Source organism: Mycobacterium rhizamassiliense, from assembly GCF_900157375.1.
Classification (GTDB): Bacteria; Actinomycetota; Actinomycetes; order Mycobacteriales; family Mycobacteriaceae; genus Mycobacterium; species Mycobacterium rhizamassiliense.
In genome coordinates this window covers 5,030,487-5,088,157 of sequence record NZ_LT721901.1, presented here as the reverse complement: position 1 = coordinate 5,088,157, position 57,671 = coordinate 5,030,487, and the positions used below count along the sequence as shown (strand labels likewise).

Here is a 57,671-nt window from a genome sequence, read left to right as displayed (position 1 = left end):
GACGCGGAGGACGTGGAAGCCGAAGAGTCGGAAGCAGAAGAACCCGAAGCCGACGAGCCGGAAGCCGAAGAGTCCGAAGCTGAGGCGCTAGACGCCGAGGCTGAAGAGGCCGAAGAGTCGGAAGCCGAAGAGCCCGAGGAACTCGAGGAGCCGGAGGCCGCGGTCGACGAGGCCGCCGAGATCGAAGAGCCGGAAGCTGAAGAAGAGGCGGAGGCTGAAGCGGCAGCGCCGGAAGCCGACGAGCCTGAAGCTGAAGCGCTAGACGCCGAGGTTGAAGAGGCCGAAGAGTCGGAAGCCGAAGAGCCCGAGGAACTCGAGGCTGCGGTCGACGAGGGCGAAGCCGACGAAGAGCCCGAAACCGAAGAGCCGGAAGCCGACGAGGCCGCCGAGATAGAAGAGCCCGAAGCTGAAGACGAGGCCGAAGAGGCAGAAGTCGAAGAAGCTGACGAGCCCGAGACCGCCGAAGAGACCGAAGCCGAGGCCGAGGACGACGCCGCCGCCGACGATGCGGCCCAAGACGAATCCGCCGCACCGCCAGCGGCTAGCACGCCGTCGCCTGCGGCGCCCGACACGCAACCCCGCCGGCGGTGGCCGTTTCGGCGCAGGAATGGCCGGTAGCGGACGAGCTGCTGGCCGGCGCAGAGGGCCCGGCAAATCACGCTGAATCTGGCATGCTGAAGGCGTGACAGATCCGTCGTGGCACGATCCCGCGGAACCGGGCCCGCACTCACCGCCGCCTGGCTATCCGCCGCAATACCCGCAGTACCCGGCGCCGAACTTCGATCCGTCCGCGCCCTACGGTCGGCATCCGGTGACCGGACAGCCGTACTCAGACAAGTCGAAGCTCACCGCAGGGCTGTTGGAGCTGCTGGCCCTGGTCGGGATCGGCGGTATCGGGCGCTTCTACATCGGCGATACCGGCATCGGTGTCGCACAGCTGCTGACGGGCCTGTGTGGCATCGGCCTGATCTGGAGCATCGTGGATGGGGTGCTGATGCTGGTCGGCAGCGTCAACGACTCGCAGGGGCGCCCGCTGCGCGATGGAACGTAATTCGGGCGGGGAGCCCTCGACACGGTGTGATCATCACGACTCGCACCGTCATCGCGTTCCGATCGCAATCGGCACGGGTGCGTTGCTGGCCGGGGCGCTCGGCTACATCGGGTTCACCAACCCGCACGATCCGCAGTCGGTGTATCCGCAATGTCCGTTCAAGATGCTCACCGGCTGGAATTGCCCGTTCTGCGGCGGCCTTCGGATGATGTACGACCTGCTGCACGGCGATCTGCCGGCCAGCATCAACGACAATCTCTTTGCGCTACTTGGCATTCCGCTGCTCGTCGGGTGCGTGCTGATGCGGCGCCACCAGGACCGGACCGTGCTGCCGTTCGGTGCGGTGCTGACGATCGTCGCCGTGACGGTCGCGTGGACGGTGTTGCGCAATCTGCCTGGATTCCCGTTGATTCCGACGGTCCTCGGTGGGTAGCCGCGGCGATGACGCCGAGCCGGAATTCTCAGACGGCTCAAGACCCGGCCACCTTCGGGTCACCACGATCTCGCAGAGCAGGACTAAGCTGATTTGGCGTGACTAGACGCGGGAAAATCGTCTGCACCATTGGCCCTGCGACTGCGTCGGACGAGTCGATTTTGGCCCTGGTGGAGGCCGGAATGGACGTCGCCCGCCTCAACTTCAGCCACGGCGACTACGCCGACCACAAAGCCGCCTACGAGCGGGTGCGCGCCGCCTCCGACGCCACCGGGCGCGCCGTCGGCGTGCTCGCCGACCTACAGGGTCCCAAGATCAGGCTCGGGCGCTTCGGCACCGGGTCCACGTATTGGGCCGACGGCGAATCGATACGCATCACCGTCGCCAACTGCGAAGGTACCCACGACCGGGTGTCGACCACCTACAAGCGGCTTGCCTCAGACGCCGTCGTCGGCGATCGCGTGCTGGTCGACGACGGCAAGGTCGGGTTGATCGTCGACGCCATCGACGGCGAGGACGTCATCTGCACGGTCGTCGAGGGCGGCCCGGTCAGCAACAGCAAGGGCATGTCGCTGCCCGGGATGAACGTCTCCGCACCGCCCTTGTCGGACAAGGATATTGAAGACCTCACCTTCGCCCTGAGCCTTGGCGTCGACCTGGTGGCGCTGTCGTTCGTGCGTTCGCCGTCGGACGTCGAGCTGGTTCACGAGGTGATGGACCGGGTGGGACGGCGGGTGCCGGTGATCGCGAAGCTGGAGAAGCCCGAGGCGATCGACAACCTCGAGGCGATCGTGCTGGCTTTCGACGCCATCATGGTGGCCCGTGGCGATCTGGGCGTCGAGCTGCCGCTGGAAGAAGTTCCACTGGTCCAGAAGCGGGCCATCCAGATGGCCCGGGAAAACGCGAAACCGGTGATCGTGGCCACCCAGATGCTCGAGTCGATGATCGAAAGCTCGCGGCCCACCCGGGCCGAGGCGTCCGACGTCGCCAACGCCGTGCTCGACGGCGCCGACGCGGTGATGTTGTCCGGGGAAACCTCGATCGGGAAATACCCGCTGGCCGCGGTCCGCACGATGGCGCGCATCGTGACGGCGGTCGAGGACAACTCCACGGCCGCCCCGCCGCTGACCCACGTGCCGCGCACCAAGCGCGGAGTGATCTCCTACGCAGCCCGCGACATCGGCGAGCGGCTCGACGCCAAGGCCCTGGTCGCGTTCACCCAGTCCGGCGACACCGTGAAGCGGCTGGCCCGCCTGCACACGCCGCTGCCGCTGCTCGCGTTCACCGCCTGGCCCGAGGTGCGGAGCCAGCTGGCCATGACGTGGGGCACCGAGACGTTCATCGTCCCGATCATGGACTCCACCGACGAGATGATCCGCCAGGCCGACAAATCGCTGCTTGAGCTGGGCCGTTACAAGCGCGGTGACATGGTGGTGATCGTCGCGGGCGCGCCGCCTGGCACAGTAGGGTCAACCAACCTGATCCACGTCCACCGGATCGGGGAGGACGACCTCTAAGGAGAGCCCGTGCCGCCCGGCGATCAGCCGAACGATCCAGACCAATCGACGGCTGACTTTGACGAACTGCTGGCGGTCCTGGACCTCAACAGCATTGGCGAGGATCTGTTCATCGGATCCCATCCCAGCAAGAACCCGATGCGAACCTTCGGTGGACAGCTCATGGCGCAGTCGTTCGTCGCCAGCAGCCGCAGCCTGGCCCACGAGGTGCCGCCCAGCGCGCTGTCGGTGCATTTCATCAACGGCGGCGACATCGACAAGGACATCGAGTTCCACGTCATCCGGCTGCGGGAGGAGCGACGTTTCGCCAACCATCGCGTCGACGCGATTCAGGACGGCGTGCTGCTGTCGTCGGCGATGGTCGCGTATATGTCCGGCGGCAGTGGCCTCGAGCACGCCGTCCAGCCGCCGCCGGTGGAGCAGCCGCACGCGTACCCGCGGCTCAGCGAGCTGCTGGCCGGCTACGAGGAGACCGTTCCGCACTTCGTCAATGCGTTGCACCCGATCGAATGGCGTTACACCAACGACCCGTCTTGGGTGATGCGGGACAAGAGCCAACGACTGCCCTACAACCGGGTCTGGATGAAGGCCCGCGGCGTGCTGCCCGCCGACCCGGTGCTGCACACGGCGACGATGGTGTATTCGTCGGACACCACGGTGCTGGACTCGATCATCACCACCCACGGCTTGTCCTGGGGGTACGACCGGATCTTCGCCGCGTCCAACAATCACACCATGTGGTTTCACCGGCAGGTCGACTTCAACGACTGGGCCCTGTACTCGACGTCGTCACCGGTGGCCGCCGATTCACGCGGGCTGGGCAGCGGTCATTTCTTCGACCGCTCCGGTCGCGTCGTCGCCACGGTGACGCAAGACGGTCTGCTGAAATACTTTCCGCCCTCGCGCTGATCAGGCGTACCTTGGGATTAGCCGGGTATTCGATGTCGCAGCGGCTCCGAGGCCGCTTAGGGGAACCTCAGCGCATCGGGAGGTGATCATGAAGGGTCCACCGGTCGACATCTCGCTAGGGCTGCGCGTGCGTGAACACGTTGTGGTGCCGGTTAATTCGGTCGTGGCCCGCTGCGTCGGCGCGTTGGCTCTACTCAGCGCCGCGGGCTGGCTATTGGTGATCGTCGCGCACCATCATCATCGCCCGGAGTGGCATTACGCCGGCCGCCTGGGCTGGTCGCTGACCGTGCTGGCCGCGGTGGCGTTCATCGCCCGCGGCATCTTTCTGGGCCGGCCGGTGACGACGATGCACGCCGGTGTCGCCGCCGTGTTCGTCGTGGCCGGAATGGGCTCGCACGTACTGGGATTCGACGTCTTCGGGCACCTGCTGATCGCGGGCTCCGGAATGGTTCTGATGTGGCCGACGACATCGCATCCCCGGCCGCAAGACCTGCCCCGAGTGTGGGCGTTGATCAAGAAAACCGGCGACGACGCGTTGGCGCCGTTCGCTCTGCAGACGGGCAAGAGCTATCACTTTTCGGCCGCGGGCACCGCGGGGCTGGCCTACCGAACGCGGATGGGGTTTGCCGTGGTCGGCGGGGACCCGGTCGGTGACGAGGCGCAATTCCCGGAGCTGGTCGTCGATTTCGCCGCGATGTGCCATGCGCACGGCTGGCGCATCGCGGTGGTCGGCTGCAGCGAGCGTCGCGTCGCGCTGTGGACCGATCGCGCCGTCATCGGACAGACGTTGCATGCGGTGCCGATCGGCCGCGACGTCGTCGTCGAGGTGTCCGCTTTCGACATGGCGGGCCGCAAATTCCGCAATCTGCGTCAGGCGGTGAAACGCAGCCACAACGCGGGTATCACCACCGAGATCTTGGCCGAGCAGGAACTGGACGCCGCACATCTGGCTGAACTCACCGAGGTGGTGCGCGAGTCGCCCAGCGGATCCCATAGCGATCGCGGCTTTTTCATGAACCTGGACGGCGTGCTCGAAGGCCGGCTCCCCGGGATACAGCTGATCGTCGCCAGGGATGCCGAGGGAAAGGTGCAGGGTTTCCACCGCTATGCGAGGGCCGGTGACGGCACCGACCTCAGCCTCGACGTGCCGTGGCGGCGCCGCGGCGCCCGGGGCGGGATCGACGAACGGCTCAGCGTCGACATGATCATGGCCGCCAAAGATGCTGGGGTGCAACGGCTATCGCTCTCATTCGCGGCGTTCCCCGAGATTTTCGACGACAAGCATCGAGGCCGGCTGCAGCGGGTGTTCTATCGGCTGATCCACGTCCTGGACCCGTTGATCGCGCTCGAGTCGCTGTACCGGTACGTGCGAAAGTTTCACGCGCTGGACGCGCGTCGCTATGCGCTCATCACGCCGACCCAGGTGCTGTGGCTGGTGTTCGTCTTGCTCTCGTTGGAGTTCATGCCGCGCCGGCGACACCTCTGAGAGCTAGCCGATCTGCAGTCGGTCGCAGCGAATGCCGTTGGGCAGGTGGTGAGTAGCCACCACGATCGTCTTGTGCGGCGGCATCAGACCGCGGGTGGGCCCCAGCAGATCGAGCAGGATTTGCTCGGCGTCGGACGCGTCGAGGTGTTCGGTCGGCTCGTCGAGCAGTACGACCCGGGCGGGCGAAAGCACCGCTCTGGCCAGTAGCAGCCTGCGGCGCTGGCCCGCCGAGACCGCTTGCGCGCCGCCCGTCAGGACCGTGGACAGGCCCTCGGGCAGGCTCGCCAGCCATGGGCCGAGGCCGACGGCGCCCAACGCGGCCGTCAGCTCGTCGTCGCCGCAATCGCCGCGCGCGACCAGGAGGTTGTCCCGGACGGTCGTTGCGAATACGTGCGCATCTTCGGCGAAAAAGCTTACGGTCCTGTGCAATTCATCGTCATCGAATTGGCCGAGCCCGGTCCCATCGAGTAGTACCCGCCCCGCCAGCGCCGGTACCAGGCCGGCGAGCGTCATCAGCAGGGTTGTCTTGCCCGAACCGCTGGCGCCGGTGACGGCCAGTCGCGAGCCCGGCTCGAGGTCCAGCGTCACCCGATGAGACACCGCCCCCGCGTGACCGGAAACCACCTCGGCGGTCAGCCGCCCTGTCCCGCTCGGCCGTGTGAGGTGTCGCGTCGACGTCTTTACCGTGCCTTGCGGCGCGGTCAGCTCGAGCAGTCGGCGTGCCGAGATCCGTGACCGGACCAACTGCACGGCGGCGGCCGGTAGGGGAGTAATCGCCTCGAATGCCGAGAGCGGCAACAACATCAGAACGGCCAGCGTGGTGGGTGCGACCGCGGGCGCCAGCGCGATCCCGGCCACCACCGCGCCGAGCACGCTGGCCCCGATCGCCGCGGTGGGCATGGCCTCGGCGATGGCGGCAGGCCGGGCAGCGGCGTCGAGCGCATCGCTCCAGGCGTGTTGCCGGAGTCGCGATTCGGCGATGACACCGGGGAGGGCGCCGGCCACCCGAAGCTCGGGCGCGTGCTCGAGCGCGAGCATCGCCGAGATGTCGCGGTCCGAATGATGTTGGCGGGCAGCCTCTTCCTGCGCCGCGGCCGCCCGGCCGGCAAGCCAGGGCGCCGCGATGCCGGCGACGAGCAGGCAAGTGGCCAGCACGATGCCGGCGGGGACGGAGATCGCGGCGACGGTCGCCGTCGCGGCCAGCGCCAGCACGGCGGCGACACCAATCGGCACGATGGCGCGCACCAATACCTCGGCCAGCTCGTCGACGTCGGCGCCCACGCGCGCCACCAGTTCACCGCTGTGCAGCGCCGCGGCCGTCGTCGCCGGGCCGTGTGCCAGCCGCCGATAGATCTGCACCCGCGCCTCACCGGCCGCGCGTAGCGCGGTGTCGTGGCTGGCCAGTCGCTCGCAGTAATGCAGGACGCCGCGCGAGATCGCGAAGGTGCGGACCGCGACGACCGCAACCGACAGGTCCAGCACGGGCGGCATCTGCCAGGCCCGCGTGATCAGCCACGCCGACACCCCGGCCAGCGCCAGCGCGCTGCCCAGGGACAACACCCCGAGCGCGATGGCCGCCAGGACACGGGGTAGCCGCGGGCGCAGCAGGCCCGCGGCCAGCCGGAGCGGATCAGACCGGCGCATAACGCACCCGATCGTCCGAGACCACCTCGACGACCCGATCACCGATGGCCAGCACGGCGTCGCGGTGACCGACCACCACCACCGTCGCACCGGAGCGGGCGCGCTCGCCGATCGCGCGCAGTACCCGCTGTTCGGTCGCGGCGTCCAGGTGCGCGGTGGGCTCGTCGAGCAGCAGCACCGGTGCCGTCGATCCGAGCGCTCGCGCCAGCCCGAGCCGCTGACGTTGTCCCAGTGACAGCCCGACGCCGCCGCGCCCGAGCACCGTTTCCATTCCGTGTGCCAGCTCGGCCAGCACCGCATCGAAACCCGAATCGGCGCATGCCGTTTCGATGTCGTCCAGCGGCCCGAACAGTCGCAGGTTGTCCAGGACGGTTCCCGGGACCAGCGCGGGGCGCTGCGGTAGCCACGACAGCTGTCGCCACCACGCCGGCAAATCCAGTTCGGTGACGTCGATGCCGGCCACGGTGACCCGGCCCGACGACGGCACGGTGAGCCCGGCGATCGCCTGCAGCGCGGTGCTTTTGCCCGCCCCGTTTCGTCCCGTCAGCACCGTCACCCGCCCGGGTTCGAGCACCGCGGACAGCTCATGCGGTGAATCGCCGTCGCGCCCGGCCACGCTGAGGTCTTGCAGCCGGATCGGCACACCCCGGGCCGCGACCGTGTGGACTCGTGCCGTGGCATCGGCGGGTTCGCCGATGAGCGAGAACGCCTTGTCCGCTGCGGTTCTGCCGTCCTGTGCGGCGTGGAACGCCACGCCGATGCGGCGCAGCGGCCAATACACGTCCGGCGCGAGCAGCAACACCGTCAGGCCGGCGGTCAGGGTCATGTCGCCGAACACCAGGCGCAGGCCGATGCTGACCGCGACCAGTGCCACGCCCAGCGTGGCGAGTAATTCGAGCACCAGCGCCGACAGGAAGGCGATCTTCAAGGTCGCCATCGCCGAGCGCCGGTGCGCGGCAGCGAGTTCGGCGATGCGTTGTTCCGGCCCCGAGGCGCGGCCCAGGGCTCGCAGCGTGGGGATGCCGGCGATCAGGTCCAGCAGCCGGCCCTGCAGCGTCGTCATCGCGGCCAGCGCCGACGCCGACCGGTCGGCCGTCACCAGCCCGATCAGCACCATGAAGACGGGGATCAACGGCAACGTAATGACCACGATGACCATGGATCTCAGGTCGTAGAGCGCGATGACGGCCACCGTGGCCGGCGTCAGGATCGCGGCCAGCAGCAGGGTGGGCAGGTACCCGGTGAAATACGGCCGCAGGTCGTCGAGCCCGCGGGTGACGACCACCGCGGCCGCATCCCGCTGCGCGGCGAGTTCGTGGGGCGCACGGGCCGTCACGGCTTCCAACACCTGGCTGTTGAGGTCGGCGATGATCGCACTGGCGCCGCGTTGACCCAACCGCGCCTGCAACCACTGCGCGACCGTACGAATAATCCATAGCGTCAGCACAATTGACAGCGGCCCGAACCAGTCCCGCAGGTTGCGCGCGGCGGGATCGGTGACGATGCGTGCGACGATGCTCGCCAGCACGATCGCCGAGCCGATCGCGCAGCCGGAGATGATCACTCCGCAACACACCGCCGCGGTCAGGTAGCGGCGCAGCGCGATCGACGCCCGCCACAGTCGCGGGTCCAGGGGAGCGCGGGAGGCCATGGCAGCCCTCGTGCTCAGGACGAACGCCGCGCCAGGCCGATGGACGGCGGGATGTGCTCAGACGAGATCCGTTGCCGGAACACCCAATACGTCCACGCCTGGTACACGACCGTCAGCGGTGCGAAAAATGCGGTCACCCACGTCATGATCTTGAGGGTGTACGGCGTCGACGAGGCGTTGTAGATCGTGAGGCTCCACTGCTCGTTTAGCGTCGACGGGACCAGGTTCGGGTACAGCGAGCCGAACAACAAGATCACCACCGACGCGACTACCACCGCGGTGCACAGGAAGGCCCAGCCGTCGGAGGCGCGTCGCCAGACCAGCGCCACCGCGGCCAGCTGCGCGACGACCGCCGTCGCCAGCACCAGCCAGGTCCAGCCCTTGCCGTGGGCCATCTGCGTCCAAAGCCCAAAGGCGCCAACCAGTCCCGTGACCGGTAGTGACAGCCACACCGCGAACCGGTGCGCGTCGTCGCGGATCGGGCCGGCGGTCTTGAGCGCGACGAACACCGCGCCGTAGAACAGGAACAGCCCGCCCGTCGCGAGGCCACCCAGCAGCGTGTACACGTTGAGCACGTCGCCGATCGACAGGTGGATGTGGCCGCCGCCGTCCACCGGAAGCCCGCGGACCAGAATGGCGAAGGCCACGCCCCACAGCACCGCCGGCAACCACGAGCCGGCCGCAATCCCGAAGTCGGCCAAGGCCCGCCACTTCGTGTCGTCGATCTTGCCGCGCCATTCGATCGCCACCGCGCGCACGATCATCCCGAACAGGATCGCCAGCAGCGGCAGGTACAGCGTGGAGAACACCGTCGCATACCACCCGGGGAACGCGGCGAACATCCCCGCGCCCGCGGTGATCAGCCACACTTCGTTGCCGTCCCACACCGGGCCGATGGTGTTCAGCGCGGTGCGCCGGTGCGTTTCCGGATCGCCCGTGCCTGAACGGCCCAAGTGAGCGAACGGCTCCATCAACATGCCGACGCCGAAGTCGAAGCCTTCCAGGATGAAGAAGCCGAGGAACAGCACGGCGATGAGAACGAACCACACTTCTTGAAGTCCCATGGCTTAACTCCTTCCCGATCGGTCGATCAATAGGCGAACGACAGTGGCGCCACCTCGTCGTCGCCGGGTGCCGGCGGCGGGGCGGGTTCCGCGTCGTGTTCCCGCGGCCCCTCGGCGACGTACCGCTTGAGCAACCAGAACCACAGGACGGCGAGCACCGCGTACACCAGGGTCAGGGTCACCAGCGAGGTGACGACCATCCCGGGAGCGTGGTCGGAGACGCCCTGGCTGACGGTGAGCCGCACCTGCTGGTCGCCGGTGGGATTTGGCACGACGAGCCAGGGCTGGCGGCCCATTTCGGTGAACACCCACCCGGCGCTGTTGGCCAGGAACGGCGTGGGAATGGTCAGCAGCGCGGCCCAGGAGAACCAGCGCCCCGTCGGGGTCCGGCCGCCGCGGGTCAGCCACAGCGTGGCCAGCGCGAACAGCACCGGGATCGCCATCAGCCCGATCATCATCCGGAACGACCAGTAGGTGACGAACAGGTTGGGGCGGTAGTCATTTGGCCCGAATTTGTACTCGTAGTTCTGCTGGATGTCGCGCACGCCCTGCAGCGTCACGCCGCTGAATTTGCTCTCGGCGAGGAAGGGCAACACGTAGGGCACCTCGATGACGCGGGTGATGCTGTCGCAGTTGTTGTGGGTGCCAACCGTCAGGATGGAGAAGTCGGGGTCGGTCTCGGTGTTGCACAACGATTCCGCCGACGCCATCTTCATCGGCTGCTGGACAAACATCAGCTTGCCCTGCTGGTCGCCGGTGAAGAACAGCCCCGCCGTGGCGATCAGTGCGACCCAGCACCCAAGGATGGCCGCGGGGCGAAAGATGTTGCCGGCGCCCGATTCCGGCTTGCGGCGCGAACGGACCAGCCACCACGCGCTGATGGCGGCGACGAAGGTGCCCGCGGTGAGCAGCGAGCCCGCGACCGCATGTGAGAAGGCCGCTCGCGCAGTGTTATTGCTCAGCAGCGCGCCGATGCTGAGCAACTCGGCGCGGTGGGTCGCCGGGTTGTAATGCGCGCCGACCGGGTGCTGCATGAACGAGTTCGCCGAGATGATGAAGAACGCGGAGACATTGACCGCGATCGCCACGACCCAGATGCAGGCCAGGTGCACCAAGCGCGGCAGCCGACTCCAGCCGAAGATCCACAGCCCCAGGAAGGTTGACTCGAAGAAGAAGGAGGCCAGGCCCTCCATCGCGAGCGGGGCGCCGAAGATGTCGCCGACGAACCGCGAGTACTCGCTCCAGTTCATGCCGAACTGAAATTCCTGCACGATTCCCGTCGCGACGCCGATGGCGAAGTTGATCAGGAACAGCTTGCCGAAGAACTTTGTCAGGCGGTACCAGGCCGTGTTGCCGGTGGCCACCCATGCGGTCTGCATGACGGCGACCAGGGGAGCCAGGCCGATGGTCAGCGGCACGAAAATGAAGTGGTAGACGGTGGTGATGCCGAACTGCCACCGCGATATGTCGACGACATTCATGTGTCATCTCCCCGAACTACGGCCAACTACGACACAGTGTAGTAGTTACATGCGGGTGGCGCTAGGGCTCACCGTCGACAGGGACCCGAGTCACACGTGGGCCGTGCGTGATTCGTCGGCGACGTGGCGGCTTTGGTCGGCGGTGGGTTTGCGGCCGGTGAGGTACCAGGTGCGCATCACGCCCTTGCCCTTGACTTCGATGCGGCCGCGCTCCTGCAGGACGAAGTCGTCCTTGAGGCGTTCGTAGACGTCCTCGGGAACTTGGATCCGCCCCACCGAGTCGGTCGATTCCATCCGGGCCGCGACGTTGACCGCGTCGCCCCACACGTCGTAGAAGAACCGGCGCGAACCCACCACGCCGGCGACCACGGTCCCGGATGCGAAGCCGATCCGCAGCGGCACCGAAAGGCCATGGGGGTCTTCGAGTTTGGCGGCGACCACGACCATGTCGAGCGCAAAATGGGCCAGCGCCTGCGCGTGGTCTGGCCGGGGGCGCGGGACCCCGCTGACCACCATGTAGGAGTCGCCGCTGACCTTGATCTTCTCCAGCCCGTGCTTGTCCACCAGTTCGTCGAACGCGCTGTAGAGGCGGTCCAGGAATTTGACCAGATCGCAAGGCGCGGTGGAGCTGGCGCGTTCGGTGAAGCCGACCATGTCGGCGAACAGAACCGACGCCTCCTCGTAGCGGTCGGCGATGACGTCGCGCTCGGGTTCCTTGAGCCGGTCGGCGACGCTGGCCGGCAACATGTTGGCCAGCAGCGCCTCGGATCGCGCGTATTCGGCCTCCATGACGGCCTCGGCGCGCTCGGTGTCACGCAGGGCGAACCACACCGTCACGACCACCATCGCGCACGCCGCCACGGTGGTGATGACGAAGCTCATCGTCATTGCCCAGGGCGGTTCCAGCCCCGTCGAGCGGGGGACCAGGAACTGCAGCAGGACCACCAGGGCCACGCCGAGGGTGGCCAGCAGCGCCGCCAGGCCGATGCGTTCGATCCCGAGCTGCAACACCACGAGGCTGGCGGTCGTCACGAGGAAGTACTGCACCCCGCCGCCGGTGCCCACGTCCCAGCAGGTCACGACGACCGCGGTGTACGCCGTGAAGATGAAGATGAGCGGCGCAAGCAAGTCTCCGAAGCGGTTGAGCCACGGGACCGAGGCGAAGATCGCGCCGGTGATCAGATTGACGGTTTGGATGGGGTAGGCCGCGGGCCCGGACCAGAAGCCGAGAACGGTGAACACGAGGCACACCGCCACACCCATCAGGGCGTTGATGTTGAGGACCCTGATCCGGCGGGCGTGACTGTCGGCGTAGTGGTCGTTGCGGGCGCGGTTTTTGGTCCGCACTGCTGCCTTGCAGTCCGGACGTGTCGACGAGCCATCCTGACGATCTGGTGGGGCGCCGCATTTCCTAGCCACCACGCTAAAAGCGTAACCGCTGCCCGGAAGATTCCCCAGCGTGAGCGCGAATTCTGCCGGGCCATCGCCCGTGCGGCGTCAGCGCGTGGACGACCTCGCGGTGGGCCGAGTCGGCATGTCGGCCAGCTGCCGACGGCGCGGGTTCCACGTCTTGTCCCGAACCTCTTGTGGCGCTAGGTATTTGCCGGACGAAGTACGCGTGGCACGGTCGCGACGGACCCTGGGGAGCTGCTGCAATTCGCCGCGCGGCCGAAAGCCGGGCGCGGCGCGTCGCACACGTCGCGGTTGGCCGCCGACGCGGGTCTGCTTGGTCCGCTCCGCGGTGCGGCACGGCATGCTCGCCGCCATCGCGAGTCGCCAGTTCCACATCGCCGCGGCGCGCTTCGACTGCGTCCACGTCACCACGCGTTGCGGCTCACCCATGCCGCTCATCCTTGCGCGTGACGGCCGTTCGCGCGCGCCGAGGCAGTCGTGCTGGCCGCCTAGAACGTCACGTTCCCAGAGGGCTTGAGTGCGAATCCGTGTTGTCCGAGGCTGGTGTCCATGCAGGCGACCAGCCCGTCACCTCCGACGGCGCAGGTCACGTTCTGGTAGGACAACTTCTGCCCGGCATTCAGCAGCGTGCCGGAGTTGAACGTGCCGATGGGGCAGTTGGTCAGCTCGTTGTCCAGGCGGAATCCCGAAGTCCCCCAGTCCGCCACCTTGCCGATCGCGCACGACCGGGTGGGCGTCGCACCCGATGCCACGCCGGGTATGTCGCCCTGGCAGCTGATGCCCTGCGAATCGCCCGCGGGCACCGGGTCGGTGGTCGCGGCGAAGACGCACTGGATGTTGTAGGGCGTCGAAAAGGTGACGAAGCGCTTGGGGCCTTTGGGGCCCGTCGAGATGTAGTTGTCGACCGGCACCGGGGCGAACCCGTCGAGATTGGGGAAGCCGGGCGGGAGCGCGGCGGCCCGGGACCCGCATCCCGCCACGGCCACCGCGGCCGCGGTGATAGCGGCGGCCAGGATCCGCACGGTGCGAACTGCGGCAGTGCTCATCGAGTCCTCCTCGGTTAGGGATTGATGTTGAAGGTCGTGGTGTAGGTGCGCGGGAAATAGGGCGGTCCCTGAGTGGGATCGTTGGGCGGCGGTTGCCAGCCCTCGGGGATGGGCCAGGTGCTCACGCGCATGGTGACCTGTTCCTGGCCGTTGGGCAGGACGTCCACCTTGGTGATGGTCGGACCGTAGGGCACCGACGGTGTGTTGCCGGTACTGGCAATGCTGGGACTGGTGAGCGCTTGCGGGGTGGAGTTCAGCAAGCCCTCCGGGGTTGCGGCCGTGAGGCCGACGACCGGCTGGCCGTTGCTGGCGCTGGTCAGCAGGTAGCCGCCCTTCGGAAGGGCGACGATCTGATTCTCGCGGTCACCCGCGCCGACGTTATTGAAGGTGCCCGTCTGGTGCATGGTGTTCATCCACGCGTTGGGAGAGTCGCCGGGCTTGATGGGGTCGGATTGCCACAAGGCCCGCTGACCGTCCGCTCCGACATTGCCGACGATCACCATCCGGTTGGTCTTCGGGTCGTACACGCCGCTGGCCTGCGAAATACCGACCTGCTGCCCGGTCAGCGAGATACCGCGGAGAGGCCCGAGGTCCTTCGTCGGATCGGCAAGATTCTGCACATGAGAGTCGCCGCCGATGTAGTTCTTCGGGTCGCTGCCAGGCACGTACTCCTTGACGCTGTAGAACGCGTATTGCTGGCCATTCGGCCCGACCGCGGTGCCGGTGGGCAGGGGACGCGATCCCTTGGGAACGGGAAACGGGTTGTCGCCGTCCCACTGCGTACCCGGTATGTGCAGCTGTGGCTTGCCGTCGTGCGGGTCGCCGGTGATCAGGATTCCCGTGCCGGGGATCGTCACGCCCAGGTCGTACGGGGACCCATTTTGCTTCTCCTGGCTCGGGTCGGATCCCGGCCCGGCGATGGTGGGATCGTGCTCGGTCGGGTCCTCGCCCCCCTCCTTGAAGTTCAGCGTTCCCCAGCCCGCCGACATCGCCCGCAGCTCGCCATTGACCCGCGATTCGCTGCCCACCAGCATCGTGACCCGGTGCCCGATCACGCCGGCGTGCGCTTCCGCTAGCGCCAGTCGTTGCTCGTACTGCTCCTCGGTTTCGGCCTCATGCGTGTCGGCGACGGAATAGTCCTCGCCGACCTCGAAGCCGTCGCGTTCGGCGTCGTCGACGGCATCGAGCGCGGTGCGGGTTCCGGCCTCCAAGGTGTCCTGCCAGCGCTGAGTCGACGCCGCCACTTCCTCCCAACTCCACGTGAACGGCCGGGCGACCGACATGTCCAGCCCCGCCTGATTGATCGCCGCGGCGCCGGCTTTGCCTTCCCATTCGACGCCGCCCGGGTGCTGCACGTCCTGGGCCAACTGCTCAAGCGAAGACTGCGTCTTCGGCCCGATGGTCTGCAGGTAACCGCTCAACTGCCCGAAGTAGGAGTAGTCGGACGCTCGCAGCTGCGACAGCGTCGGGACGTGCGGGGTGTCGTCAGCCATCAGCGCGGCAACACCGCGTGCAGACGGTCAGCGCCATGCTTGTCGTTCTGCGCGTACGCGGTGCCCGCGGCGTCGTACCCCGCTGCCCGTGAGTTGATGCGCGCGGCGACCGCGGACACGTCTTTGGCTGCTCGCGCGGCGGCGCGTCGTGCCGTTGCCGCGCTGGATTGCCAGCCCGAAGTGGAGATGGGCGGCGGCTTCGCCGCGGCGGCCAGCTCGCCACCGACACTTTCGCACTTTTTGGCGAGCTGATGTAGCCCAGATACCAGCACCTTTAGACGAAGGCCAGGCGTCTGGGGCACCAGAAAAGTTTATCGAGATTCCGGTCGCCGTCACTTCACAATCTGGCCGGCCGGCAAACGCCATGGTGTTGCGCCGTGGTGCCCTCGGTGAGATTCGAACTCACACTGCACGGGTTTTGAATCCGTTTCCTCTGCCAGTTGGGATACGAGGGCGTGCCCGGCCTACTACCTTAAGCGGCCTCCCACCATAGAGGATGCGTGCGGTCGTCTGCTCCCACCGCCCCCGATGTCGCAGGTCGACGCCGTCCACGAGAGAATGTCCGTCATGACAGGCCCCACGACCGACTCCGACGCCGCCGCGCCGCGCCGGGTCCTCATCGCGGAAGACGAAGCGCTCATCCGCATGGACCTTGCCGAGATGCTGCGAGAGGAGGGTTACGAGATCGTCGGCGAGGCCAGCGACGGGCAGGAAGCCGTCGAGCTGGCCGAGCAGCACAATCCCGACCTCGTGATCATGGACGTGAAGATGCCGCGCCGCGACGGCATCGACGCCGCGTCGGAGATCGCCAGCAAGCGCATCGCACCGATCGTGGTGCTGACCGCCTTCAGCCAGCGCGACCTCGTCGAGCGGGCGCGCGACGCCGGGGCGATGGCGTACCTGGTGAAGCCCTTCACGATCAGCGACCTGATTCCCGCCATCGAATTGGCCATCAGCCGGTTCAGCGAGATCAGCGCGCTCGAGCAGGAAGTCGCGACGCTGTCCGAGCGGCTGGAGACCCGCAAGGTCGTCGAGCGCGCGAAGGGCCTGCTGCAGGTCAAGCAGGGCATGACCGAGCCCGAAGCCTTCAAGTGGATCCAGCGCGCGGCGATGGACCGCCGGACCTCGATGAAGCGGGTGGCCGAAGTCGTCCTGGAAACCCTCGGGGACGAGTCAAAGACCGAGGCCGAGTAGGCCGTTCGCCGTTCGGGTGTGCGCTGACGGCGTCGTGTGTGAAGTGGCGGCATCGGGTGTGCGCTCACGGCATCGATAGTGAACCCGCGGCTTTGAGTGTGCGGCAGGGGCCGCGACACGCCGGGAAAGCCCGCCGCTGACGCACACTCAAGTATGTGAGCGCGCGCGCGACGCGCGTTGAGAACTAGCGCGCGACGATCACCGACGAGCCGTGGCCGAACAGACCCTGGTTGGCGGTGACGCCGACCTTGGCGTTCTCCACCTGCCGGCCGGTGGCCTGACCACGCAGCTGCCAGGTCAGCTCGCAAACCTGGGCGATCGCCTGGGCCGGAATGGCCTCGCCGAAGCACGCCAGCCCGCCCGACGGGTTCACCGGCACCTTGCCGCCCAGGGCGGTCGCGCCGCTGCGCAGCAGCTGTTCGGCCTCGCCTTTGGGGCACAGCCCCAGGTGCTCGTACCAGTCGAGCTCTAAAGCGGTGGACAGGTCGTAGACCTCGGCCATGCTCACGTCCTCGGGACCGATGCCGGCTTCGGCGTAGGCGGCGTCGAGGATCTGGTCCTTGAACACTCGCTCCGGTGCGGCCACCACGGCGGTGGAATCCGTTGCGATATCGGGCAATTCGGGCAGGTGCTGCGGGTACTGCGGGGTCACCGTGCTGACCGCGCGCACCGACGGTACGCCGTCCAGCGAACCGAGGTGCTTACGCGCGAACTCGGCGCTGGCCACGATCAGAGCGGCGGCGCCGTCGGAGGTCGCGCAGATGTCGAGCTGCCGCAGCGGGTCGGAGACCACCGGGCTGGCCAGCACGTCCTCGACCGCGGATTCCTTGCGGTAGCGGGCATTTGGGTTCTGCAACCCGTGCTGGGAGTTCTTCACCTTCACCGCAGCGAAGTCCTCCGACGTCGCGCCGTACAGGTCCATCCGGCGCCGCGCCAGCAGCGCGAAGTACACCGGGTTCATCGCCCCGATCAGGTGGAACCGCTGCCAGTCGGGGTCGTTCTTGCGCTCGCCACCGACGGGGGCGAACGCGCCCTTCGGCGTGGTGTCGGCGCCGATCACCAGCGCGACATCGCAGAACCCGGCCAGGATGTGGGCCCGGGCGCTCTGCAGGGCCTGCGAACCGCTGGCGCACGCGGCGTAGCTCGAGCTGACCGGCACGCCGTTCCAACCGAGCTTCTGCGCGAACGTCGACCCGGCGATGAAGCCGGGATAGCCGTTGCGGATGGTGTCGGCCCCGGCGACCAGCTGGATCTGCCGCCAGTCCAGGCCGGCCTCGGCCAGCGCGGCGCGCGCGGCGACCACGCCGTATTCGGTGAAGTCGCGGCCCCATTTGCCCCAGGGGTGCATGCCGGCGCCCAGGATGTAGAGCGGTTCGGGTGTGCTCGTCGTCATTATCGGCGCTCCTCCTCATCGCTTCGCTCTGCATCGTCGCCGCCGAATGCGATCCTCCACGCGTGCACGAGGCGCTGCACACCGTCGTCGTCGGTGTACAGCGTCATGGTGGCCAGCTCCATCTCGATGCCGACCTTCAGGTCCGCGGCCAGCGTGCCCTCGACGACCTTGCCCAGCACGATGATTCCCTCGTCGGCCAGCTCCACCGCGGCGATGGCGAATGGCTCAAACGGCTCGGCGGCCGGATACGGCGCGGGTGGGGGATACCGGTTTTCGGTGTAGCTCCACAACTTCCCCCGCGTCGACAGCGCGACGGACTCCAATGTGTCGCTGGCGCAGGCGGGGTTGGGGCAGTTGTTCTCCCGCGGCGGGAAAACGTAGGTGCCGCACTCGGGGCACTTGCTGCCGATCAGATGCGGGTTTCCGGCGTCGTCGGCGGCGAACCATCCGGCGATCGCGGGTTCTGTACTGGTGACCTCTGGCACTCGGCCAGACTACCCAGCTCAAACACATAACTGAAACGTGTTGCAGTTCTGGTGGGCAGGCTCGCTCGTCGTACCGGGTGCCTAGAGTGAGACGCGTGCCTGCCGCGACCGAGCAACAGACCAAGCCGACACTGATGTTGCTGGACGGCAATTCGCTGGCCTTCCGGGCGTTCTACGCGCTGCCCGCGGAGAACTTCAAGACCCGCAGCGGCCTGACCACCAACGCGGTCTACGGCTTCACCGCCATGCTGATCAACCTGCTGCGCGACGAGGCCCCGACGCACATCGCGGCGGCGTTCGACGTGTCGCGCCAGACGTTCCGGCTGGAGCGCTACCCGGAGTACAAGGCCGGCCGGTCGGAGACGCCCGACGAGTTCCGCGGCCAGATCGACATCACCAAGGAGGTGCTCGGCGCGCTGGGCATCACGGTGCTCGCCGAGGCCGGGTTCGAGGCCGACGACCTGATCGCGACGCTGGCCACCCAGGCCGAAAACGAGGGCTACCGGGTGTTGGTGGTCACCGGCGACCGCGACGCTCTGCAGCTGGTCAGCGACGACGTGACCGTGCTGTACCCGCGCAAGGGCGTCAGCGAGCTCACCCGCTTCACCCCGGACGCGGTCGTCGAGAAGTACGGGTTGACCCCCACGCAGTACCCCGACTTCGCCGCGCTGCGCGGCGATCCCAGCGACAACCTGCCCGGGATTCCCGGCGTGGGGGAGAAGACCGCGTCGAAGTGGATCGTCGAGTACGGCTCGCTGCAGGGCCTGGTCGACAACGTCGACTCGGTGCGCGGCAAGGTGGGCGACTCCTTGCGCGAGCACCTGGCCAACGTCATCCGCAACCGCGAGCTCACCGACCTCGTCAAGGACGTGCCGCTGGCGCAGACCCCGGACACGCTGCGGTTGCTGCCGTGGGACCGCGACCAGATTCACCGCCTGTTCGACGACCTGGAATTTCGGGTGCTGCGCGACCGGCTGTTCGACACCCTGGCCGCCGTCGAGCCCGAGGTGGACGAGGGTTTCGATGTCCGCGGCGGCGCGCTGGAGGCCGGCGAGCTGGCCGTGTGGCTGGCCGAACACAGCTCGGGCCGGCGGTTCGGCCTGGCCGTCGTCGGCACGCATTTGGCCTACGACGCCGACGCCACCGCGCTGGCCATCGTCTCGGCCGACGGCGAGGGCCGCTACATCGACACCTCGGCGCTGGACCCCGAGGACGAGGCGGCGCTGGCGTCCTGGCTGGCCGACCCCGGTCCGCCCAAGGCGCTGCACGAAGCCAAGCTGGCGATGCACGACTTGGCGGGACGGGGCTGGACGCTGGCCGGGGTCACGTCGGACACCGCGCTGGCGGCCTACCTGGTGCGTCCGGGGCAGCGCAGCTTCGCCCTCGACGACCTTTCGCTGCGCTACCTGCGCCGCGAGTTGCGCGCCGAAAACCCTGAGCAGCAACAGCTTTCGTTGCTCGACGATCCCGATGGGGTCGACGACCAGGCGGTGCAGACGCTGCTCCTGCGGGCCGTGGCGGTGCTGGACCTGGCCGACGCGCTCGACGAGGAGCTGGCCCGCATCAGCTCCACGTCCCTGCTGAGCGGCATGGAGCTGCCGGTGCAGCGGGTGTTGGCGGGCCTGGAACACACCGGCATCGCGGTGGACGTGCCGAAACTGACCGAGCTGCAAAGCGATTTCGCCGACCAGATCCGCGACGCGGCCGAGGCGGCCTACGCGGTGATCGGCAAGCAGATCAACCTCGGCTCGCCAAAACAGTTGCAGGTGGTGCTGTTTGACGAACTCGAGATGCCGAAGACCAAACGCACCAAGACCGGGTACACCACCGACGCCGACGCTTTGCAGTCGCTGTTCGACAAGACCGGCCATCCGTTCCTGCAACACCTGCTGACCCACCGCGACGCCACCCGGCTGAAGGTGACGGTCGACGGGCTGCTGAATTCGGTGGCCTCCGACGGGCGCATCCACACCACGTTCAACCAGACCATCGCGGCGACGGGCAGGTTGTCGTCGACCGAGCCGAACCTGCAGAACATCCCGATCCGCACCGAGGCCGGCCGGCGGATCCGCGACGCGTTCGTGGTCGGCGACGGCTACAGCGACCTGATGACGGCCGACTACAGCCAGATCGAAATGCGCATCATGGCGCACCTGTCCAAGGACGAGGGTCTGATCGAGGCGTTCAACACCGGGGAGGACCTGCACTCGTTCGTCGCCTCGCGGGCCTTCGGGGTGCCGATCGAGGAGGTCACCGCCGAGCTGCGCCGCCGCGTCAAGGCGATGTCGTACGGGTTGGCCTACGGGCTGAGCGCCTACGGGCTGTCCGCCCAGCTCAAGATCTCCACCGAGGAGGCCAAAGAGCAGATGGACCAGTACTTCGCCCGATTCGGCGGTATCCGCGACTACTTGCACGACGTCGTCGAACAGGCCCGCAAGGACGGCTACACCTCCACGGTGTTCGGCCGCAGGCGCTACCTGCCCGAGCTGGACAGCAGCAACCGCAACCTCCGCGAGGCCGCCGAGCGGGCGGCTCTCAACGCCCCCATCCAGGGCAGCGCCGCCGACATCATCAAGATGGCGATGATCGAGGTCGACAAGGCAATTACCGAGGCCGGGCTGTCGTCGCGCATGCTGCTGCAGGTGCACGACGAGCTGCTGTTCGAGATCGCCGAGGGTGAGCGCGAAAAAGTCGAGGCGCTGGTCCGCGACAAGATGGGCTGCGCCTACCCGCTGGACGTCCCGCTCGAGGTTTCGGTGGGCTACGGGCGAAGCTGGGACAGCGCCGCCCACTAGCCGCCCCGCTGCAGGCACAGCCCCTTTTGGGGCTTGCGCGACGGCGAAATTCGGCCGAAAATCTCGAGTTGCGTGATGTTCGCGATGCGTCGAATATGGGCGTGGCGCCCGTGGCACGCCGGTCGAGTTTGTCCAGCGTGCGCCCTGTCGAGTAGCCTCAACAGGTAAATTCCGTTTTTGTCCCTACGACCAAACCTGTCCGGAGCAACCCAACAATATGCCGAGTCCCGCCGTCACCTCGCCGCAAGTAGCCGTCAACGACATTGGCTCCGCCGAGGACTTTCTCGCAGCAATAGACCAAACGATCAAGTACTTCAACGATGGCGACATCGTCGAAGGCACCATCGTCAAAGTGGACCGGGACGAGGTGCTCCTCGACATCGGCTACAAGACCGAAGGGGTCATCCCCGCCCGCGAGCTCTCCATCAAGCACGATGTCGACCCGAATGAGGTCGTTTCCGTCGGTGATGAGGTCGAGGCCCTTGTTCTCACCAAAGAGGACAAAGAAGGCCGTCTGATCCTGTCCAAGAAGCGCGCCCAGTACGAGCGCGCCTGGGGCACCATCGAGGCACTCAAGGAGAAGGACGAGGCCGTCAAGGGCACCGTCATCGAGGTCGTCAAGGGCGGCCTGATCCTTGACATCGGGTTGCGTGGCTTCCTGCCCGCCTCGCTGGTCGAGATGCGCCGCGTCCGCGATCTGCAGCCGTACATCGGCAAGGAGATCGAGGCCAAGATCATCGAGCTGGACAAGAACCGCAACAACGTGGTGCTCTCGCGCCGCGCGTGGCTGGAGCAGACCCAGTCCGAGGTGCGCAGCGAGTTCCTCAACCAGCTGCAGAAGGGCACCATCCGCAAGGGTGTGGTGTCCTCCATCGTCAACTTCGGCGCGTTCGTCGATCTCGGCGGTGTCGACGGTCTGGTGCACGTTTCCGAGTTGTCTTGGAAGCACATTGATCACCCGTCCGAGGTCGTCCAGGTCGGCGACGAGGTCACCGTCGAGGTGCTCGACGTCGACATGGACCGCGAGCGGGTTTCCTTGTCGCTCAAGGCGACTCAGGAAGACCCGTGGCGGCACTTCGCCCGCACCCACGCCATCGGCCAGATCGTGCCCGGCAAGGTCACCAAGCTGGTTCCGTTCGGTGCGTTTGTGCGCGTCGAGGAGGGCATCGAGGGTCTGGTGCACATCTCGGAGCTGGCCGAGCGCCACGTCGAGGTGCCCGACCAGGTGGTCGCCGTCGGCGACGACGCGATGGTCAAGGTCATCGACATCGACCTGGAGCGCCGCCGAATCTCGTTGTCGCTCAAGCAGGCCAACGAGGACTACACCGACGAATTCGACCCGGCGAAGTACGGCATGGCCGACAGCTACGACGAGCAGGGCAACTACATCTTCCCCGAGGGCTTCGACTCCGAGACCAACGAATGGTTGGAAGGTTTCGACACCCAGCGCAACGAGTGGGAGGCCCGCTACGCCGAGGCCGAGCGCCGGCACAAGATGCACACCGCGCAGATGGAGAAGTTCGCCGCAGCCGAGGCCGAAGCGCAAACCAGTGGCGATCACTCGCCGGGCAACGGCGCGCCCGCGGAAAAGGCTGCGGGCGGCTCGCTGGCAAGCGACGCCCAGCTGGCCGCGCTGCGGGAAAAGCTCGCCGGTAACGCCTAACCACCGATGCTGCGCATCGGGTTGACCGGTGGCATCGGCGCCGGGAAGTCGGCGCTGTCCGCCACCTTCGCTGAATGCGGTGGCGTCATCGTCGACGGCGATGTCATCTCCCGGGAGGTCGTCCAACCGGGCACCGAGGGCCTTGCCTCGCTGGTCGAGGCCTTTGGTGAAGACATCCTGCAGGCGGACGGCTCGCTGGATCGTCCGGCCTTGGCTGCCAAGGCTTTTGCCGACGACGAGGCGCGCAAGAAGCTGAACGGGATCGTGCATCCGCTGGTGGGCAAGCGGCGCGAGGAGATCATCGCGTCGGTGCCGGAGGACTCGGTCGTCGTCGAGGACATCCCGCTGTTGGTGGAATCCGGTATGGCGCCGATGTTTCCGTTGGTCGTCGTGGTGAACGCTGACGTCGAGCTGCGGGTGCAACGACTGACCGGGCAGCGCGGCATGCCGGAAGACGACGCCCGTGCGCGGATCGCGGCGCAGGCCGACGACGATCAGCGTCGCGCCGTCGCCGACATCTGGCTGGACAATTCCGGTAGCCAAGAAGAACTGGTCGAACGGGCCCGCGACGTGTGGAATCACCGAATCGTGCCGTTCGCCCACAACGTGGCCGAGCGCCGCGTCGTGCGGGCGCCGGCGACGGTGGTGCCCGCCGACCCGACCTGGCCGGACCAAGCGCGGCGCATCGTCGCCCGATTGTCGACCGCATGCGGACACAGGGCGTTGCGGGTGGACCACGTCGGGTCGACGGCGGTGCCCGAATTCGACGCCAAGGACGTCATCGACGTCCAGGTCACCGCCGAATCGCTGGCCGTCGCAGACGAACTCGCCGAGGACCTGCTGGCGGCCGGCTACCCGGGCATCCCGCAGATCGACCGCGACGAGGCAAAACCCGGGGCCCGCAGCACGGTCGACGAATTCGACCACAGCGACGATGCGGCGTTGTGGCACAAGCGGATTCACGGGTCGGCCGATCCCGGACGCCCGACGAACGTGCACATCCGGGTGAACGGCTGGCCCAACCAGCAGTTCGCGCTGTTGTTCGTCGACTGGCTCGCGGCGAACCCGCAGGAGCGCGCGGGCTACCTGGCCGTCAAGGGTGCGGCCGAAGAGGACGCACACGGCGACACCGCGGCCTACGCCGACGCGAAGGAGCCGTGGTTCGCCGATGCCTACCGGCGGGCCTGGGAGTGGGCCGATTTCGCCGGCTGGCGGCCCTAGCTTTCGTGGGCGGCGGCGCTAGCTCGGGCCGCCCACCGGTGCACCGCACTGCAGCGCACCGTTATTGGGGTCGGCGTTGCCCGCCGCCGGCCTGACCATCTGGTCGACCTGCGCGAAAACGTTGTCGTCCACGTCGATCTCGCAGTGCACGTTCGCCGCGTACGGAAAATGCAGCACGATCCGTAGCCCGGCCTGCGCCGGATCCGGCAACACCGTGTTGGCCTCGAAGGCGTTGCCCGGCATGGACGGAAGGTTCGTGGTGCTCGTCTGGCCGGCGTTCGTGACGAAGGTGGCCTGGCTGCCGGTGGTCAGCGCATCGATTCTGGCGCGGTAGGTGATGTTGTGCAGGTCCGCGTGTGCGGTCGCCGGAAACAATTGGGAACCGGCCGCGATCACCGTCGCGGCAACGACGGGCATCCGTCTGCGGGCGCGAAAACTCATAGTTGCAGAGATTACGCCCAGCGCCATCGGCTTCACCAGCGACTACGGCTGGCCGTCGTCGCGCTTCATCAGCAGCCAGGTTTCGTCGTTGCCTTCGCGGATGCGGGTGAGTGTGAAGCCGCCGCTGAGCTTTTCGCCGTGCAGCCAGAAAGACAGGTGGCCGCGGGCGAGGCCGTCGCGCATCTCCCGTTGGGTTCCGTTAATGTACGTGCCGCGGTCCCAGTCGGCGACGCCGACGGCGCCATCGAGTCGCTGATCCTCGGTGCGACGCGCCATCCGCCGGTCCCTGGGGTTGGTCGATGGGCCGCTGGATATCGCCCAGGAGACCAACACGCCGTCGATCTCGAGGCGCAGGGCGTAGTGATCCTCCCGCGCGGGATCGCGCTGGATGACGAACAGCGTCCCGGTTTCGCTGCCCGGACGCTTTCGCCCCCGAAGTCTCAACGGCATACCGGAGACTTACCCGAGCACCGGTCGCAGAAACTGGCCGGCAACCGCGCCTAGGTCTCGCGCCAGTGCAGTTCCATGCCGTACGCGGTCAGCCAACGCTGCAGCTCATAGCCGTTCCGGGCCAGGCCGTCGACGGCGTCCACCGCGCGGGTCACCGCTCGCTCGGCGACCTCGGCGGCCAGCAGGCCGTGCCGGACCGCATCGAGCAGCTCGTCGACGTCGGCCAGCCGCGCCGCCGAGCCGGTGCTCACCTCGATGTCGAGGTAGTGGTCCTCCGAGCGCCAGATGTCCTGGGCCGGTGTGTATTCGCCGACATCGAGGTAGTAGTCGTGATCGCGCTCATGGCCCGGGTTGTAGTGAAACACCGTGGCGCGCAACCCGAGCGACGGCAGCAGCCACGACTCGAGGTAATGGAACTGGGCGCGGCCCGGCGTCGGCCGGGCAAGGTAGAGCCCCCACGGCTGCACCACGTATTCGTCGACGGCCCGGACAATGCCCTTGGGGTCGGTGTTGGTGCGGGCCAACAGATCAAAGGTTTCGTGCTTGGGCGGATGGATGGCCTCACCTCGTTTCAACGACGCAGCCGGATCTTCCATCGGACAAAGGCGAAATAGACTAACGACAGGGCGGCCAGCATTCCTATGTCGAGCAGCCAGATCTTCGCGGTGTGCTGCCAGAAGCGGTCCTGGGCGAGCACCGATTCGGGAACCAGGTGCCGCACGTCGACCGTCGAGGCCGCCGCGGCGTAGCCCCACCGCGCGGGCATCGAGAACGACAGTTGGTCGAGACCGAGCCGCCCGGTCACCGGGACCATCCCGCCGCACAGCACCAGCTGCGCCATCACCGCCACCACGAACAGCGGCATGATCTGCTCGCTGGAGCGCACCAGCGACGAAATCGCCAAGCCCAGGATGGCCGACGCCACGCAGGTGGCCGCGACGGTCGCGAACAGCTCGACGGTGGCCGCGACCGTCCCGTGGCCTAGCAACAGGCCGCCCCGGGCCGGTGCGCTCTTGCCGATCACCACGATCGCGGTGATGATCGCCGACTGCACGATCGCGAAGCCGCAATAGACCGCCGTCTTGGCGAGCAGATACGCCGATGTGGACAGGCCCACCGCCTGCTCACGCTGGAAGATGGCGCGCTCGCCGACCAGGTCGCGGATGGTCAGCGCGGTGCCCATGAATGCCGCGGCGGGCATCAGCAGGGCCAGTATCTGGGCGGACTCGTCGGGTGTGCCGGCGCCTGCGCCGGGCAGATGGAAGCCGTTCGAGCCCGGCACCGTCAGCGACAGCGAGCCCAGGATGAACGGCAACAGCGCCAGGAAGAAGAAATAGGCGCGGTCGGACACCACCAGGCGGACCTGCCTGCGGGCGATCGTCGAGATCTGCCGCCGCAGGCTGGTGTGCACAGGTTCGCCGAGGTCGCTCGGCTCGCTCGCCGCCGGTTTCGGCCGCTTCTGCGCCTCGCTCTGTTCCAGGAAGCGCCGGTTGGCCTCCTCGGGATCGGCGCCCACCTGGGTGAAGATCTTGGCCCAGTTGGTGGTGCCCATCGCGTCGCCGATCTGGTCCGGCCGGCCGCAGTAGGCGGTCTTGCCGCCGGGTGCCATCAGCAGCACCTGATCGCAGACGTCGAGGTAGGACAGCGAGTGCGTCACGACCAGCACCACCCGGCCCGCGTCCGCCAGCTGGCGCAGCATCGTCATGACCTGCAAGTCCAGGGCGGGATCCAACCCCGACGTCGGTTCGTCGAGGATCAGTAGCGACGGCCCGGTGAGCAGCTCGAGGGCCACCGAGGCGCGCTTGCGCTGCCCGCCGGAGAGTTTCTCGACGCGGGTGTCGGCGTGCTTGGTGAGGTCGAGTTCCTCGAGCACCTGGGTGACGACCTGTTCGCGGTCGGCCTTGCTGGTGTCGGGCGGCAGCCGCAGCTCGGCCGCGTAGCCGAGCGCCTGGTTGACGGTCAGCTGCCGGTGCACGACGTCGTCCTGCGGGACCATCCCGATCCGGCTGCGCAACGACGCGTATTCGGAGTGGACGTCGTGGCCCGCGAACGTGACCGATCCCGAACTGGGCGTGGTGTATCCGGCGATCAGCCTGGCGAGCGTGCTCTTGCCCGCACCCGATCCGCCGATGACGGCGGTCAGCGTCCCCGGCCGCGCGGTCAGCGAGATGTTGTCCAGCAGCTGCTTGCCGTTGTCGACGACGTACTTGACGTCGCGCACCTCGAGGCCGCCGGTGCGCGTCGCGGCCTCGGCGCCCTGGACCAGGGTGCCGTTGTGGAACAGCAGGTCGACGTTGCCGATGGTGACCACGTCGTCCTCGGTCAGGATCGCCGAGCCGACCCGAGTGCCGTTGACGAACGTCCCGTTGATGCTGTTGTCGCGGATCTCGGTGCCCAGCGGCGTGGGGATCAACGTCGCGTGCTGACGCGAGGCCAGGACGTCGGAGACGACGATGTCGCACTCGGCGGCGCGCCCGATCGTGAGGGCGCCCGCGGTGCCCGCCGCCGACGAGGAGCGCGGCGAGAGCAATTTCACAAACCTCGTCGCGAGGTTCGACACGTCGGCCGTCTTGGCGTCGATCATCGTGATCTCGTTCGGCGGCGTCGGCTCCGGCGGGGCCGCGGCCTGATCCTCGGCGGGCGGCGCCTGCTGCGGCCTGGCCGGCGAACCGGCGTTGACCACGGTGAGCTCGTCGGGCGGTGTGCCCCGCGGCGGCAGCGGCGGCCTGGCGGGCGGTGTTCGCGGCGGTGGCGGGGCACTTCGCGGCGGCGGCCCGGAGGCTGGCATTTGGGGACCGCGCGGCGGCTGCCGGGGTGGGGCGGGCCGCGGCGGCGCGGGATTCGGCCCACTTCGGGTGTGAATTGTGGGCTGGCTCACGGTATCGCGACCGGACGGCTGCTCGGGCATCGCGGACCACGCGATCGTGGGCGGGCCGCCGTCGGCCGTCGACCTGCTCCGCACGGGCGGATCGGTGCGGCCCTGCTCCGGCCCGATCGCGAACGTCAATCGAGGTCCCTGCGGGTTTCCGATGTGGATGCTCTGCCCGTCGTGGATGTCGATGACCGGCATCCGGTACCCGTTGAGGTACGTCCCGTTCAGCGAGCCGTTGTCGATCGCCAGCCAGCGGCCCTGGTCGAAGCGCACGATCAGGTGCGCGCGGGATATCCGCGGGTCAGGGATCCGCAGGTCGGCATGCGCATCCCGCCCCACGACCACCTCGTGGCCTGCGGCGAAAGAACGTTGGGACCCATCGAGCCGGATCGTTAGGACAGGAGGGGCGGGTCGACTCACTACTCAAGTATCGGTCCGCCGTAGCAGTGCTCTCCATTGGACTCGCCTGTGACTTAACTTTGTGTCGATCCGGGCCCCTCACAGCCGGCTCATAGCCTGCAGCGGCCTGCCGCCTATCCGCATCGGGCATGATTCGAACGTAGGGGTGTAGGAGGGGATCGGTCCGGGACGCCCGCCGCGAGATTTCCGGCGTGTCCATAAGACGGCAACGGAGCCGCGTTCCGGTGCACGAATCCCGGATATCGCGCAGCGCATCAGGTCGCCGCGGTGTCTGCATGCAAGCTTGAGACACGAGGGGGAGCCGTACATGGATGAGCGAAAGGCCCAACGCCTCGGCGCCGGGCGCCGACTGCTCAGCAACCCACGACTGAGCCGCCAGGCGCTGCGCGCCGGCTTCCAGTCACTTCCGTCCGCGACGGCCGGGCACAGGTTCCGCCGGGGTGCCGCGGTCACCTCCAATCCGCGCTCCGCGCAGCCGAATTCGGCTGCCGACGGGAGTCCGGGGGCCGTGGCAGCCGTGATGGCCAATGGCGCCTCCTTCGGGGGTTACACCATCTTGCGGCCGCTGGGCGCCGGCGGGATGGCCGAGGTTTACCTGGCCCTGCACCCGCGGCTGCCGCGTCGCGACGTCATCAAGGTGCTCGCCGAGGCCATCACTGCCGATCCGGAATTCCGCGAACGATTCAACCGGGAAGCCGATCTGGCTGCCACACTTTGGCATCCGCACATCGTCGGTGTCCACGACCGCGGCGAGTTCAACGGTCATCTCTGGATCTCTATGGACTATGTCGAGGGCACCGACGCCGCGCGGCTGGTCAAGGAGCGCCACTGCGACGGCATGCCGATCCATGAGGTACGCGCGATTCTGCACGCCGTGGCGGGCGCGCTCGACTACGCACACGACCGCGGCCTGCTGCATCGCGATGTCAAGCCCGCCAACATCCTGCTCACCCATCCCGAGGATGGCGAGCGGCGAATTGTATTGGCGGACTTCGGCGTTGCGCGCCACCTCGGCGACATCAGCGGCATCACCGAGACAAACGTCGCGGTGGGAACGGTCGCCTACGCCGCTCCCGAGCAGCTGACGGGTTCCAACATCGACGGCCGGGCCGACCAATATGCCTTGGCCGCAACGGCTTTCCATCTACTGACCGGTGCACCGCCGTTCCAGCATTCCAACCCGATCGCGGTGATCAGCCAGCACCTGCACCAGGATCCGCCGCGGCTCAGCGATTCCCGCCCGGATCTGGCGCACCTCGACGACGTCTTCCTCAAGGCCCTCGCCAAGCGGCCCGAGGACCGCTTCGAGCGGTGCCGCGCGTTTGCGGCCGCCGTCAACGACGAGCTGGACGTGGTCGCCGAGGCCGGCCGGAACGTCGCGTCGATCGCGTCGCACCGGCGGCGCGGGGTCCGCGGGCTGGCGGGCGCGATGTACCAACGGTATTCGTCGAGGACCCGCTGGGCGACCGCGTTGGTCTGCGCGGTGCTGATCGCGGTGGCCGCGACGTGGTCGGTGCTCTACTCCTTCCAGCCCGACGCGTCGCAGCCCAATCCCGCGCTCGCCTCCAAGCCGTCCGCGCCCGCGGCGAGCGCCGCACCGGCCAGGCCCGGCGGACGGGCGTTGAACGGCACCTATCAACTGACCTATGACCAGAGCAAGCGGACCACCAACGGGGTGGCCATCCGCCAGGACGGCGCCGACACCAACTGGTGGGCGTTCCGTTCCGCATGCACGAGCAACGGGTGCGCGGCCAGCGGCACCCAGCTCGACGACGCCACGCATCAGGTGGCCAGCACCACCGACGGCGGGCAGTCTGACTCGCTGCGTTACGTCGCCGGGTACTGGCAGGGCGCGCCGCAGCAGGAGCGGTTGGGCTGCGTGCAGCCGAACGGCCAAGTCCGGGCCACCCAGCAGGAGACGGTTGCGTGGTCGTTGGCCCCGCAGTCCGACGGCACGCTGCGCGGCACCGAGACCCAGACCGTGACGACCAACGAGTGCGGGGCCCAGGGGGCCGTGGTGCGGACACCCGTCGTCGCGACCCGGGTCGGCGACGTGCCGCCCGGCGTGCCGCTGGCCGACCCCGCCCAGGTGCTCAACACCTCGACGACGGCGGCCCACCCGGCGCCGCCGGTGCTCGGAGGGGTGTGCAGCGACGTCAACAAGCTGGCCTACGACCCGACCAACAACGAGCAGGTGGTCTGCGAGGGCAACGCGTGGGCCAAGGCGCCGATCACGACCGGCGTGCACGCCGCGGGCAGCTCCTGCGACCGCCCCGGCACCTCGGTGTTCGCGATGTCCACCTCGAACGACGGCTACCTGCTGCAATGCGATCCGGTCACCCGGACGTGGACGGGCCCGACCGCGTAGGCCACGGCCGGCGCCGGGCCACCTGTCGGTGGACGGCTCTACCCTGGTGGCATGGCTTTCGCGACTGAACATCCGATCGTCGCGCACTCCGAGTACCGCGCGGTCGACGAGGTCGTGCGCGCGGGCGGCCGCTTCGAGGTGGTCAGCTCGTACGCCCCGGCCGGTGACCAGCCGGCCGCGATCGACGACCTGGAGCGCCGGATCCAGACGGGGGAGCGCGACGTGGTGCTGCTCGGCGCCACCGGCACCGGCAAGTCGGCGACCACCGCGTGGCTGATCGAACGGCTGCAGCGGCCCACGCTGGTGATGGCACCCAACAAGACGCTGGCCGCGCAGCTCGCCAATGAGCTGCGAGAGATGTTGCCGCACAACGCGGTTGAGTACTTCGTCTCGTACTACGACTACTACCAGCCTGAGGCGTACATCGCCCAGACCGACACCTACATCGAAAAAGACAGCTCCATCAACGACGACGTGGAGCGGTTGCGGCATTCCGCGACGTCGTCGCTGCTGTCGCGGCGCGACGTGGTGGTGGTCGCGTCGGTGTCGTGCATCTACGGCCTGGGTACCCCGCAGTCCTACCTGGACCGGTCCGTCGAGTTGCAGGTCGGCACCGAGGTGCCCCGCGACGGGCTGCTGCGGCTGCTGGTCGACGTCCAGTACACCCGCAACGACATGTCCTTCACCCGCGGCTCGTTCCGGGTGCGCGGCGACACCGTGGAAATCATCCCGTCGTACGAAGAGCTGGCGGTGCGCATCGAGTTCTTCGGCGACGAGGTCGAGGCGCTGTACTACCTGCACCCGCTTACCGGCGACGTCGTCCGCCAGGTCGATTCGCTGCGGATCTTCCCGGCCACCCACTACGTTGCCGGCCCGGAACGGATGGCGGCGGCCATCTCGACCATCGAGGAAGAGCTGGCCGCGCGGCTCGCCGAGTTCGAGGGGCAGGGCAAGCTGCTCGAGGCGCAGCGGCTGCGGATGCGGACCAACTACGACATCGAGATGATGCGGCAGGTCGGATTCTGCTCGGGCATCGAGAACTATTCGCGGCACATCGACGGCCGCGGGGCGGGCACGCCGCCGGCGACCTTGCTCGATTACTTCCCGGAAGACTTCCTGCTGGTCATCGACGAGTCGCATGTCACCGTGCCGCAGATCGGCGGCATGTACGAGGGCGACATGTCGCGCAAGCGCAACCTCGTCGACTACGGCTTCCGGCTGCCGTCGGCGGTCGACAACCGCCCGCTGACCTGGGAGGAGTTCGCCGACCGGATCGGGCAGACGGTATACCTGTCGGCCACCCCGGGCCCCTACGAGCTGAGCCAAGCCGCAGGTGAGTTCGTCGAGCAGGTCATCCGGCCGACCGGCCTGGTGGACCCGAAGGTCGTGGTGAAGCCGACGAAGGGGCAGATCGACGACCTGATCGGCGAGATCCGCAAGCGCGCCGAGGCCGACGAGCGGGTGCTGGTCACGACGCTGACCAAGAAGATGGCCGAAGACCTCACCGACTACCTGTTGGAGATGGGTATCCGGGTCCGCTACCTGCACTCCGAGGTCGACACGCTGCGCCGGGTGGAGCTGCTGCGCCAGCTGCGGCTCGGCGACTACGACGTGCTGGTCGGCATCAACCTGCTGCGCGAGGGCCTGGACCTGCCCGAGGTGTCGCTGGTGTCCATTCTCGACGCCGACAAGGAAGGCTTCCTGCGCTCGTCGCGCAGCCTCATCCAGACCATCGGGCGCGCGGCCCGCAACGTCTCCGGCGAAGTGCACATGTACGCCGACAAGATGACCGACTCGATGAAAGAGGCCATCGACGAGACCGACCGGCGCCGGGCCAAGCAGGTCGCCTACAACGAGGCTCACGGCATCGATCCGCAGCCGCTGCGCAAGAAGATCGCCGACATTCTCGACCAGGTCTACCGCGAGGCCGACGACACGGAGTCCGTGGAAATCGGCGGCTCGGGACGCAACTCGTCCCGGGGCCGACGCGCGCAGGGGGAGCCCGGCCGCGCCGTCAGCGCCGGCATCATCGAGGGCCGCGACACCGCCAGCATGCCGCGCGCCGAGCTGGCCGACCTGATCAAGGACCTGACGGCGCAGATGATGGCCGCCGCCCGTGATCTGCAGTTCGAGCTCGCCGCCCGGTTCCGCGACGAAATCGCCGACCTGAAAAAGGAATTGCGCGGGATGGACGCTGCCGGCCTGAAATGACCGGCACCGCAAGCGATACCGGCACCTGGCGCGAGCTGCTGGGCAAATACCTCGGAACCTCGATCGTCCTGGCCGGCGGCGTCAGCCTGTACGCCACCAACGAGTTCCTGACCACCAGCCTGCTGCCCAGCACGGTCGCCGAGATCGGCGGCAGCCGACTGTATGCCTGGGTGACCACGCTGTACCTGGTCGGCGCCGTGGTCGCCGCGACCAGCGTCAACACGATGCTGCTGCGCGTGGGCGCCCGCGCCTCGTTTCTGGCCGGGCTGGCGGTCTTCGGCGTCGCGAGCGTGGTCTGCGCGGCCGCGCCGAACATGGAGGTGCTGATCGCCGGACGCACCCTGCAGGGGGTGGCCGGCGGGCTGCTGGCCGGGTTGGGCTACGCGCTCATCAACGCCGTGCTGCCCCGGTCGCTGTGGACGCGCGGCTCGGCGCTGGTCTCGGCGATGTGGGGCGTGGCCACCTTGGCCGGGCCTGCGCTCGGCGGCCTGTTCGCGCAATTCGGGTTGTGGCGGTGGGCATTTGGCGTACTGGTGATCCTCAGCGCCCTGATCGCCGCGCTAGTGCCTGCGGCGTTGCGGGGCGAGAGCGGCGACCCCGGCACCGACGCGGCGGAGACCTCGCTGCGCAGGGTGCCGATCTGGTCGCTGCTGCTGATGGGCGCGGCGGCGCTGGCGGTCAGCGTCGCGCAGCTGCCGCACAACCGGCTGGCGACCGGCGGCCTGCTCGCCGCGGGGGCCGCGTTGATCGGGGTGTTCGTCGTCATCGACTGGCGGATGAACGCGGCGGTGTTGCCGCCCAGCGTGTTTGGCCGCGGGCCGCTGAAATGGATCTACCTGACGATGGGGATCCAGATGGCCGCGGTGATGGTCGACATCTACGTGCCGTTGTTCGGCCAGCGGCTGGCGCATCTGACGCCGGTGGTGGCGGGGTTTCTGGGTGCGACGCTGGCCATCGGGTGGACGCTCGCCGAGCTCATCAGCGCGTCGCTGAGCGACGTCCGGGTCATCGGCCGGGTGATCGCCGTCGCCCCGCTGCTGATGGCGTCGGGCCTGGCCCTGACGGCGGCGACGCAGCGCATCGACGCGCCGGCCGGGATCATCGTGGTCTGGGGCATCGGATTGCTCGTCGGCGGAATCGGTATCGGGATGGCGTGGCCGCATCTGTCGATGCGGGCCATGGATTCGGTCGACGATCCCGCGGAGAGCGGCGCGGCGGCCGCGGCGATCAACACCGTCCAGCTGATCTCCGCGGCGTTCGGTGCCGGGCTGGCGGGCGTGGTGGTGAATACGGCCGGGGGTGGCGACCTGGCGGCGGCGCGTTGGCTCTACGTCGTCTTTGCGGTGCTGGCCGGTTGCGGCGTCCTGGCGTCGTTCCGCGCGGCCCGGCGACACGTGCCCAGCTAGTCCACATCCTCGTCGGCGCCAGGAACCGCGATCACCCCGTCGAGGGCGGCGCAGGTCGCTGTCGCGCTGCCTGTCATCGCGTCGACTTGATCACCTGTGTGTAGTGGAATTGCCAGCGCTCGACGATCCGGAATCCCAGGTATTTGGAGAACCGATAGGCGGGGGAGCGCCCGAACACGCCCGGCGACAACGATTCCCCCGTCTGGTGGTCGGGTTGCGACCTGTCGTGGTCGGTGATCGTCCACACCGTGGCGCACTTGTTGATCTTGGCCGTCGTGAGCCACACCGCGACGTGACCGTCCCACAGCGAGCCGACTTTCGGCCCGTACACGCCACGTTCGACGTCGAGCAGCGACCGGTACGCCGCGGGCCGTGCGGCGATGAGCGCGCGGATGGGGCCTGGCCGCCAGGGCACGGTGTTGTCGACCAGCAGGCAGTCGCCAGGCGAGGCGTGGCTGCTGACCAGGTCGGCGACCTGGCTGTAATCCCAGCCCTCCTTGGCGTACGGCCAGCGCTGCACGAACAGGTAATTCGGCAGCGCGGCCACCGCGAACAGCAGCACCACACCGGCCATGGGCCACGGTTTACGGGCGAGGGTGACGATGCAGACGGCCATGATGGCTGCCATCGCGGGCGTCGTACCGATCAGGTAGCGCGGGAAGTACATCGGCTCGCCGATCGCCGAGTAGACGACCAGCACCGCGGTCGGGATGACGATCCACGCCACGCAGATCACCAGCAGCCTGCGGATCTCACCGGCCGGGCCGCGCAGCCCGGCCAGGCGGGCCACGATCGCGGCGACGATGAGAACTGCGGTGAGAATCGCGAAGGGCGGACCGTGGTCGAAGTACTGCCGCAGGCTGATGTCGAAGGCGTAATGCCAGCTGATGGGGAAGATCCAGTCGACCTGGCGCACCTGGCCGTGCGCGAACAACATGAACGGCACCATGGCCCCGACGGCGATGGTCGAGCTGACCGCCCAGCGGATGGCCGGCGACCTGCGGGATTTCTTCGGTGCCAGCCAGGGCAGCACCGCGGCGTACACCGGCACCAGCAGGATCAGGTTCAGGCTCAGCAGAATGGACAGCGCCAGCGCCGGGGCGTAGTAGGCCCAGAGCCGGCGCCGGTTGCGCCGCACGGCGGCGATGAACAACACCGTGAGCCACACCGCGGCGGCCACCGAGAAGGCGTACGAGCGCGCTTCCATGCCGGCCCACGTGGTGCGCGGCAGGATCGCGAAGATGACACCCGCGCAGAGCGGGATTGCGCGTCCCGCGGACGGCCCGGTGAACTGCCTGGCAAATATCGTGACGCCGGCGGCGGCCACTCCGACGGCGAGGCTGCTGGGCAGGCGCGACCAGAATTCCGTCGGCGGAAAAATCGCGAACCAGCCGTGCATCACCAGGTAGTAGAGCCCGTGCACCGCGTCGATATGGCCCAGCAGCCGCCACAGCTCGGGCAGTGTCCGGCTGGCCGCCGCCGAGATCGTGGCCGCCTCGTCGAACCACAGCGAAGGCCTGCAGGCCCAGGCGGCGCTGACGACGGTGGCCAGCATGGCCACCAGCAGGGGGTCGAGCCGGCGGCCACGGACGCGCCCGGACGCGGGCTCGGTCACGGCGTCAGCCGAAGGCTGCTGGACCGTTGACAAGGACATGATGGTTGTCACCTTAAGGCGCAGATGACACGCCTGCCCACCAGCGGCCCGGCGGGTAAGCCCGGCAGGGGCGGTGCCGGGGCCGGCCGTGCGCCCTATCTGGCTCCCGATCTACGAAAAGCCGTGGGCTGCACAACTTTCTAACTGGCGCGTAATTGTGGGCGGCCCGCGGGTCGGTGAGCGCGGCGCGCCGACCCGTCCTGGGCTGAAAATTGCTGGTCGCGCCACGCCCGGTTGTGTCGCTAAGGTTTCCTCACGATGCACGGCAAACGCGCTACTGTCTTCTGGCGGATCAACCGAGACTGGGAGGGTATATGAGTGCCTATCGGACCGTGGTGGTAGGAACCGACGGCTCGGATTCATCGTTACGTGCGGTGGACCGGGCAGCCGCTATCGCCGGGACCGACGCAAAGTTGATCGTCGCGTCGGCGTACCTGGCGCAGCAGCAGGACGGTCGAGCCGCCGATGCGCTGAGGGACGAAAGCTACAAAGTCTCAGGTACGGCCCCGATCTACGCGATCCTGCAGGACGCCAAGGAACGTGCACACAAGGCCGGCGCGACGAACGTCGAGGAGCGCCCGATCGTGGGTGCGCCGGTCGACGCGCTGGTCACCCTCGCCGAGGAAGAAAAGGCCGATCTGCTGGTCGTCGGCAACGTCGGCCTGAGCACAATCGCCGGACGGCTGCTGGGGTCGGTGCCGGCCAACGTCTCACGTCGGGCCAAGGTCGACGTGTTGATCGTGCACACCACGACCTAACGGGTCACTCTTTCAGCGATCCCCGGGCCCTAGGGCGCGCTACCAGCCCCGCTCGCGCCACTCGGCGATGTGCGGACGCTCGGCGCCCAACGACGTGTCGTCGCCGTGGCCGGGGTAGATCACGGTGGAGTCCGCAAAGACCTCGAACACCCGGCTGGTGACGTCGTCGATGAGTTGCGTGAAATCTCCGGGCTGCCAGGTCTTTCCGACGCCTCCCGGGAACAGGCAGTCACCGGTGAACAACTGAGTGACGCCGCCGGTCGCGGGCCCGTTGAGGGCCAGCGCGACGGAGCCGGGCGTGTGGCCGCGCAGGTGGATCACGTCGAAGGTCAGCTCGCCGATCTTGACGGTGTCGCCGTGGGCCAGCAGGCGGTCCGGTTTGACCGGGAGTGGCTCGGCGTCGATTTCGTGGGCGGCGGTCGGCGCGCCGGTGGCCTTCGCGACGGCCTCCAGCGCCTGCCAATGGTCGAAGTGCTGATGGCTGGTGACGATCAGCGATACCTTCGGGGCGTGCTGCGCGACCAGGTCGATGAGCGCCTCGGCGTCGTTGGCGGCGTCGATGAGAAGTGTTTCCCCAGTTGCGGAACATGTCACCAGGTAGGCGTTGTTGTCCATTGGGCCGACCGACGTTTTGAGGATCGTGACCCCGGGCAGCGTCCGGCGCGCGGCGGTGCCAGGGTCGACGTGTCCGGTGTAGGTCTCGTCCACGGCAGTCATACCGCTCACGCTACTTGTCGTCGGGTTGGTATGGGCGGCTTGTCGGTGGGCACACCTAGCATGGAATGCGCCGTGCGCAGTAGGCGCCGTTAGGCAAGCGAGAGTTTGAGTGAGAGAGGGAGCGTGGCTGACCGCCTAATCGTCAAAGGTGCCCGTGAGCACAACCTGCGCGGCGTCGACCTCGACCTGCCGCGCGACTCGCTGATCGTCTTCACCGGGCTGTCCGGGTCGGGTAAATCCTCGCTGGCGTTCGACACCATCTTCGCCGAGGGCCAGCGGCGCTACGTCGAGTCGTTGTCGGCCTACGCCCGCCAATTCCTGGGCCAGATGGACAAGCCCGACGTCGACTTCATCGAGGGCCTCTCGCCGGCGGTTTCCATCGACCAGAAGTCGACCAACCGCAACCCGCGATCGACCGTCGGCACGATCACCGAGGTCTACGACTACCTGCGGCTGCTGTACGCGAGGGCGGGCAGCCCGCACTGCCCGGTCTGTGGCGAGAAGATCGCCCGCCAGACCCCGCAGCAGATCGTCGACCAGGTGCTGGCGATGCAGGAGGGCGCCCGATTCCTGGTGCTGGCCCCGGTGGTGCGCACCCGCAAGGGCGAGTTCGCCGACCTGTTCGACAAGCTCAATGCGCAGGGCTACAGCCGAGTCCGGGTCGACGGCGTGGTGCACCCGCTGGCCGAGCCGCCGAAGCTGAAGAAGCAGGAAAAGCACGACATAGAGGTGGTGGTGGACCGCCTGACCGTCAAGGTCGCGGCCAAGCAGCGGCTCACCGACTCGGTGGAGACCGCGCTGAACCTCGCCGACGGCATCGTGGTGCTTGAATTCCCCGACGACCGCGACGAGCACGACCACCCGCGCGAGCAGCGGTTCTCCGAGAAGCTGGCCTGCCCAAACGGGCATCCGCTGGCCGTCGACGACCTGGAACCGCGGTCGTTCTCCTTCAACTCGCCCTACGGCGCCTGCCCCGAATGCGTCGGCCTGGGAATCCGCAAGGAGGTCGACCCCGATCTGGTGGTGCCCGACCCGGAGCGCACGCTGGCCGAGGGCGCGGTCGCGCCGTGGTCGGCGGGGCACACCGCGGAGTACTTCACCCGGATGATGGCCGGGCTCGGCGAGGAGCTGGGATTCGACGTCGACACGCCGTGGCGCAAGCTGCCGGCGAAGGCGCGCAAGGCGATTCTCGAGGGTTCCGACCATCAGGTGCACGTGCGGTACCGCAACCGGTACGGCCGAACCCGTTCGTACTACGCCGATTTCGAGGGCGTGTTGGCGTTCCTGCAGCGCAAGATGGAACAGACCGAGTCCGAGCAGATGAAGGAACGCTACGAGGGCTTCATGCGGGACATCCCGTGCCCGGTGTGCGAGGGGACCCGGCTCAAGCCGGAGATCCTGGCGGTGACGCTGTCCGCGGGGAACCGGGGCGCCAAGTCCATCGCCGAGGTCAGCGAGCTGTGCATCTCGGACTGCGCCGATTTCCTCAACGCGCTCACCCTCGGCGCGCGCGAGCAGGCGATCGCGGGCCAGGTGCTCAAGGAAATCCAGTCGCGGCTGGGCTTCTTACTCGACGTCGGCCTGGAGTACCTGTCGCTGTCCCGGGCCGCGGCCACGCTGTCCGGCGGTGAGGCCCAACGCATTCGGCTGGCCACCCAGATCGGCTCCGGCTTGGTGGGCGTGCTCTACGTGCTCGACGAACCGTCCATCGGTCTGCACCAGCGCGACAACCGTCGACTCATCGAAACCCTCACTCGCCTAAGGGGTTTGGGGAACACCCTGATCGTCGTCGAGCACGACGAGGACACCATCGCGCACGCCGACTGGATCGTCGACATCGGCCCGGGTGCCGGCGAGCACGGCGGCGAGATCGTGCACAGCGGGACCTACCAGGAGCTGCTGGCCAACAAGGAGTCCATCACCGGCGCCTACCTGTCGGGCCGGGAAAGCATCCCCACGCCGAAACGCCGGCGTCCCGTCGACCGCAAGCGGCAGCTCACCGTCGTCGGCGCCCGCGAGCACAACCTGCGCGGCATCGACGTGTCATTCCCACTCGGCGTGCTGACGTCGGTGACGGGTGTGTCCGGGTCCGGCAAGTCGACTCTGGTCAACGACATCCTGGCCTCCGTGCTGGCCAACCGGCTCAACGGCGCCCGCCAGGTTCCGGGCCGGCACACCCGGGTCAACGGGATCGATCAGCTGGACAAGCTGGTACGTGTCGACCAGTCGCCGATCGGGCGCACACCGCGCTCCAACCCGGCCACCTACACCGGGGTGTTCGACAAGATCCGCACCCTGTTCGCGGCCACCACCGAGGCGAAAGTCCGTGGGTACCAACCGGGTCGGTTCTCGTTCAACGTCAAGGGCGGCCGCTGCGAGGCGTGCACCGGTGACGGCACGATCAAGATCGAGATGAACTTCCTGCCCGACGTCTATGTGCCGTGCGAGGTGTGTCAGGGCGCGCGGTACAACCGGGAAACCCTCGAGGTGCACTACAAGGGCAAGACCATCTCCGAAGTGCTGGACATGTCGATCGAGGAAGCCGCGGAGTTCTTCGAGCCGATCAGCGGCATTCACCGCTACCTGCGCACCCTGGTCGACGTCGGCCTGGGTTACGTCCGGCTGGGCCAGCCCGCCCCGACGCTGTCCGGCGGCGAGGCGCAGCGGGTCAAGCTGGCGTCCGAATTGCAGAAGCGCTCGACCGGACGGACCATCTACATCCTCGACGAGCCCACCACCGGGCTGCATTTCGACGATATCCGCAAGCTCCTCACCGTCATCAATGGCCTTGTCGACAAAGGCAATACGGTCATCGTGATCGAGCACAACCTGGACGTGATCAAGACGTCGGACTGGATCGTCGACATGGGGCCGGAGGGTGGCGCCGGTGGCGGAACCGTCGTCGCCGAGGGGACGCCGGAGGGCGTCGCCGCCGTGCCGGAGAGCTACACCGGAAAGTTTCTCGTCGAGGTCTTGGGTAAGGGGGCCCGGGCCAGCACGCCCCAGCGGTCGGTCCGGAAACGCAAAGTCACCGCCTGAAACGCAGCAGCAGAAAACCCACAGCATTCGGTTCCGCGGTCACCGTGTGCAGGTCAGGTCGCTGCGGGGGCTCGAAGTCGGCGATGCGGCAATCATGCGCATAGCTGCATATCTACGGACTCATGTAGCGTCTGGGGCCAAGCGACACCCAGAGGGGAGCTGCAGGTGCTCGGCCAAATGGCTCAATTACGTCTCGGATCACTGCGGTCCGGGCAGGGCGTTGCGCTACGCTTCGCCGCGCGTACGCGCGAATTGCGCTGAGCGTCAATGGCGATCACTGATGTTCCTGCGTATGCACATTTGACCGATACCGACCTCGAGGAGTTCGGGGCCGCGCTGGACGCGATCCGGCGTGACGTCGAGTCGTCGCGCGGCGCCGCCGATAGGGCATACATCAAGCGCGCCATCCTATTTCACCGAATCGTTGAGGTCGCGGCGCGGCTGGTCATCGGTATCAGCAAAGGCAAGCTCGGCTGGGCCACCGGAACTGCCGCCCTGGCCGCGGCCAAGTGCATCGAGAACATGGAACTCGGCCACAACATCAGCCACGGCCAATGGGATTGGATGAACGACCCGGAAATCCACTCCACTACCTGGGAGTGGGACATGGCCGGCCTCTCGTCCCAATGGCAGAACTCGCACAACTACAAGCACCACGTCTTCTCGAACGTGGTCGGGGTGGACGACGACCTCGGGTTCGGAGTGCTGCGGGTCACCCGAGACGAGGAATGGCAGCGCGGCGCCTTGGTCCAGCCGCTGCGCGCGGTGCTGTTGGCGCTGTTATTCGAGTGGGGCGTCGCACTGCACTGCTTGTATTCGGTGCAGGAGCGAGAGACGACGAGCGCCGGGAAAGCCGCGCACCGGAAGAAGCTGGTCCGGAAGATCTATCGGCAGATCGGCAAGGACTACGTGCTGTTTCCCGCGCTGAGTCGCCGGCGGTGGTGGCACACGCTGGGCGCCAACATCGTTGCCAACGGACTGCGCAATGTGTGGGCCTACATCGTCATCGTTTGTGGTCACTTCGCGGACGGGGCGGAAAAGTTCGACCCGTCGGTGCTGGAAAGCGAGACGAAGCCCGAATGGTATCTGCGGCAAATGCTGGGTACCGCGAACTTCCGGGCCGGCAGGGTGATGGCGTTCATGACCGGAAACCTCTGCTACCAAATCGAACACCACATGTTCCCCGACCTGCCGAGCAATCGGTACCCCGAAATCGCCGAGCGGGTACGGGCGCTGTGTGAGACCTACGACCTGCCGTACACGACCGGCCCGTTGCATCGCCAGTACTGGTTCACCGTGCGCACGATCTGCAAGCTGGCGTTGCCGGACCGGTTCCTCATCGCCACCTCTCACAACGCACCGGAGACCGCGTCCGAGCACAGGTTCCGGAACTCACCGCGCCGATCGCACGTGCCGGATGCGGCCGGCGGTATGAGGCGACGCGGATTGGCGAGCGCCATCCTCGCTCTGGACGCTCGGCGCTAGTACTCGGAGCCGGCGCGTCCCGCCAGGCTAGGTATCGCCGTGCAGCCGCACCAGGCGTGTCGTGCTGGTCTCGTCGAGGTCGACTACATCGCTGCGAGACCGTAGGAAATCGCTGAACGATTTGAAGCCGAGGGTTTTCTCGCCGAACGACGGGTCCATCCGTTTCATCTGAGCTTTGACGGCCGAATTATGGAGCCACTCGGTGTCGTCCTTCTCCTGGCCCATGCGCAGCGCGCGTACGAGCAGCCCGGTCGCGGCCTCCTGCGGGTCGGCGGGCGCCGGCTCCTCTTCGTGCTCGGGCGTGCTCGGGCGCCGGCCCTTCCTCGTGGGTGCGGCTGATGGCGCTATGCCAGTTGGTATCCCGGGCAGCGCATCGTAAGTGACGAACTCGTCGCAGGCCGCGACCAGCGAACGGCTGCTGGACCCGGCGACGCCGATGCCCACGACATATCGGCCGAGGCGCTTGCATCGCTGCGCCAACGCGATGTAGTCGGAATCGCCGGCGACGATCACCACATGGGTCAGATCGGGCAATCGAAACATGTCTTCGACCGCGTCGACGGCTAGCCGGATGTCGGCGCCGTTCTTGCCATAGGCCGCGGCGGGGAACAGCTGAACGAGATCGACCGCGCGGCCGACGAGCTGACCGTGGTAAGCGGCATTGATATCGGCGGACCAGTCGGCATATGCCCGGGTGAGCACGAGTGTGCCGAACGACGAGGCGAAGTCGATGACGGCGCCGACGTCGACGGTAGCCAACTGCAGCCGATCCTTTTCGAGGCCCTTCGACTTGTCCTTCTGAAACGAGTTGCGGCCGTGCACCTGGTCGTAGCGGGATATGACGATGTTGTCGAAGTCGAGGTAGACGGCGACCCGGGTGGTGCCGGAGTCTGTCATCGCGCGTATGCCCCCTGGAATACCGGTCGGGCCATGCCTGACGTGGCGGTACGTACTGTTCTCGGGGAGCCTTCGTGGAGAGCGACCATCAGCTCATCGTGCGCTACGGGGCCGAAGCCATCAAGCGGGCACCCAAAATCCCGGAGCCGACGTAAGCCCGGCCCCGGGATCTTTGTGCTGGATCGCTAGATTGCGGTCACTCCGACCGCCTGGGGGCCTTTAGCCCCCTGGGTGATCTCGAACTGGACACGTTGGTTTTCCTCGAGGCTGCGGAAGCCGCTGCCTTGGATCTCGGAATGGTGGACGAACACATCCTTCTCGCCGCCGTCCGGGGCGATGAATCCGAAACCCTTCTCGGAGTTAAACCATTTCACAGTTCCCTGCGTCATTCTGACTTCTCTCTTTTTCAAATGGATGTAAACCAGATACATCCGCTGGCAACGGTAACACAGATCTATCAAAATGATTACCTGGGAAAATGGCCGACATGGTCCCATTTCCACTGGGTGCTAGCGAGATACATTGTGGGACAACGTATTCAAGCCGAGGGCGTCGGGCCGCACGGTCCGCCGTATCTCTCATGTCGCTGGCAAGATATTGCGGCACACGAGTTTTGGGCAGTGATTAGGTAGTGAGCTGGTCGGGCGGTACGGGTTCAACGAATGGAAACCAGTTGGTCGACCGAATCCTGGGGCAGGTCGCCGTCAACGGTGGCCGTCACCCACAGCCGGTTCAGCGTGATTGCGCCCTTGTGGTTGTCGAGGAAGGCGGCGTCGGAGGCGTCGCGACCGGTGGCTATGCGCACCAAGCTCTGCCGCGGCGCGAGCAGCGTCGCGTCGACCACCCGCCATTGCCCCCCGACGAAAGCCTCCGCCACCGCGTGGAAGTCCATCGGCGACAGGCCTGGTGCGTACACGGACACCAATCGGGCGGGGACGTAGACGGCACGCAGCAGGGCCACCACCAGGTGCGCATAATCCCGGCACACCCCTTCGCCGGCCAGCAGCGTCTCCACCGCGCCGTCAATGGGATCGCTGGACCCAGGCACGTAGTTCAGCCTGGTGCCCACCCAGGAGCTCACGTGCTCGAGCAGTGTCGCCGAATCACGGTCGTTACCGAACTCGGTTGCGGCGAAGCCCAGGAACTTATCGGCCTCGGCGTAGCGGCTGGGCCGCAGATACAGGCACTGGTCGTATTCGGTCACCGGAGCCGGATCGGTTTGACCCACGATCGTCGCCGCGTAGTCGACCCTCAGCGTGCCCACCGCCGCGTCGAATTTATGGATGCGGTTGCCGTGCTGTCCGCTGATTTCCATAGCTTGGATCGGTTGCCCGTTCAACACGAAGCGCAGCGATTCGAAGACCTCAGTTTGCGGATGCGGGGCAACCGCGATCTGAAATTCCAACGTCGACGCCGTGGTTATCTCGACTTCGAGTTCGGTGCTGACTTCTCGTCTCATAGCGCCATAGTGCGCCGCTGGTTCCGGATTCGCCAGGCGGGGGAGCGTGCCTCGAGATCCTTTGACCGTTAAACGCTTCTAGCACAACGGAATTCGTGGATATGTGAGTTCTTGCGATTCCTCGACGTTGGCGACGACTCGCCGCCTAGCGGTCGCCGGGGCGCATCGACTCGCGGATCTGCGCTAGGCGCTCGGCCGCGGCGCGCTGACGTTCGTCGTACTCGTCCTCGACGCTGCGCCGCTGCGGCGTCTCGGCGGCGAGCTCCGCGGAACCCAGGGCGGTCCCGTATCGCGTCTCGATCTTCTCGCGGACCGACTCGAAGGTCGGCACGCCCGCGCTGTCGTACCCGGGGTCGGGAGCTTCTGGTTCGTCGGGCATGCCGTTACGCTACTGCGCTTTCGGGGTTTCCGGGCCGGTCGCGCGGTCGAAATACCGGACCATCCGCTCCCAGTACACCAAAGTGAGGGCCATCTGCAGCGCCGACGCGATCATCGCGGGACGCAGCCGGCGGCAGCGCGCCGCGACCATCCCGACGAGCCAGAGCGCCGACGTCAGCGCGCTGAGGAGCATCGCCGCATCGCGTGGGCGATCGCTAATCCACAGCTCCTCACCCAGCATTGCGCGGGATGCCCAGGCGCGCTGGTGCCGCGGCTTCCCGAACACGATCGGATTAAGCGCCAGCCACAGTGCGAGTAATCCGGCATGGCTCCGGCGCCGGGTCCACACGGGCACGAGCGTCAACGGTGCGCTGGCCCAGCGCGTCCACGCGCTCCACGGATTGCAGTGCCGCGCAAACAGCGCGCGCCGCAGGCCGGCGACGGCCACCACGCGAGGCTATCGCCGGCCGGGGCCGGAAACCTGCGCCACCGTCGTACCGGTCGCCGCGGCGGGGGAGGACGTGTCCGGCAACGGAATCCGGGCGATCCCGGGCGTGCCCAGCCGCCCGGCCAGCCAGGGTAGCGCCGCCTCGAAAACCTTGTCCGCGAAAGGCCAGTCGTGCTTGCCCGGCCGGGCGACCACCGCGCAGTCGATGCCGTTGGCGCGGCCGAGCGCGCATAGCGAATAGGCCGCAGCGGTCTGATTGCTCGGGTTGGCCGCGGCCTCCCGACCCGCGAGTCGCATCGACCCGGTGTCGGTGATCGCGAAGTCGCTGTGCTGCACCGACGCCGCCTCGGCCGAGATCGCGAACCAGCCGGCCACCTGGTTGTAGTGGCCGTGCCGCGCGATCACCGTGCTCGGGTCGAATGTGGCCCACGCGTCGGCGTTGCCGCCGAACAGCCGGGTGATGGTCTGCCTCTTGTTGCCCGCGTTCGGAAAATAGTCGCCTGCGACGTCGAGGAACGCGCTGAACTTCTCCGGATGCATAACGGTCAGGTCCACCGCACAGGTTCCGCCCATCGACCAGCCGGCGACGCCCCAGTTCGCCCGGTCACGGCTGACGCCGAAGGCCGAAACCAGATAGGGAACCACATCTTTGGTCAGGTGGTCGGCCGCGTTGCCCCGGATCCCGTTGACGCATTCGGTGTCGTTGTTGAACGCTCCGCCGGAGTCCACGAACACCAATACCGGGGCGTTGCCGTCGTGCGCGGCGGCGAAGGCATCGATCGTCTTGATCGCCTCGCCGGCGCGGGTCCAGTCCGCGGGGGTGTTGAATTGGCCGCCGATCATCATGACGGTCGGCAGCGGCGGCGGCGGGCTACTGGCGAACCATGCGGGCGGTAGGTACACCAGCTCGCCGCGGTGCTTGAAATGCGATGCGTCCGAAGGGATCACGACCGGCACCACGCTGCCGTGCGGTGGCCGGGCCCCCTTGGCGGCCATCGCCGTGACCGTGGCCCGATCCGTCTGGTCGGGCAGCGGGCCCGAGGTGAGCTGATTCCACGCGGACTGCACCGTCGGGAAATAACCGACCCACAGGTTGAGCACCAGGGCAGCGCTGAGCAGACACAGCGGTATGGCGACCGTCGTCGTGGCGCGCCGCCAGCGGGCCGCGCTGCGCCAGCCGAGCGGCAGCGCCGCGGCGGCCATTCCGGTCAGCGCAATCCAGAGCCACAGCGGCCACGGGGCGGGGTCCTCGGACAGGCCGCGGTCGACGATGTACCAGTGCACGCCGTAGGCCGCGGCGCCGCCGACGAGGGCGGCCAGTGGTAGCCAGACCGTCCGCCAGCGTGCCGAACGCCAGCCGATCGCCAGCGCCAGCACCAGCCCGGCGACGACCTGGACGGTGATGGGCACCCAGCCGTGCATGAGCGAGGTGTGACTGCTCGCAAAGGACTGCGCCATCGAAGCTGTCACGGAAATTATTGTGATCGATTTCCCACGATTCGGGAACATATTCGACCAATGTCGACTAGATGTCCGGCCCGATTCCGGGTCCCGACTAATGCGGCTTGGCCAGCGGAAATGGCAGTGTCTCGCGGATGCTGCGGCCGGTTATGAGCATGACGACCCGATCGACGCCCATGCCGAGCCCGCCGGTCGGCGGCATCGCGTATTCCATGGCCTGCAGGAAATCCTCGTCGAGCTCCATCGCCTCGGGATCACCGCCGGCCGCCAACAGCGACTGCTCCTGCAGGCGGCGCCGCTGTTCCACCGGATCGGTCAGTTCGCTGTAGGCGGTGCCCAACTCGACGCCCCACGCCACCAGGTCCCAGCGCTCGGCCACGCCGGGCTGGCTGCGGTGCGGCCGGGTCAGCGGCGACACCGACGTCGGGAAGTCGATGTAGAACGTCGGGTGCTGGGTCTGGCCCTCGACGAGGTGCTCGTAGAGCTCCAGCACCACCGCCCCGGCGTCCCAATGGTCCCGATACGGGATGTGCACGGAGTCGCACAGCTTGCGCAGCGCCGCCAGCGACGTGTCGGTGTCGACGTGCTCGCCCAGCGCCTCGGACACCGCATTGTGGACGGTCTTCACCGGCCAGGTGCTGGAAATGTCGACCGGTTCCAGCCCGGCCTCGGCGCCGTCGGCGCGGGGGCGCATGACGGTCTGCGTGCCATTGGCGGCCTCGGCGGCGTTCTGGATCAGCTCCCGGCAGCCGTCGATCCACATCGTGTAGTCGGCGTGCGCCTGGTAGGCCTCCAGGAGCGTGAACTCGGGGTTGTGGCTGAAGTCGACGCCCTCGTTGCGGAAGGCCCGGCCCAGCTCGAACACCCGCTCCACGCCGCCGACGCACAGCCGCTTGAGATAGAGCTCCGGCGCGATGCGAAGGAACAGGTCCATGTCGTAGGCGTTGATGTGCGTGACGAAGGGCCGGGCCGCGGCGCCGCCGTGGATCTGCTGCAGGATCGGGGTCTCGACTTCGATGAATCCCTTGGCGAACAGCGTCTCCCGCACCGAGCGCAGCACGCTGCCGCGGGCAGTCATCAGCTGGCGCGACTCGTTGTTCACGGCGAGGTCGACGTAGCGGCTGCGCAGCCGCGCCTCCGGGTCCGTCAGCCCCTTCCACTTGTTCGGCAGCGGCCGCAGGCACTTGCCGATCATTCGCCAGTGACGCACCACCAGCGACCGGGTGCCGTTCTTGCTGAAGCCCATGTTCCCGGTCACCTCGACCAGGTCACCGAGATCGATGGCCGCATGGAAGTCGGCGGCACGACCCCGCTCCAGCCGTGAATTGTCAAGCAGCACTTGCACTTCACCTGACCAGTCCCGCAGCTGGGCAAAAAGCACGCCACCGAAGTCGCGGATCCGCAGGATCCGGCCGGACACCGAGACGGTGTCCTGGTCGTCCGCGTCGACGGCCTGGGCGACGGTGTGGCTCGGCGGAGAACCGACCGGATAGGCGTCAATGCCGTTGTGCTGCAGCGACTTCAGCTTGGCCATCCGCACCCGCACCTGTTCGGGCAGGCGGGATCTCATCTCTTCCTCGGTGGCCTCGCGCGCCCTTTGCAGGCCGCTCGCATCCGGCGTGCTGCCGTCGGGATGCAGCAGACCGGATTCCGCCAGCCGTTCCGGCACGGCCGGGTGGTGCCCGGTGTGCTCCTTGTCGCGCCTGCTGAACGGCAGGATCAGAAAGCCTTCGGCCATCGCCGAGGCGACGCCCACCCGGGGAATCAGCCGGGCGTCCTCGTAGCAGGCGTAGCGGGGCACCCATTCGGGTTGGTACTTCATGTTCGAGCGGTACAGCGTCTCCAGCTGCCACCACCGAGAGAAGAACAACAGGAACCCACGCCACAACCTGGCGATCGGGCCCGCGCCGAGTTGTGCACCTTGCTCGAACGCGGACCGGAACATCGCGAAGTTCAGTGAAATCCGGGTGATGCCAATCCGTTCCGCGTTGAGCGCGAGCTCGCTGACCATGAATTCGTTGGTGCCGTTGGGCGATTGCGGCGAACGCCGCATCAGATCCAGCGAGACACCGCTGGTTCCCCAGGGAACCAGCGACAGCATCGCGACCACGCGCTCGTCTCGATCCAGTGCCTCGACCAGCAGGCAATCCCCATCGGAAGGGTCACCGAGGCGGCCCAGCGCCATGGAGAACCCGCGCTCGGAGTGGGTGTCGCGCCAGGCGTTGGCGCGCGAGATCGTCTCGGCCATTTCGTCGGCGGAGATGTCGCGGTGCCGCCGGATGCGCACCGTCAGCCCGGCCCGGCGCGCCCGCGTCACGGACTGGCGCACCCCGCGCATGTCCGAGCCGGACAACCGGAAATCGGAGGTCCGCAGTATCGCCTCATCGCCCAGCTCCAGGGCGTTGAGGCCGCGCTCTCGATAGGCTTGCGCCCCTTGTGAACTGGCGCCCATCACGCCGGGCGCCCAGCCGTAGGTCTTGCACAACGCCAGCCATTCGTCGACGGCCTGCGGCCACGCCCTGGGGTCGCCGACCGGGTCACCACTGGCCAGGCAGACGCCGACCTCGACGCGGAACGTGATGGCCGCCCGCCCGCTGTGGGCGAACACCACCGACTTGTCGCGACGGGTGGCGAAGTAACCCAGGGAGTCGTTCTTGCCCCACAGCTCGAGCAGCCCGCGGATGGCCGACTCGTCCTCACCGGTGAGCGCGTTGTCGGCGCGCTGGGACTGGAACAGCACGATCGTCGCCGCGATCAGGGCGAGCGCGCCGAACAGCCCGAAAATCGCGTTGAGCAGAACATGCGGCCTGCCGGTGAACAGGTCGGGATCGGCGAGCGCGAAACCGACCACCCGGTTGGCCACATAACCCAGGCGGTCTTGGCGGGCCAGCGAACCGGGGAACAGTTCGACGAGGCCCCACGACAGCAAGATTCCGATCAGGTCGCCGACGACCAGCACGGCGGCCGCTTTGACCAGCGCGGCCCGGCGGACCTTGGCCCAGAACTCCCGATAGCTCAGTAGCAACAGGACGATCGCGCAGATGTGTACGGCGAACCCGAGATTCTCGCCGAACGTCTCGGCCGCGGTGTTGTCGCCCGCGGCCAGGTCTGCGCCATTCCAGAAGGCCGCCAGCACCATGTTGCCGAGCAATATCCACCAGGCGATGCGTTTGCGGGCGGTCAGCGCCGCGGCCAGCAGGCCCAGGATGAACGACCACGCGATGCTGGTGTCGGGGAAGTTGAAGACGTAGTCATTGATGAATTCCCGCGGCACCTTGATCAGCCACCGAATCAGCGGCGACACGCTGGCCAGCAACGACAGCGTCGCGATGACGCCCACGGTCCAGCCGGCCGCTGCCGGTACCCAGCGATACCGGGCGTTCGACCGGCCCCCGAAGCGAGACCCCGAGCGGGGCTTAGCGACTGTCACAGACCGCGAGGATATTCCCTCTACCCGTGAAATGCCTGACGAAGCGCAAGAGTCGCGGAGACTAATTAGCCGGCCGCCACCGCACCCTTCAAGCGCAGGCCAGGCGCCTGCCCACGCGTCCGCCGTCGGCTGAAGTGCTGGAAGACGGCGTGAGACTGCTAAACTTGTCGACGCGACCATCCCGGCGAAAGCCAGGGACAGTTAAGTGGAGTCCCACTCCCACCGCTAGCCGCAAGGCCACAGCGGTCCGGTCACAGGCACTTTTGGGTGTCTGTTCCGCGCACGGCGCGGGCGGCTCTAGCCGCGATCGGTCGGCATTGGGCCCTGCTTTTGCAGGGCTTTTTTGCTGATGGTGTGGCGCTCCTACTGCTGACTCCGGACGGGATCAGGTACCGGTCGTGGATCGACAGCGATCCAGAACAACGACCTGACACGACCCAGGAAGCCTAACGAGGGAGGCCCCATCAGCACTGAGACCCGCGTCAACGAGCGCATCCGCGTACCTGAAGTCCGCTTGATAGGACCAGGAGGGGAGCAGGTAGGGATTGTGCGCATCGAAGACGCATTGCGCGTCGCCGCGGACGCCGATCTCGACCTTGTCGAAGTTGCCCCGAACGCCAAACCGCCGGTTTGCAAGATCATGGACTACGGCAAGTTCAAGTACGAGACGGCGCAGAAGGAGCGCGAGTCCCGCAAGAACCAGCAGCAGACCGTCGTCAAAGAGCAGAAGCTCCGGCCCAAGATCGATGATCACGACTACCTGACCAAAAAGGGCCACGTGATCCGCTTCCTGCAGGCGGGATCCAAGGTCAAGGTCACGATCATGTTCCGCGGTCGCGAGCAGTCAAGGCCCGAACTGGGTTACCGGCTGTTGCAGCGGCTGGGCACCGACGTCGCCGACTACGGCTTCGTCGAAACGTCGGCCAAGCAGGACGGGCGCAACATGACGATGGTGCTGGCACCGCATCGCGGTGCAAAGACTCGCGCCAAGGCTCTGCATCCGGACGACCCAAGGTCCGCGCAGGACGAACACGACGACGGCGATGCAACCGGCGACGCCGCGCCTTCACCGAACTGACCAGAACAGCAGAACCAGAGGAAACATGCCAAAGGCCAAGACCCACAGTGGGGCATCGAAGAGGTTCCGGCGCACCGGCACCGGAAAGATCGTCCGCCAGAAAGCGAATCGGCGGCATCTGCTCGAGCACAAAGCAAGCAAGCGAACCCGGCGGCTGGACGGCCGCACCGTGGTTGCAGCCAACGACACCAAGCGCATCAACGCATTGCTGAACGGCTGACCCCGGCAGAGCGGGAGCGCGACGAGGAGTTCGCCCCGCCCCCAACCATTCACGTCTGAACGAGAGTAGGAACACCCATGGCACGCGTGAAGCGGGCAGTTAACGCCCATAAGAAGAGGCGCAGTGTACTGACGGCCTCGAAGGGCTATCGCGGCCAGCGATCCAGGCTTTACCGCAAAGCCAAAGAGCAGCAACTACATTCGCTGGGCTACGCGTACCGCGACCGTCGTGCCCGCAAGGGCGAGTTCCGCAAGTTGTGGATCTCGCGGATCAATGCGGCCGCACGCGCCAACGACATCACGTACAACCGGCTGATCCAGGGCCTGAAGGCCGCCGGTGTCGAGGTCGACCGCAAGAACCTCGCCGACATCGCCATCACCGACCCGGCCGCTTTCACCGCGCTGGTCGAGGTCGCTCGCGCGGCGCTGCCCAAGGACGTCAACGCTCCGTCCGGGGAAGCTGCTTAGTCCGGGCTTTCGGTGCTGACCGAGCGCTCGACCCGGGTGGTCGCGGCAGCCAAACTCCATCGCCACGTCGGCCGTCGCCGGGCGGGGCGGTTCTTGGCCGAAGGCCCCAACCTGGTCGAGGCGGCTTCGGCGCGCGGACTGGTCCGCGAACTGTTCGCCACCGAGGCCGCGGCGCAGCGGCACGCGTCGTTGCTCGCATCGCTGCAGGCGCCGGTCCAACTGGTGACCGAGCGCGCGGCAAAAGCGTTGTCCGACACCGTCACTCCGGCGGGGCTGGTCGCCGTTTGCGACGTGCCGGCGACCGGGCTGGCCGACGTGCTAGCCGCCTCGCCGCGGCTGGTCGCGGTCGCCGTCGGGATCGGTGAGCCGGGTAACGCCGGCACGGTGATCCGCATTGCCGACGCGATGGGCGCGGCGGCGGTGATCCTCGCCGGCCATAGCGTCGACCCGTACAACGGCAAGTGCCTGCGAGCGTCCACCGGCAGCATCTTCGCGATCCCGGTCGTCGTCGAACCCGATGCCAACGCGGCCGTTGCCGCGCTGCGTGCGGCCGGGCTGCAGGCGGTGGCGACGACGGTGGACGGCGAGGCGCGCCTCGACGAGGCCGACGAGCTGCTGGCCAAGCCGACGGCGTGGCTGTTCGGGCCCGAATCACACGGCCTGCCAAGCGAACTGGCCAAGCAGGCGGACCATCGCGTGCGTATCCCGATGTCCGGGGGCGCTGAGAGCCTGAATGTGGCTGCCGCCGCGGCGATCTGCCTCTACCAGAGCGCCAGGGCGCTGGGTGAGTTCAAGCGGGCCTGACGGTTTTCACGCGGCCCGGCCCCGGCCCCGCGCCGGCCGCAGTCCGGCGATCGAGAGCGTGCCGTGCACCAGCGATCCCGCCCGCTCGAACAGCGCCTTGGCCGGGTCCAGGGGAGAGCGGGACCTGGGCGGAACGTAGTGCATCGGCAGCCCGCGCCGATCCCGCGGCGGCGCCATGAAGGCCGGCGCCTCGACCAGCGGCGCGTCCTTCGGGGAACGTCCCTCGGCGCGGCGGTACGCGGCCAGAGCGCGCGGATGCAGCCGGATTTCGTCGGGCACCGCCAGGAACGCCAGCTCGACGGCCTTGCCGAATATCCGTAGCAGGATCTCGTCGCCCGGCGTCCAGCGCATTCCGGCCTTCTCCCGGACCGCCGGCTCGAACAGGCCCGCCGCGATCCAGCGCTGACCGGCCACCAGCGGCTTGAGCAGCTGGTCCCAGATCGGCGTCGGCATCAAGACGAACTTCGGCTTCGGGATGCGGATGTCGAAGATGTCCAGGGTCGCCTGGTTGACCTCGAGTCGCTCGCGGCCGACGCGTTCCCAGTACTCCTGGAATTCCTCCCAGCTTCGGGGCACCGGCCGCATGCTCATGCCGTACATCCGGTACCACTGCACGTGCTCGTCGAACAGCTGGCGTTTCTCGGCCTCGGTCAGGCCGCCGCAGAAGTATTCGGCCACCTTGATCACGAGCATGAAGAACGTGGCGTGCGCCCAGTAGAAGGTCTCGGGATTCAGCGCGTGATACCGGCGTCCCGCGGTGTCAGTGCCCTTGATGGTGTCGTGGTAGTGCTTGATCTGCTCCCCGGTCGTCGCGGCCCGATCGCCGTCGTAGACCACGCCCATGATCGGGTAGACCGACCGGGCCACCCGTTGCAGCGGTTCGCGCAGCAGGATCGAATGCTCCTCGACGCCGGCGCCGAGTTCGGGATACATGTTTTGGATCGCACCGATCCACACGCCCATCATCCCGGTGCGCAGATCGCCAAAGTACTTCCACGTGAGGGAATCTGGCCCGAGTGGTTCGCCCGACGGAGTCGCTGTGGCAGTCATCACGACCTCCTCCTACTACTGGGCTCACGATAAACTTTGACAACGCGCGTTGTCCACGAAATCGGCAACGAAAGCACATGCTGTTACCGAGATTCCACATCGGTGTGCCGGCCGCGTGATCGCCGACGTTCGTGCGAGATGCACCACAGAGCACAGACCGTCGTTGCCCGGGTCGGGAGAATCTACATACGCTTGCGACGTGGAACTCTCGCCTCGCGATCCGGAGCAGGGCGAACCCGAACAATCCGACGGCGACACGGTGACGACCGTGGCGTCTCCCGCGTCAGCCTCCGCCTCGGATCGGCGTCGGGCCGCGTCGCTCACCAACGCGGCCCAGTGGCTGCGGTCGACGAATCACAGCCCCGGGGTGGTGGCGTTCATCCGCCGGGCGCGACGCCTGCTGCCTGGAGATCCCGAGTTCGGTGACCCGCTGTCCACCGCGGGCGAGGGGGGACCGCGCGCCGCCGCGCGCGCCGCCGACCGGTTATTGGGGGACCGCGACGCGGCGTCGCGCGAGGTCAGCCTGACCGTGCTGCAGGTGTGGCAGGCGATGAGCGAGGCGGTGGCCCGGCGGCCGGCGAACCCCGAGGTGACGCTGGTGTTCACCGATCTTGTCGGGTTTTCGGCCTGGTCGTTGCAGGCCGGCGACGACGCGGCCCTGACCCTGCTGCGGCGGGTGGCGCGGGCTATCGAACCGCCGCTGCTGGACGCCGGCGGGCACATCGTGAAGCGGATGGGCGACGGGATCATGGCGGTGTTCCGCAATCCGACCGTCGCGGTGCAGGCGGTGCTGGCCGCCAAGGAGAACCTGAGTGAGGTGGAGGTGGCGGGCTACCGGCCGCGGATGCGGGTGGGGGTGCACACCGGCCGGCCGCAGCGCCTGGCCGCCGACTGGCTCGGCGTCGACGTCAACATCGCCGCCCGGGTGATGGAGCGGGCCACCAAGGGCGGTGTGATGGTCTCAGGCCAAACTCTTGATTCGATCCCGCAGAGCGAGCTCGACGCCCTGGGGGTCGTCGCTAAACGCGCACGTAAACCGGTATTTTCCGGCAAGGTGTCCGGCGTCCCGGCGGACCTGGCGATCTACCGGTTGGAACACTCTTAGGGAGTGCACAGGCCCCTATCACAAGGCCGAAACAATTTAGCCGTCATAATGGAAACGATGCTTGGGGGAATCACTTCCCGGCTTGCCCGGGTCCAATTCACTGTCGGGTATGTCGCTGTACTGCTCGCGGTCAGCTGCGCGTTCTTCGTGCTCGGCCCGCAGTGGCATGACCTGGTCGTTGCGCGCGCCAGCACCAACCTGCACAACCTTTCCCACGGGCGCCTCGGCACGTTGCTGGGCAGCGCGCTGGTGGTCGATGCCGGCCCGCTCTACTTCTGGTTGCCATTCCTGACCTGCCTGCTCGCGCTCGCCGAGCTGCACCTGCGCACCATCCGGCTGGTCGTGGCGTTCCTGGTCGGTCACATCGGCGCGACGCTGGTGGTGGCCGCCGCGCTGGCCGCCTCGGTCGAGTTCGGCTGGCTGCCGACATCGATCGCCCGGGCCAGTGACGTCGGCATGAGCTACGGCGCGCTGGCCACCCTCGGCGCGATGACCGCGGCGATTCCGTCCCGCTGGCGCCCGGCGTGGGTCGGCTTCTGGATCGCGGCCGGCACGACGTCGGCGATCATCGGGGCCGACTTCACCGACGCGGGCCACACCGTCGCGGTGATCCTGGGCGTGCTGGTCTCGCGCCGCTTCAGCCAGCCCATTCATTGGACGCCCGTGCTGGCGCTGATGCTGGTGGCCTCCTCGGGCTTCGGCTTCCTGGTCCTGGCCCACCACTGGGGCACCATGGCCGCCGCGCCGGTCGCCGGCGCCCTGGGTGCGCTCGTCGCGTACCAGATCGCCCGCTTCAGGAGCGCGCGCGGTTCGCAGCCCGCCCCGATGGCCGCGGACGATGCGGCGCTGACCGGTCCGCAGCCGGTCCTGGCTGGTTAGTCCGCCACCGAAGCGAATTCGGTTCGCTGCACTGAATTATGATCTGCACTCGACCCGTGCCGCGCGGATTGCCGCTCACCGACGATGCGGGCAGCCCGAACCGCCTCGTTAGCAAGGAGAGTGCCGCCGCGTGGGTGATCAACCCGTCGACCTGTCGCCGGAGGCCTTGGCCGAAGCAGTCAACGCTGCCCGCCAGGCCATTTCCCGCGCCGACGAACTCGACACGCTGGCGCGCATCAAGACCGAATACCTCGGTGACCGCGCGCCGCTGGCGCTGGCGAGACAGGCGTTGGCGACATTGCCTAAGGAGCAGCGGGCCGACGCCGGGAAGCGTGTTAACTCCGCGCGTAGCGAGGTTCAGCGGATCTACGACGAACGGCTGGAGGTGCTGCGGGCCGCTCGCGACTTGGAAGTGCTGGTGGCCGAACGCATCGACGTCACCCTGCCGTCGACCCGGCAACCGACCGGCGCGCGGCATCCGATCACGATCCTGGCCGAGAACGTCGCCGACACCTTCATCGCGATGGGCTGGGAACTGGCCGAAGGGCCGGAGGTCGAATCCGAGCAATTCAACTTCGACGCGCTGAACTTCCCGCCGGACCACCCGGCGCGCAGCGAGCAGGACACCTTCTACATCGCCCCGGAGGATTCCCGGCAGCTGCTGCGCACGCACACCTCACCGGTGCAGGTGCGCACGCTGCTCGACCGCGAGCTGCCCGTCTACATCGTCTCGATCGGCCGCACGTTCCGCACCGACGAACTCGACGCCACCCACACGCCCGTCTTCCATCAGGTCGAGGGCCTGGCGGTGGATCGCGGTCTGTCGATGGCGCATCTGCGTGGCACGCTCGACGCCTTCGCGCGGGCCCAGTTCGGTCCCGAGGCGCGGACGCGGATCCGGCCGCACTTCTTCCCCTTCACCGAACCGTCGGCCGAGGTCGACGTCTGGTTCGTCGGCAAGAAGGGCGGCGCCGGCTGGGTCGAGTGGGGCGGCTGCGGCATGGTGCATCCAAATGTGTTGCGGGCAGCCGGGATTGATCCCGATGTGTACTCCGGCTTCGCGTTCGGAATGGGCCTGGAGCGCACCCTGCAGTTCCGCAACGGCATCCCCGACATGCGCGATATGGTCGAGGGCGACGTCCGCTTCTCGCTGCCCTTCGGGGTGGGTGTCTGATGCGCATTCCCTACAGCTGGCTGCGCGACGCCGTCGCCGCAGGAGCGCCGGGCTGGGATGTCACCCCGGAAGAGCTCGAGCAGACCCTGGTGCGCATCGGCCACGAGGTCGAGGAGATCGTCACCCTCGGACCGGTCGACGGCCCACTGACGGTGGGCCGGGTGAGCGCCATCGAGGAGCTCTCCGAATTCAAGAAGCCGATCCGTGCCTGCCTGGTCGACGTCGGCGAGGACAAGCCACGCGAGATCGTCTGCGGAGCAACCAACTTCGCGGTCGGCGATCTGGTCGTGGTGGCGCTGCCCGGCACCACCCTGCCCGGTGACTTCGTGATCGCCACCCGCAAGACTTACGGCCGCACCTCCGACGGAATGATCTGCTCGACGGCCGAACTCGGCTTGGGTGTCGAGCTGGCCGGAATCCTGGTGCTGCCCGCGGGCACCGCCGAACCGGGGGCCGACGGCGCCGCGGTGCTGGGCCTCGACGACGTGGTCCTGCACCTGGCGATCACTCCCGACCGCGGCTACTGCATGTCGGTGCGCGGCCTGGCCCGCGAAATCGCCTGCGCCTGCGACCTGGATTTCGTCGACCCGGCCTCCGACGCGGTGATCGCACCGCTGCCGGCCGACGGTGAAGCGTGGCCGCTGACCGTGCAGCCCGAGACCGGTGTGCGCCGGTTCGCGTTGCGCCCCGTCACCGGCATCGACCCCGCCGCGGTGTCGCCATGGTGGTTGCAGCGCCGGCTGCTGCTGTCCGGCATCCGCGCGACCTCCCCGGCAGTCGACGTCACCAACTACGTGATGCTCGAACTCGGCCACCCCATGCACGCGCACGACCGCAACCGCATCACCGGCGGCTTCGCCGTGCGCTTCGCCCGTGCCGGCGAAACGGTCCGCACGCTCGATGACGTTGAGCGCAAGCTGGATCCGGCCGACGTCCTGATCGTGGACGACGCGGCGACCGCCGCGATCGGCGGCGTAATGGGCGCGGCCAGCACCGAGGTGCGCGACGATTCCACCGACGTGTTGCTGGAGGCCGCGGTGTGGGACCCGGCCGGCGTATCG

48 protein-coding genes, 1 tRNA gene and 1 pseudogene (2 of these 50 cut by a window edge) are annotated in these 57,671 nt (G+C 67.7%); 24 read left to right on the top strand and 26 right to left on the bottom strand.

The features are described 5' to 3' along the window. From MRAB57_RS24185 to MRAB57_RS24160, 6 genes are all read left to right on the top strand, one after another. A protein-coding gene (locus tag MRAB57_RS24185) for a prolipoprotein diacylglyceryl transferase (protein ID WP_077089591.1) crosses the window boundary here: on the top strand, positions 1 to 618 show its final stretch. The gene continues 1,026 nt to the left of window position 1, outside the view; the window shows 618 of its 1,644 coding nt (coding positions 1,027-1,644); its start codon lies beyond the left edge, outside the window; the stop codon is at positions 616 to 618. A 64-nt stretch (positions 619 to 682) separates the two neighbouring features. Next, positions 683 to 1,051, top strand: a complete 369-nt coding sequence (locus MRAB57_RS24180; RefSeq protein ID WP_077089590.1) for a TM2 domain-containing protein — start codon at positions 683 to 685, stop codon at positions 1,049 to 1,051. Then, entirely contained in the window at positions 1,041 to 1,484 is a 444-nt protein-coding gene (locus MRAB57_RS24175; RefSeq protein ID WP_077089589.1) for a DUF2752 domain-containing protein, read from the top strand. Before MRAB57_RS24180 ends, MRAB57_RS24175 begins: the two co-directional genes overlap by 11 nt. A 98-nt stretch (positions 1,485 to 1,582) precedes the next feature. Continuing rightward, the gene (gene pyk, locus MRAB57_RS24170; RefSeq protein ID WP_077089588.1) at positions 1,583 to 3,001 is read left to right on the top strand and encodes a pyruvate kinase; all 1,419 of its coding nucleotides are present in this window, start codon (positions 1,583 to 1,585) and stop codon (positions 2,999 to 3,001) included. Positions 3,002 to 3,010: 9 nt separating this feature from the next. Beyond that, positions 3,011 to 3,910: an acyl-CoA thioesterase II gene (locus tag MRAB57_RS24165; protein WP_077089587.1), complete on the top strand. Its 900-nt coding sequence runs from the start codon at positions 3,011 to 3,013 to the stop codon at positions 3,908 to 3,910. 88 nt (positions 3,911 to 3,998) lie between these two features. Continuing rightward, on the top strand, positions 3,999 to 5,396 hold the full coding sequence (locus tag MRAB57_RS24160; protein WP_077090820.1) for a bifunctional lysylphosphatidylglycerol flippase/synthetase MprF: 1,398 nt from the start codon (positions 3,999 to 4,001) through the stop codon (positions 5,394 to 5,396). On the opposite strand, the pseudogene cydC reads toward MRAB57_RS24160, so the two are convergent. The 10 genes and pseudogenes from cydC to MRAB57_RS24115 form a co-directional block, all read right to left on the bottom strand. Continuing rightward, a pseudogene (gene cydC, locus MRAB57_RS24155) lies at positions 5,309 to 7,040 on the bottom strand (thiol reductant ABC exporter subunit CydC). The gene MRAB57_RS24160 and the pseudogene cydC sit on opposite strands and share 88 nt — an antisense overlap. Further along, positions 7,027 to 8,691 (bottom strand): thiol reductant ABC exporter subunit CydD, encoded by a 1,665-nt coding sequence (gene cydD, locus MRAB57_RS24150; RefSeq protein WP_083743518.1) that lies wholly within the window; start codon positions 8,689 to 8,691, stop codon positions 7,027 to 7,029. Before cydD ends, cydC begins: the two are co-directional and overlap by 14 nt. Positions 8,692 to 8,705: 14 nt before the next feature. Continuing rightward, on the bottom strand, positions 8,706 to 9,755 hold the full coding sequence (gene cydB / locus MRAB57_RS24145) for a cytochrome d ubiquinol oxidase subunit II (RefSeq protein ID WP_077089585.1): 1,050 nt from the start codon (positions 9,753 to 9,755) through the stop codon (positions 8,706 to 8,708). 26 nt (positions 9,756 to 9,781) lie between these two features. Then, entirely contained in the window at positions 9,782 to 11,236 is a 1,455-nt protein-coding gene (locus MRAB57_RS24140; RefSeq protein WP_077089584.1) for a cytochrome ubiquinol oxidase subunit I, read from the bottom strand. A gap of 90 nt (positions 11,237 to 11,326) precedes the next feature. Next, the gene (locus tag MRAB57_RS24135) at positions 11,327 to 12,658 is read right to left on the bottom strand and encodes an adenylate/guanylate cyclase domain-containing protein (RefSeq protein WP_077089583.1); all 1,332 of its coding nucleotides are present in this window, start codon (positions 12,656 to 12,658) and stop codon (positions 11,327 to 11,329) included. 75 nt (positions 12,659 to 12,733) lie between these two features. After that, a complete protein-coding gene (locus MRAB57_RS28670) occupies positions 12,734 to 13,078 on the bottom strand; it encodes a hypothetical protein (RefSeq protein WP_157900659.1) in 345 nt (114 codons plus the stop codon). A 59-nt stretch (positions 13,079 to 13,137) separates the two neighbouring features. Beyond that, positions 13,138 to 13,695, bottom strand: a complete 558-nt coding sequence (locus MRAB57_RS24130; RefSeq protein ID WP_245835998.1) for a hypothetical protein — start codon at positions 13,693 to 13,695, stop codon at positions 13,138 to 13,140. 14 nt (positions 13,696 to 13,709) lie between these two features. Further along, complete coding sequence (locus tag MRAB57_RS24125) at positions 13,710 to 15,188, bottom strand: hypothetical protein (protein WP_077089582.1); 1,479 nt, start codon at positions 15,186 to 15,188, stop codon at positions 13,710 to 13,712. After that, complete coding sequence (locus MRAB57_RS24120) at positions 15,188 to 15,490, bottom strand: hypothetical protein (protein ID WP_157900658.1); 303 nt, start codon at positions 15,488 to 15,490, stop codon at positions 15,188 to 15,190. Before MRAB57_RS24120 ends, MRAB57_RS24125 begins: the two co-directional genes overlap by 1 nt. A 76-nt stretch (positions 15,491 to 15,566) precedes the next feature. Next, positions 15,567 to 15,643: transfer RNA gene (locus tag MRAB57_RS24115), tRNA-Leu, on the bottom strand. A gap of 112 nt (positions 15,644 to 15,755) precedes the next feature. Between MRAB57_RS24115 and MRAB57_RS24110 the strand changes: the two genes are divergently transcribed. Continuing rightward, positions 15,756 to 16,382, top strand: a complete 627-nt coding sequence (locus MRAB57_RS24110; protein ID WP_108638134.1) for an ANTAR domain-containing response regulator — start codon at positions 15,756 to 15,758, stop codon at positions 16,380 to 16,382. Between the two features lie 184 nt (positions 16,383 to 16,566). Here the strand turns inward: MRAB57_RS24110 and MRAB57_RS24105 are convergent, their stop codons facing one another. Both MRAB57_RS24105 and MRAB57_RS24100 read right to left on the bottom strand, forming a co-directional pair. Next, the gene (locus MRAB57_RS24105; protein ID WP_077089580.1) at positions 16,567 to 17,775 is read right to left on the bottom strand and encodes a lipid-transfer protein; all 1,209 of its coding nucleotides are present in this window, start codon (positions 17,773 to 17,775) and stop codon (positions 16,567 to 16,569) included. Next, positions 17,775 to 18,260 carry a Zn-ribbon domain-containing OB-fold protein gene (locus tag MRAB57_RS24100; protein WP_077089579.1) on the bottom strand — a complete coding sequence of 162 codons (486 nt, stop codon included), beginning with the start codon at positions 18,258 to 18,260 and terminating at the stop codon, positions 17,775 to 17,777. Before MRAB57_RS24100 ends, MRAB57_RS24105 begins: the two co-directional genes overlap by 1 nt. A gap of 134 nt (positions 18,261 to 18,394) precedes the next feature. On the opposite strand from MRAB57_RS24100, the gene polA reads away from it, so the two are divergent. From polA to coaE, 3 genes are all read left to right on the top strand, one after another. Then, positions 18,395 to 21,055, top strand: a complete 2,661-nt coding sequence (polA, locus tag MRAB57_RS24095) for a DNA polymerase I (RefSeq protein WP_173814052.1) — start codon at positions 18,395 to 18,397, stop codon at positions 21,053 to 21,055. Positions 21,056 to 21,272: 217 nt separating this feature from the next. Then, positions 21,273 to 22,718, top strand: a complete 1,446-nt coding sequence (gene rpsA, locus MRAB57_RS24090; protein WP_077089577.1) for a 30S ribosomal protein S1 — start codon at positions 21,273 to 21,275, stop codon at positions 22,716 to 22,718. Between the two features lie 6 nt (positions 22,719 to 22,724). Continuing rightward, complete coding sequence (coaE, locus tag MRAB57_RS24085) at positions 22,725 to 23,939, top strand: dephospho-CoA kinase (protein ID WP_077089576.1); 1,215 nt, start codon at positions 22,725 to 22,727, stop codon at positions 23,937 to 23,939. An 18-nt stretch (positions 23,940 to 23,957) separates the two neighbouring features. On the opposite strand, the gene MRAB57_RS24080 is transcribed toward coaE, so the two are convergent. Genes MRAB57_RS24080 through MRAB57_RS24065 form a run of 4 tightly spaced genes read right to left on the bottom strand, consistent with a single transcriptional unit; the run spans position 23,958 to position 28,122 of the window. After that, the gene (locus tag MRAB57_RS24080; RefSeq protein WP_077089575.1) at positions 23,958 to 24,380 is read right to left on the bottom strand and encodes a hypothetical protein; all 423 of its coding nucleotides are present in this window, start codon (positions 24,378 to 24,380) and stop codon (positions 23,958 to 23,960) included. Between the two features lie 42 nt (positions 24,381 to 24,422). Beyond that, entirely contained in the window at positions 24,423 to 24,830 is a 408-nt protein-coding gene (locus MRAB57_RS24075) for a DNA polymerase ligase N-terminal domain-containing protein (protein WP_077089574.1), read from the bottom strand. Positions 24,831 to 24,880: 50 nt separating this feature from the next. After that, positions 24,881 to 25,387, bottom strand: coding sequence for a ribonuclease FAU-1 family protein (locus tag MRAB57_RS24070; RefSeq protein WP_245836125.1), 507 nt, complete (start codon positions 25,385 to 25,387; stop codon positions 24,881 to 24,883). Positions 25,388 to 25,401: 14 nt separating this feature from the next. Further along, a complete protein-coding gene (locus MRAB57_RS24065) occupies positions 25,402 to 28,122 on the bottom strand; it encodes an ATP-binding cassette domain-containing protein (protein WP_083743516.1) in 2,721 nt (906 codons plus the stop codon). A 307-nt stretch (positions 28,123 to 28,429) separates the two neighbouring features. Between MRAB57_RS24065 and MRAB57_RS24060 the strand changes: the two genes are divergently transcribed. From MRAB57_RS24060 to MRAB57_RS24050, 3 genes are read left to right on the top strand one after another with little or no spacing between them, the layout of a single operon-like run. Further along, entirely contained in the window at positions 28,430 to 30,490 is a 2,061-nt protein-coding gene (locus tag MRAB57_RS24060) for a serine/threonine-protein kinase (RefSeq protein WP_077089572.1), read from the top strand. Positions 30,491 to 30,541: 51 nt separating this feature from the next. Then, a complete protein-coding gene (uvrB, locus tag MRAB57_RS24055; protein WP_077089571.1) occupies positions 30,542 to 32,701 on the top strand; it encodes an excinuclease ABC subunit UvrB in 2,160 nt (719 codons plus the stop codon). Continuing rightward, positions 32,698 to 34,107 (top strand): MFS transporter, encoded by a 1,410-nt coding sequence (locus tag MRAB57_RS24050; protein WP_077089570.1) that lies wholly within the window; start codon positions 32,698 to 32,700, stop codon positions 34,105 to 34,107. The genes uvrB and MRAB57_RS24050 overlap by 4 nt, the downstream gene beginning before the upstream one ends. Positions 34,108 to 34,180: 73 nt before the next feature. Here MRAB57_RS24050 and MRAB57_RS24045 read toward each other — a convergent pair whose 3' ends face one another. Continuing rightward, positions 34,181 to 35,761 (bottom strand): mannosyltransferase, encoded by a 1,581-nt coding sequence (locus MRAB57_RS24045; protein WP_083743649.1) that lies wholly within the window; start codon positions 35,759 to 35,761, stop codon positions 34,181 to 34,183. A 314-nt stretch (positions 35,762 to 36,075) separates the two neighbouring features. On the opposite strand from MRAB57_RS24045, the gene MRAB57_RS24040 reads away from it, so the two are divergent. Next, complete coding sequence (locus MRAB57_RS24040; protein ID WP_077089568.1) at positions 36,076 to 36,519, top strand: universal stress protein; 444 nt, start codon at positions 36,076 to 36,078, stop codon at positions 36,517 to 36,519. A gap of 39 nt (positions 36,520 to 36,558) precedes the next feature. Here the strand turns inward: MRAB57_RS24040 and MRAB57_RS24035 are convergent, their stop codons facing one another. Then, a complete protein-coding gene (locus MRAB57_RS24035; protein ID WP_077089567.1) occupies positions 36,559 to 37,236 on the bottom strand; it encodes an MBL fold metallo-hydrolase in 678 nt (225 codons plus the stop codon). 123 nt (positions 37,237 to 37,359) lie between these two features. Here MRAB57_RS24035 and uvrA point away from each other — a divergent pair, with 123 nt between their 5' ends. Beyond that, complete coding sequence (uvrA, locus tag MRAB57_RS24030; RefSeq protein ID WP_077089566.1) at positions 37,360 to 40,275, top strand: excinuclease ABC subunit UvrA; 2,916 nt, start codon at positions 37,360 to 37,362, stop codon at positions 40,273 to 40,275. Between the two features lie 267 nt (positions 40,276 to 40,542). Beyond that, positions 40,543 to 41,760, top strand: a complete 1,218-nt coding sequence (locus MRAB57_RS24025) for a fatty acid desaturase family protein (RefSeq protein ID WP_077089565.1) — start codon at positions 40,543 to 40,545, stop codon at positions 41,758 to 41,760. 27 nt (positions 41,761 to 41,787) lie between these two features. On the opposite strand, the gene MRAB57_RS24020 is transcribed toward MRAB57_RS24025, so the two are convergent. The 7 genes from MRAB57_RS24020 to lysX form a co-directional block, all read right to left on the bottom strand. Beyond that, a complete protein-coding gene (locus tag MRAB57_RS24020) occupies positions 41,788 to 42,657 on the bottom strand; it encodes an NYN domain-containing protein (RefSeq protein WP_077089564.1) in 870 nt (289 codons plus the stop codon). Between the two features lie 185 nt (positions 42,658 to 42,842). Next, positions 42,843 to 43,046 carry a cold-shock protein gene (locus MRAB57_RS24015; RefSeq protein ID WP_077090815.1) on the bottom strand — a complete coding sequence of 68 codons (204 nt, stop codon included), beginning with the start codon at positions 43,044 to 43,046 and terminating at the stop codon, positions 42,843 to 42,845. Positions 43,047 to 43,312: 266 nt separating this feature from the next. Next, positions 43,313 to 44,116 carry a transglutaminase-like domain-containing protein gene (locus MRAB57_RS24010; protein ID WP_077089563.1) on the bottom strand — a complete coding sequence of 268 codons (804 nt, stop codon included), beginning with the start codon at positions 44,114 to 44,116 and terminating at the stop codon, positions 43,313 to 43,315. Positions 44,117 to 44,261: 145 nt separating this feature from the next. After that, positions 44,262 to 44,495, bottom strand: a complete 234-nt coding sequence (locus MRAB57_RS24005; RefSeq protein WP_077089562.1) for a PspA/IM30 family protein — start codon at positions 44,493 to 44,495, stop codon at positions 44,262 to 44,264. 9 nt (positions 44,496 to 44,504) lie between these two features. After that, complete coding sequence (locus MRAB57_RS24000; RefSeq protein ID WP_342743351.1) at positions 44,505 to 44,942, bottom strand: DUF6653 family protein; 438 nt, start codon at positions 44,940 to 44,942, stop codon at positions 44,505 to 44,507. A gap of 9 nt (positions 44,943 to 44,951) precedes the next feature. Continuing rightward, complete coding sequence (locus MRAB57_RS23995) at positions 44,952 to 46,451, bottom strand: alpha/beta hydrolase (protein ID WP_216823755.1); 1,500 nt, start codon at positions 46,449 to 46,451, stop codon at positions 44,952 to 44,954. 46 nt (positions 46,452 to 46,497) lie between these two features. Beyond that, positions 46,498 to 49,833: a bifunctional lysylphosphatidylglycerol synthetase/lysine--tRNA ligase LysX gene (gene lysX, locus MRAB57_RS23990; RefSeq protein ID WP_083743515.1), complete on the bottom strand. Its 3,336-nt coding sequence runs from the start codon at positions 49,831 to 49,833 to the stop codon at positions 46,498 to 46,500. A 463-nt stretch (positions 49,834 to 50,296) separates the two neighbouring features. Between lysX and infC the strand changes: the two genes are divergently transcribed. The 4 genes from infC (at position 50,297) to MRAB57_RS23970 (ending at position 52,402) form a co-directional block, all read left to right on the top strand. Next, positions 50,297 to 50,911, top strand: coding sequence for a translation initiation factor IF-3 (gene infC / locus MRAB57_RS23985; RefSeq protein ID WP_083743514.1), 615 nt, complete (start codon positions 50,297 to 50,299; stop codon positions 50,909 to 50,911). 25 nt (positions 50,912 to 50,936) lie between these two features. Beyond that, complete coding sequence (gene rpmI, locus MRAB57_RS23980; protein WP_077089559.1) at positions 50,937 to 51,131, top strand: 50S ribosomal protein L35; 195 nt, start codon at positions 50,937 to 50,939, stop codon at positions 51,129 to 51,131. Between the two features lie 77 nt (positions 51,132 to 51,208). Further along, positions 51,209 to 51,598 carry a 50S ribosomal protein L20 gene (gene rplT / locus MRAB57_RS23975; protein ID WP_077089558.1) on the top strand — a complete coding sequence of 130 codons (390 nt, stop codon included), beginning with the start codon at positions 51,209 to 51,211 and terminating at the stop codon, positions 51,596 to 51,598. 12 nt (positions 51,599 to 51,610) lie between these two features. Next, positions 51,611 to 52,402 carry a TrmH family RNA methyltransferase gene (locus MRAB57_RS23970; protein WP_077089557.1) on the top strand — a complete coding sequence of 264 codons (792 nt, stop codon included), beginning with the start codon at positions 51,611 to 51,613 and terminating at the stop codon, positions 52,400 to 52,402. Positions 52,403 to 52,408: 6 nt separating this feature from the next. On the opposite strand, the gene MRAB57_RS23965 is transcribed toward MRAB57_RS23970, so the two are convergent. Next, positions 52,409 to 53,452 (bottom strand): oxygenase MpaB family protein, encoded by a 1,044-nt coding sequence (locus MRAB57_RS23965; RefSeq protein ID WP_077089556.1) that lies wholly within the window; start codon positions 53,450 to 53,452, stop codon positions 52,409 to 52,411. Positions 53,453 to 53,651: 199 nt separating this feature from the next. Between MRAB57_RS23965 and MRAB57_RS23960 the strand changes: the two genes are divergently transcribed. From MRAB57_RS23960 to pheT, 4 genes are all read left to right on the top strand, one after another. Then, on the top strand, positions 53,652 to 54,557 hold the full coding sequence (locus MRAB57_RS23960) for an adenylate/guanylate cyclase domain-containing protein (RefSeq protein ID WP_083743513.1): 906 nt from the start codon (positions 53,652 to 53,654) through the stop codon (positions 54,555 to 54,557). Between the two features lie 57 nt (positions 54,558 to 54,614). Next, the gene (locus MRAB57_RS23955) at positions 54,615 to 55,436 is read left to right on the top strand and encodes a rhomboid-like protein (RefSeq protein WP_077090813.1); all 822 of its coding nucleotides are present in this window, start codon (positions 54,615 to 54,617) and stop codon (positions 55,434 to 55,436) included. Positions 55,437 to 55,566: 130 nt separating this feature from the next. Continuing rightward, positions 55,567 to 56,610, top strand: a complete 1,044-nt coding sequence (gene pheS, locus MRAB57_RS23950; RefSeq protein WP_077089553.1) for a phenylalanine--tRNA ligase subunit alpha — start codon at positions 55,567 to 55,569, stop codon at positions 56,608 to 56,610. Then, on the top strand, positions 56,610 to 57,671 hold the beginning of the coding sequence (pheT, locus tag MRAB57_RS23945) for a phenylalanine--tRNA ligase subunit beta (RefSeq protein ID WP_077089552.1). Its footprint extends 1,434 nt past the window's final position; 1,062 of the gene's 2,496 nt are visible here — the first part of the coding sequence; it begins with the start codon at positions 56,610 to 56,612; its stop codon lies off the right edge, out of view. Before pheS ends, pheT begins: the two co-directional genes overlap by 1 nt.

Bases quoted from the DNA above. Each gene is read 5' to 3' on its own strand.
- MRAB57_RS24175 (WP_077089589.1), top strand. From the start codon at position 1,041: ATGGAACGTAATTCGGGCGGGGAGCCCTCGACACGGTGTGATCATCAC.
- MRAB57_RS24160 (WP_077090820.1), top strand. From the start codon at position 3,999: ATGAAGGGTCCACCGGTCGACATCTCGCTAGGGCTGCGCGTGCGTGAA.
- cydD (WP_083743518.1), bottom strand. From the start codon at position 8,691: ATGGCCTCCCGCGCTCCCCTGGACCCGCGACTGTGGCGGGCGTCGATC.
- cydB (WP_077089585.1), bottom strand. From the start codon at position 9,755: ATGGGACTTCAAGAAGTGTGGTTCGTTCTCATCGCCGTGCTGTTCCTC.
- MRAB57_RS24140 (WP_077089584.1), bottom strand. From the start codon at position 11,236: ATGAATGTCGTCGACATATCGCGGTGGCAGTTCGGCATCACCACCGTC.
- MRAB57_RS28670 (WP_157900659.1), bottom strand. From the start codon at position 13,078: ATGGGTGAGCCGCAACGCGTGGTGACGTGGACGCAGTCGAAGCGCGCC.
- MRAB57_RS24130 (WP_245835998.1), bottom strand. From the start codon at position 13,695: ATGAGCACTGCCGCAGTTCGCACCGTGCGGATCCTGGCCGCCGCTATC.
- MRAB57_RS24125 (WP_077089582.1), bottom strand. From the start codon at position 15,188: ATGGCTGACGACACCCCGCACGTCCCGACGCTGTCGCAGCTGCGAGCG.
- MRAB57_RS24110 (WP_108638134.1), top strand. From the start codon at position 15,756: ATGACAGGCCCCACGACCGACTCCGACGCCGCCGCGCCGCGCCGGGTC.
- MRAB57_RS24105 (WP_077089580.1), bottom strand. From the start codon at position 17,775: ATGACGACGAGCACACCCGAACCGCTCTACATCCTGGGCGCCGGCATG.
- polA (WP_173814052.1), top strand. From the start codon at position 18,395: ATGTTGCTGGACGGCAATTCGCTGGCCTTCCGGGCGTTCTACGCGCTG.
- rpsA (WP_077089577.1), top strand. From the start codon at position 21,273: ATGCCGAGTCCCGCCGTCACCTCGCCGCAAGTAGCCGTCAACGACATT.
- coaE (WP_077089576.1), top strand. From the start codon at position 22,725: ATGCTGCGCATCGGGTTGACCGGTGGCATCGGCGCCGGGAAGTCGGCG.
- MRAB57_RS24080 (WP_077089575.1), bottom strand. From the start codon at position 24,380: ATGAGTTTTCGCGCCCGCAGACGGATGCCCGTCGTTGCCGCGACGGTG.
- MRAB57_RS24075 (WP_077089574.1), bottom strand. From the start codon at position 24,830: ATGCCGTTGAGACTTCGGGGGCGAAAGCGTCCGGGCAGCGAAACCGGG.
- MRAB57_RS24060 (WP_077089572.1), top strand. From the start codon at position 28,430: ATGGATGAGCGAAAGGCCCAACGCCTCGGCGCCGGGCGCCGACTGCTC.
- uvrB (WP_077089571.1), top strand. From the start codon at position 30,542: ATGGCTTTCGCGACTGAACATCCGATCGTCGCGCACTCCGAGTACCGC.
- MRAB57_RS24050 (WP_077089570.1), top strand. From the start codon at position 32,698: ATGACCGGCACCGCAAGCGATACCGGCACCTGGCGCGAGCTGCTGGGC.
- MRAB57_RS24045 (WP_083743649.1), bottom strand. From the start codon at position 35,761: ATGTCCTTGTCAACGGTCCAGCAGCCTTCGGCTGACGCCGTGACCGAG.
- MRAB57_RS24040 (WP_077089568.1), top strand. From the start codon at position 36,076: ATGAGTGCCTATCGGACCGTGGTGGTAGGAACCGACGGCTCGGATTCA.
- MRAB57_RS24035 (WP_077089567.1), bottom strand. From the start codon at position 37,236: ATGACTGCCGTGGACGAGACCTACACCGGACACGTCGACCCTGGCACC.
- MRAB57_RS24025 (WP_077089565.1), top strand. From the start codon at position 40,543: ATGGCGATCACTGATGTTCCTGCGTATGCACATTTGACCGATACCGAC.
- MRAB57_RS24020 (WP_077089564.1), bottom strand. From the start codon at position 42,657: ATGACAGACTCCGGCACCACCCGGGTCGCCGTCTACCTCGACTTCGAC.
- MRAB57_RS24015 (WP_077090815.1), bottom strand. From the start codon at position 43,046: ATGACGCAGGGAACTGTGAAATGGTTTAACTCCGAGAAGGGTTTCGGA.
- MRAB57_RS24010 (WP_077089563.1), bottom strand. From the start codon at position 44,116: ATGAGACGAGAAGTCAGCACCGAACTCGAAGTCGAGATAACCACGGCG.
- MRAB57_RS24005 (WP_077089562.1), bottom strand. From the start codon at position 44,495: ATGCCCGACGAACCAGAAGCTCCCGACCCCGGGTACGACAGCGCGGGC.
- MRAB57_RS23995 (WP_216823755.1), bottom strand. From the start codon at position 46,451: ATGTTCCCGAATCGTGGGAAATCGATCACAATAATTTCCGTGACAGCT.
- rpmI (WP_077089559.1), top strand. From the start codon at position 50,937: ATGCCAAAGGCCAAGACCCACAGTGGGGCATCGAAGAGGTTCCGGCGC.
- rplT (WP_077089558.1), top strand. From the start codon at position 51,209: ATGGCACGCGTGAAGCGGGCAGTTAACGCCCATAAGAAGAGGCGCAGT.
- MRAB57_RS23965 (WP_077089556.1), bottom strand. From the start codon at position 53,452: ATGACTGCCACAGCGACTCCGTCGGGCGAACCACTCGGGCCAGATTCC.
- MRAB57_RS23955 (WP_077090813.1), top strand. From the start codon at position 54,615: ATGCTTGGGGGAATCACTTCCCGGCTTGCCCGGGTCCAATTCACTGTC.